Source organism: Ruegeria sp. B10 (assembly GCF_056539825.1).
The window spans coordinates 55422-111717 of sequence record NZ_JBQFVP010000001.1 but is presented as its reverse complement, the minus strand read 5'-3'; the positions used below and the strand labels follow the sequence as shown (position 1 = coordinate 111717).

55 protein-coding genes and 1 tRNA gene (2 of these 56 only partly in view) are annotated in these 56296 nt (G+C 58.8%); 24 read left to right on the top strand and 32 right to left on the bottom strand.

Annotated features, from left to right (window positions below):
• From ACR0J4_RS00570 to ACR0J4_RS00540, 7 genes are all read left to right on the top strand, one after another.
• On the top strand, positions 1 to 576 hold the 3' portion of the coding sequence (locus ACR0J4_RS00570; RefSeq protein ID WP_170641530.1) for an AI-2E family transporter. 510 nt of this gene lie to the left of the window's left edge; only the last 576 of its 1086 coding nucleotides appear in the window; its start codon lies off the left edge, out of view; the stop codon is at positions 574 to 576.
• Between the two features lie 166 nt (positions 577 to 742).
• Complete coding sequence (locus tag ACR0J4_RS00565) at positions 743 to 1720, top strand: AAA family ATPase (protein ID WP_170641528.1); 978 nt, start codon at positions 743 to 745, stop codon at positions 1718 to 1720.
• Between the two features lie 20 nt (positions 1721 to 1740).
• Positions 1741 to 2688 (top strand): DUF58 domain-containing protein, encoded by a 948-nt coding sequence (locus ACR0J4_RS00560; RefSeq protein WP_170641526.1) that lies wholly within the window; start codon positions 1741 to 1743, stop codon positions 2686 to 2688.
• The gene (locus ACR0J4_RS00555) at positions 2685 to 3158 is read left to right on the top strand and encodes a DUF4381 domain-containing protein (protein WP_170747366.1); all 474 of its coding nucleotides are present in this window, start codon (positions 2685 to 2687) and stop codon (positions 3156 to 3158) included. Before ACR0J4_RS00560 ends, ACR0J4_RS00555 begins: the two co-directional genes overlap by 4 nt.
• A complete protein-coding gene (locus ACR0J4_RS00550; protein ID WP_480668269.1) occupies positions 3155 to 4141 on the top strand; it encodes a vWA domain-containing protein in 987 nt (328 codons plus the stop codon). Before ACR0J4_RS00555 ends, ACR0J4_RS00550 begins: the two co-directional genes overlap by 4 nt.
• 32 nt (positions 4142 to 4173) lie before the next feature.
• Positions 4174 to 5640 (top strand): VWA domain-containing protein, encoded by a 1467-nt coding sequence (locus ACR0J4_RS00545; protein ID WP_480668268.1) that lies wholly within the window; start codon positions 4174 to 4176, stop codon positions 5638 to 5640.
• Positions 5637 to 6860, top strand: a complete 1224-nt coding sequence (locus tag ACR0J4_RS00540; protein ID WP_170641518.1) for a BatD family protein — start codon at positions 5637 to 5639, stop codon at positions 6858 to 6860. The genes ACR0J4_RS00545 and ACR0J4_RS00540 overlap by 4 nt, the downstream gene beginning before the upstream one ends.
• Position 6861: 1 nt before the next feature.
• Here ACR0J4_RS00540 and ACR0J4_RS00535 read toward each other — a convergent pair whose 3' ends face one another.
• Positions 6862 to 7542 carry a Crp/Fnr family transcriptional regulator gene (locus tag ACR0J4_RS00535; protein ID WP_170373655.1) on the bottom strand — a complete coding sequence of 227 codons (681 nt, stop codon included), beginning with the start codon at positions 7540 to 7542 and terminating at the stop codon, positions 6862 to 6864.
• A gap of 198 nt (positions 7543 to 7740) precedes the next feature.
• Between ACR0J4_RS00535 and ACR0J4_RS00530 the strand changes: the two genes are divergently transcribed.
• The 3 genes from ACR0J4_RS00530 (at position 7741) to cls (ending at position 11836) form a co-directional block, all read left to right on the top strand.
• On the top strand, positions 7741 to 9351 hold the full coding sequence (locus tag ACR0J4_RS00530) for an arylsulfatase (protein WP_480523739.1): 1611 nt from the start codon (positions 7741 to 7743) through the stop codon (positions 9349 to 9351).
• 73 nt (positions 9352 to 9424) lie between these two features.
• Positions 9425 to 10399: an HAD family hydrolase gene (locus ACR0J4_RS00525; protein ID WP_170641515.1), complete on the top strand. Its 975-nt coding sequence runs from the start codon at positions 9425 to 9427 to the stop codon at positions 10397 to 10399.
• Between the two features lie 24 nt (positions 10400 to 10423).
• On the top strand, positions 10424 to 11836 hold the full coding sequence (cls, locus tag ACR0J4_RS00520; RefSeq protein WP_170747365.1) for a cardiolipin synthase: 1413 nt from the start codon (positions 10424 to 10426) through the stop codon (positions 11834 to 11836).
• Here the strand turns inward: cls and ACR0J4_RS00515 are convergent.
• Complete coding sequence (locus tag ACR0J4_RS00515) at positions 11833 to 12267, bottom strand: potassium channel family protein (RefSeq protein ID WP_170373652.1); 435 nt, start codon at positions 12265 to 12267, stop codon at positions 11833 to 11835. The two genes, cls and ACR0J4_RS00515, sit on opposite strands and share 4 nt — an antisense overlap.
• A 159-nt stretch (positions 12268 to 12426) precedes the next feature.
• On the opposite strand from ACR0J4_RS00515, the gene ACR0J4_RS00510 reads away from it, so the two are divergent.
• Genes ACR0J4_RS00510 through ACR0J4_RS00500 form a run of 3 tightly spaced genes read left to right on the top strand, consistent with a single transcriptional unit; the run spans position 12427 to position 16506 of the window.
• Entirely contained in the window at positions 12427 to 13074 is a 648-nt protein-coding gene (locus ACR0J4_RS00510) for an ABC transporter ATP-binding protein (protein WP_170548858.1), read from the top strand.
• On the top strand, positions 13071 to 15476 hold the full coding sequence (locus tag ACR0J4_RS00505; protein WP_170641511.1) for an FtsX-like permease family protein: 2406 nt from the start codon (positions 13071 to 13073) through the stop codon (positions 15474 to 15476). Before ACR0J4_RS00510 ends, ACR0J4_RS00505 begins: the two co-directional genes overlap by 4 nt.
• Entirely contained in the window at positions 15466 to 16506 is a 1041-nt protein-coding gene (locus ACR0J4_RS00500) for a lipocalin-like domain-containing protein (protein ID WP_170641509.1), read from the top strand. Before ACR0J4_RS00505 ends, ACR0J4_RS00500 begins: the two co-directional genes overlap by 11 nt.
• A 1-nt stretch (position 16507) precedes the next feature.
• Here the strand turns inward: ACR0J4_RS00500 and ACR0J4_RS00495 are convergent, their stop codons facing one another.
• From ACR0J4_RS00495 to ACR0J4_RS00480, 4 genes are all read right to left on the bottom strand, one after another.
• Positions 16508 to 16939, bottom strand: coding sequence for a universal stress protein (locus tag ACR0J4_RS00495; protein WP_170641507.1), 432 nt, complete (start codon positions 16937 to 16939; stop codon positions 16508 to 16510).
• A complete protein-coding gene (locus tag ACR0J4_RS00490) occupies positions 16936 to 19548 on the bottom strand; it encodes a TRAP transporter permease (protein WP_170641505.1) in 2613 nt (870 codons plus the stop codon). The genes ACR0J4_RS00495 and ACR0J4_RS00490 overlap by 4 nt, the downstream gene beginning before the upstream one ends.
• A 102-nt stretch (positions 19549 to 19650) precedes the next feature.
• Positions 19651 to 20619: a TAXI family TRAP transporter solute-binding subunit gene (locus tag ACR0J4_RS00485; RefSeq protein WP_170467054.1), complete on the bottom strand. Its 969-nt coding sequence runs from the start codon at positions 20617 to 20619 to the stop codon at positions 19651 to 19653.
• Between the two features lie 403 nt (positions 20620 to 21022).
• Positions 21023 to 21108, bottom strand: a tRNA-Leu gene (locus ACR0J4_RS00480).
• A 145-nt stretch (positions 21109 to 21253) separates the two neighbouring features.
• On the opposite strand from ACR0J4_RS00480, the gene ACR0J4_RS00475 reads away from it, so the two are divergent.
• A complete protein-coding gene (locus ACR0J4_RS00475; protein ID WP_170373645.1) occupies positions 21254 to 21832 on the top strand; it encodes a YqaA family protein in 579 nt (192 codons plus the stop codon).
• Positions 21829 to 22296, top strand: coding sequence for a disulfide bond formation protein B (locus ACR0J4_RS00470; protein WP_170638759.1), 468 nt, complete (start codon positions 21829 to 21831; stop codon positions 22294 to 22296). Before ACR0J4_RS00475 ends, ACR0J4_RS00470 begins: the two co-directional genes overlap by 4 nt.
• Here the strand turns inward: ACR0J4_RS00470 and ACR0J4_RS00465 are convergent.
• Positions 22293 to 22880, bottom strand: coding sequence for an HNH endonuclease (locus ACR0J4_RS00465; protein WP_170458136.1), 588 nt, complete (start codon positions 22878 to 22880; stop codon positions 22293 to 22295). The genes ACR0J4_RS00470 and ACR0J4_RS00465 overlap by 4 nt on opposite strands.
• Positions 22881 to 23093: 213 nt before the next feature.
• Between ACR0J4_RS00465 and ACR0J4_RS00460 the strand changes: the two genes are divergently transcribed.
• Complete coding sequence (locus tag ACR0J4_RS00460; protein WP_170641503.1) at positions 23094 to 23699, top strand: rRNA large subunit pseudouridine synthase E; 606 nt, start codon at positions 23094 to 23096, stop codon at positions 23697 to 23699.
• Positions 23700 to 23731: 32 nt separating this feature from the next.
• A complete protein-coding gene (locus ACR0J4_RS00455) occupies positions 23732 to 24157 on the top strand; it encodes a VOC family protein (RefSeq protein ID WP_170641501.1) in 426 nt (141 codons plus the stop codon).
• A 5-nt stretch (positions 24158 to 24162) separates the two neighbouring features.
• Here the strand turns inward: ACR0J4_RS00455 and ACR0J4_RS00450 are convergent, their stop codons facing one another.
• The 4 genes from ACR0J4_RS00450 to ACR0J4_RS00435 are packed head-to-tail and all read right to left on the bottom strand — an operon-like array spanning position 24163 to position 26259.
• Entirely contained in the window at positions 24163 to 24465 is a 303-nt protein-coding gene (locus tag ACR0J4_RS00450; protein ID WP_170641499.1) for a putative quinol monooxygenase, read from the bottom strand.
• Positions 24459 to 24962, bottom strand: coding sequence for an N-acetyltransferase family protein (locus tag ACR0J4_RS00445; RefSeq protein ID WP_480668267.1), 504 nt, complete (start codon positions 24960 to 24962; stop codon positions 24459 to 24461). The genes ACR0J4_RS00450 and ACR0J4_RS00445 overlap by 7 nt, the downstream gene beginning before the upstream one ends.
• Before the next feature lie 2 nt (positions 24963 to 24964).
• Positions 24965 to 25630, bottom strand: a complete 666-nt coding sequence (locus ACR0J4_RS00440) for an alpha/beta fold hydrolase (protein WP_170641497.1) — start codon at positions 25628 to 25630, stop codon at positions 24965 to 24967.
• Entirely contained in the window at positions 25627 to 26259 is a 633-nt protein-coding gene (locus ACR0J4_RS00435) for a DNA-3-methyladenine glycosylase 2 family protein (protein ID WP_170641495.1), read from the bottom strand. Before ACR0J4_RS00435 ends, ACR0J4_RS00440 begins: the two co-directional genes overlap by 4 nt.
• A 97-nt stretch (positions 26260 to 26356) precedes the next feature.
• Between ACR0J4_RS00435 and ACR0J4_RS00430 the strand changes: the two genes are divergently transcribed.
• Positions 26357 to 27583: an MFS transporter gene (locus ACR0J4_RS00430; protein ID WP_170747369.1), complete on the top strand. Its 1227-nt coding sequence runs from the start codon at positions 26357 to 26359 to the stop codon at positions 27581 to 27583.
• On the opposite strand, the gene ACR0J4_RS00425 is transcribed toward ACR0J4_RS00430, so the two are convergent.
• From ACR0J4_RS00425 to ACR0J4_RS00410, 4 genes are read right to left on the bottom strand one after another with little or no spacing between them, the layout of a single operon-like run.
• Complete coding sequence (locus ACR0J4_RS00425) at positions 27584 to 28366, bottom strand: squalene/phytoene synthase family protein (protein ID WP_170641493.1); 783 nt, start codon at positions 28364 to 28366, stop codon at positions 27584 to 27586. It abuts the gene before it with no gap.
• Positions 28363 to 29997 (bottom strand): citramalate synthase, encoded by a 1635-nt coding sequence (gene cimA / locus ACR0J4_RS00420; protein ID WP_170641491.1) that lies wholly within the window; start codon positions 29995 to 29997, stop codon positions 28363 to 28365. The genes ACR0J4_RS00425 and cimA overlap by 4 nt, the downstream gene beginning before the upstream one ends.
• A gap of 57 nt (positions 29998 to 30054) precedes the next feature.
• Positions 30055 to 31446 carry a cysteine--tRNA ligase gene (cysS, locus tag ACR0J4_RS00415; RefSeq protein ID WP_170641489.1) on the bottom strand — a complete coding sequence of 464 codons (1392 nt, stop codon included), beginning with the start codon at positions 31444 to 31446 and terminating at the stop codon, positions 30055 to 30057.
• 11 nt (positions 31447 to 31457) lie between these two features.
• Positions 31458 to 31643, bottom strand: a complete 186-nt coding sequence (locus tag ACR0J4_RS00410; RefSeq protein ID WP_480668266.1) for a hypothetical protein — start codon at positions 31641 to 31643, stop codon at positions 31458 to 31460.
• A gap of 9 nt (positions 31644 to 31652) precedes the next feature.
• On the opposite strand from ACR0J4_RS00410, the gene ACR0J4_RS00405 reads away from it, so the two are divergent.
• Both ACR0J4_RS00405 and ACR0J4_RS00400 read left to right on the top strand, forming a co-directional pair.
• Positions 31653 to 31997, top strand: coding sequence for an MmcQ/YjbR family DNA-binding protein (locus ACR0J4_RS00405; protein WP_170641487.1), 345 nt, complete (start codon positions 31653 to 31655; stop codon positions 31995 to 31997).
• A 57-nt stretch (positions 31998 to 32054) separates the two neighbouring features.
• A complete protein-coding gene (locus ACR0J4_RS00400) occupies positions 32055 to 33242 on the top strand; it encodes a pyridoxal phosphate-dependent aminotransferase (protein WP_170641485.1) in 1188 nt (395 codons plus the stop codon).
• A 6-nt stretch (positions 33243 to 33248) separates the two neighbouring features.
• Here ACR0J4_RS00400 and ACR0J4_RS00395 read toward each other — a convergent pair whose 3' ends face one another.
• From ACR0J4_RS00395 to purC, 7 genes are all read right to left on the bottom strand, one after another.
• On the bottom strand, positions 33249 to 33767 hold the full coding sequence (locus ACR0J4_RS00395; RefSeq protein WP_170641483.1) for an outer membrane beta-barrel protein: 519 nt from the start codon (positions 33765 to 33767) through the stop codon (positions 33249 to 33251).
• Between the two features lie 256 nt (positions 33768 to 34023).
• Positions 34024 to 35358 (bottom strand): sigma-54-dependent transcriptional regulator, encoded by a 1335-nt coding sequence (locus ACR0J4_RS00390; protein WP_170373631.1) that lies wholly within the window; start codon positions 35356 to 35358, stop codon positions 34024 to 34026.
• 14 nt (positions 35359 to 35372) lie between these two features.
• Positions 35373 to 37148, bottom strand: a complete 1776-nt coding sequence (locus ACR0J4_RS00385) for a sensor histidine kinase (RefSeq protein ID WP_475216144.1) — start codon at positions 37146 to 37148, stop codon at positions 35373 to 35375.
• 36 nt (positions 37149 to 37184) lie between these two features.
• Positions 37185 to 37853, bottom strand: a complete 669-nt coding sequence (gene purQ, locus ACR0J4_RS00380; RefSeq protein ID WP_170641481.1) for a phosphoribosylformylglycinamidine synthase subunit PurQ — start codon at positions 37851 to 37853, stop codon at positions 37185 to 37187.
• 11 nt (positions 37854 to 37864) lie between these two features.
• Positions 37865 to 38908 carry a zinc-dependent alcohol dehydrogenase family protein gene (locus ACR0J4_RS00375; protein ID WP_170641480.1) on the bottom strand — a complete coding sequence of 348 codons (1044 nt, stop codon included), beginning with the start codon at positions 38906 to 38908 and terminating at the stop codon, positions 37865 to 37867.
• 4 nt (positions 38909 to 38912) lie between these two features.
• Positions 38913 to 39143, bottom strand: a complete 231-nt coding sequence (gene purS, locus ACR0J4_RS00370; RefSeq protein ID WP_170374301.1) for a phosphoribosylformylglycinamidine synthase subunit PurS — start codon at positions 39141 to 39143, stop codon at positions 38913 to 38915.
• Positions 39144 to 39378: 235 nt separating this feature from the next.
• On the bottom strand, positions 39379 to 40134 hold the full coding sequence (gene purC, locus ACR0J4_RS00365) for a phosphoribosylaminoimidazolesuccinocarboxamide synthase (protein ID WP_170641978.1): 756 nt from the start codon (positions 40132 to 40134) through the stop codon (positions 39379 to 39381).
• Between the two features lie 276 nt (positions 40135 to 40410).
• On the opposite strand from purC, the gene ACR0J4_RS00360 reads away from it, so the two are divergent.
• On the top strand, positions 40411 to 40728 hold the full coding sequence (locus ACR0J4_RS00360; RefSeq protein WP_170373627.1) for a DUF1476 domain-containing protein: 318 nt from the start codon (positions 40411 to 40413) through the stop codon (positions 40726 to 40728).
• Between the two features lie 121 nt (positions 40729 to 40849).
• Entirely contained in the window at positions 40850 to 41863 is a 1014-nt protein-coding gene (bmt, locus tag ACR0J4_RS00355) for a betaine--homocysteine S-methyltransferase (RefSeq protein ID WP_170641478.1), read from the top strand.
• Between the two features lies 1 nt (position 41864).
• Here bmt and ACR0J4_RS00350 read toward each other — a convergent pair whose 3' ends face one another.
• The 10 genes from ACR0J4_RS00350 to ACR0J4_RS00305 all read right to left on the bottom strand — a co-directional run bounded on the left by ACR0J4_RS00350 (position 41865) and on the right by ACR0J4_RS00305 (position 53310).
• On the bottom strand, positions 41865 to 42641 hold the full coding sequence (locus tag ACR0J4_RS00350) for an enoyl-CoA hydratase-related protein (protein WP_170641476.1): 777 nt from the start codon (positions 42639 to 42641) through the stop codon (positions 41865 to 41867).
• A 74-nt stretch (positions 42642 to 42715) separates the two neighbouring features.
• Positions 42716 to 43171, bottom strand: coding sequence for a cytochrome c-type biogenesis protein (locus ACR0J4_RS00345; RefSeq protein WP_170641474.1), 456 nt, complete (start codon positions 43169 to 43171; stop codon positions 42716 to 42718).
• Positions 43168 to 45132 carry a heme lyase CcmF/NrfE family subunit gene (locus tag ACR0J4_RS00340; protein WP_170641472.1) on the bottom strand — a complete coding sequence of 655 codons (1965 nt, stop codon included), beginning with the start codon at positions 45130 to 45132 and terminating at the stop codon, positions 43168 to 43170. The genes ACR0J4_RS00345 and ACR0J4_RS00340 overlap by 4 nt, the downstream gene beginning before the upstream one ends.
• A 75-nt stretch (positions 45133 to 45207) precedes the next feature.
• On the bottom strand, positions 45208 to 45783 hold the full coding sequence (locus ACR0J4_RS00335; RefSeq protein WP_170548935.1) for a holin family protein: 576 nt from the start codon (positions 45781 to 45783) through the stop codon (positions 45208 to 45210).
• The gene (locus tag ACR0J4_RS00330) at positions 45774 to 46385 is read right to left on the bottom strand and encodes a holin-associated N-acetylmuramidase (protein ID WP_170641469.1); all 612 of its coding nucleotides are present in this window, start codon (positions 46383 to 46385) and stop codon (positions 45774 to 45776) included. The genes ACR0J4_RS00335 and ACR0J4_RS00330 overlap by 10 nt, the downstream gene beginning before the upstream one ends.
• A gap of 151 nt (positions 46386 to 46536) precedes the next feature.
• Positions 46537 to 46983, bottom strand: coding sequence for a cytochrome c maturation protein CcmE (gene ccmE, locus ACR0J4_RS00325; protein WP_170458116.1), 447 nt, complete (start codon positions 46981 to 46983; stop codon positions 46537 to 46539).
• A 7-nt stretch (positions 46984 to 46990) separates the two neighbouring features.
• Complete coding sequence (gene argC, locus ACR0J4_RS00320) at positions 46991 to 48019, bottom strand: N-acetyl-gamma-glutamyl-phosphate reductase (protein ID WP_170641467.1); 1029 nt, start codon at positions 48017 to 48019, stop codon at positions 46991 to 46993.
• 94 nt (positions 48020 to 48113) lie between these two features.
• Positions 48114 to 48923, bottom strand: a complete 810-nt coding sequence (locus ACR0J4_RS00315; protein WP_170641465.1) for an aspartate/glutamate racemase family protein — start codon at positions 48921 to 48923, stop codon at positions 48114 to 48116.
• A gap of 8 nt (positions 48924 to 48931) precedes the next feature.
• Entirely contained in the window at positions 48932 to 49810 is an 879-nt protein-coding gene (locus tag ACR0J4_RS00310) for a lysophospholipid acyltransferase family protein (protein WP_170641463.1), read from the bottom strand.
• Between the two features lie 80 nt (positions 49811 to 49890).
• Positions 49891 to 53310: an indolepyruvate ferredoxin oxidoreductase family protein gene (locus ACR0J4_RS00305; protein WP_170641461.1), complete on the bottom strand. Its 3420-nt coding sequence runs from the start codon at positions 53308 to 53310 to the stop codon at positions 49891 to 49893.
• A gap of 169 nt (positions 53311 to 53479) precedes the next feature.
• Here ACR0J4_RS00305 and ACR0J4_RS00300 point away from each other — a divergent pair, with 169 nt between their 5' ends.
• Together ACR0J4_RS00300 and ACR0J4_RS00295 are read left to right on the top strand one after the other, a co-directional pair.
• Positions 53480 to 54388: a LysR family transcriptional regulator gene (locus tag ACR0J4_RS00300; RefSeq protein WP_170373615.1), complete on the top strand. Its 909-nt coding sequence runs from the start codon at positions 53480 to 53482 to the stop codon at positions 54386 to 54388.
• A gap of 299 nt (positions 54389 to 54687) precedes the next feature.
• Positions 54688 to 56296 carry the 5' portion of a mechanosensitive ion channel family protein gene (locus ACR0J4_RS00295; RefSeq protein WP_170641459.1) on the top strand. 653 nt of this gene lie beyond the right edge of the window, so 1609 of the gene's 2262 nt are visible here — the first part of the coding sequence; its start codon is at positions 54688 to 54690; its stop codon lies beyond the right edge, outside the window.

Genomic DNA, 56296 nt, shown 5'->3' with positions numbered 1-56296 from the left:
TTTCGAAAGAAAATCCAGATGGCCGCCGGCAACCCACAAACTGGTCGAGAATTCGCGGCCATGCTGGATGCGATCTCGATCAGTCTGCAACGTTATGTCGGGGTCAAAACCCTGATCAGCCTAATCACGGCTGGCATCAGCTACAGCATTTTTCGCTTGCTGGGCCTTGAGTATGCCGAGACATGGGCGGTGCTGACCTTTGCGCTGAACTTCATCCCCTCGATCGGGTCGATCATTGCCGTCATCTTCCCGGCGATGATCGCTCTGGTTCAATTTGAAAGCATCGCGCCGTTTCTGGTGGTGGTCCTGGGCTGCGGCACCATCCAGTTCCTGATCGGCAATTTCCTCGATCCGGCGTTGCTGGGCCGGTCGCTGAACATGTCGACTTTTCTGGTCATCCTTGCCCTGATGTTCTGGACCACCGTATGGGGCTTGATCGGAGCCTTCCTGAGCGTTCCCCTAACGGTCTGTATCCTAATCGTCTTCAGCCACATCCCCGCGCTGAGGCCCGTCGCGATCCTCATGTCTCTGGATGGCAGGCTTGGGGATGACAGCAACGGCGCGGTTTCCGGCTAGTTTCGCCGCCGCGCAAAAACAATCAAATATAAGGAAGTCAGAATTCCTGTTGGTCTGCGCGGTGCCGCGCTGATAACATGTTCTCATTACTTGAAAATCCCGAATCCGGGCCTTTGCAGGTACTAGGCTGCACGGCCTGCCTTTCGGGCCGGAACGGGATATTTTTATGAGCGCACTCAATCAGATCATGGATCTCAGATCCCGCATGGCGCAGTCGATCATTGGACAGACCGAGGTGATTGATCGCCTGTTGATCGGTCTTCTAGCCAACGGCAACCTGCTGATCGAAGGGCTACCAGGTCTGGCAAAAACGCGCGCGGTCAAGGCCATGGCCAAGAACATGGATGCTCAGTTCAGCCGCATTCAGTTTACGCCGGACCTGCTGCCCTCGGACGTGACAGGGACCGAGATTTATCAACAGACGGACAAAGGCAGCGAATTCAAATTCGAACCCGGCCCGATCTTCGCCAACATCGTCCTCGCCGACGAGATCAACCGTGCGCCCGCCAAGGTTCAGGCCGCTCTGCTTGAGGCGATGGAAGAACGGCAGGTCACCGTGTCCGGCACCACCCACAAGATGGAGCCGCTGTTCATCGTCATGGCCACCCAAAACCCGATCGAGCAAGAGGGCACCTACCCTCTGCCCGAGGCGCAGATGGACCGGTTTCTGATGCATGTGCAGATCACCTACCCTCCGGTCGAGGATGAGGTTGAGGTCATCCGCCTCGTACGTGGCGAGGACATCGCCGCAGGCAAAGATGCCCCCAAAGAACGTCCGCCAGCGATCCCGCAGGATGCCATCTTTGATGCCCGTTCCGAGATCGGACAGATCCACGTTTCGGATGCAATGGATCGCTATATGGCCGATATCGTGCAGGCCACCCGCACGCCCGAGGCACTCAGCCCCGAATTGGCCAGTTGGATCGAGATCGGCGCCAGCCCGCGCGCCTCTCTTGCGTTGGACAAATGCGGACGCACTCACGCGTGGATGAACGAACGCGACTATGTCGACCCCGCCGATATCCGTGCCATTGCCCATGATGTGCTGCGCCATCGCGTGACCCTCAGCTTCGAGGCGCAAGGATCCGGCAAATCAGCAGATGACGTGATCGACGAGCTGTTGCGTTTGGTTGCGTTGCCCTGACCCTTAAGGATACCGGCCGCATGAGTCAGACTGCGCCATATTCCAAAGACCCGCGCATCCATGTGGATGCCGACCAGCTTGTGCGTCTTGGCCCCCGCGCCCGAGCGCTCAGCCTGTTGCCCCGTCAACCCGCGCGGTCGATCCTGAACGGCCGCCATGCCTCGCGCCTGCGCGGACGTGGCCTTAACTTTGAAGAACTGCGCGGCTATCTGCCCGGTGACGACATCCGGACCATCGACTGGAAGGTTACCGCCCGCACCGGAGACCCCCATGTGAGGGTCTATACCGAAGAGCGCGACCGCCCGGCCCTATTGCTGGTCGATCAGCGTGTTTCGATGTTCTTCGGAACCGTCGCCTATATGAAATCCGTCGTCGCCGCCGAGGCCGCAGCGATTGCCGCGCATCGCGTATTGGGTCAGGGAGACCGCGTGGGCGGCCTCGTCTTCAGCGACACCAGCGTGGCCGAACATCGCCCTCAGCGCCGCGCGACCGCCCTGACGCGATTGTTGTCTTCCATAGCGGCAGCGAACTCTGCCCTGCATGCGGGCCTGACGCCGGAACCGACCGTATCTTTGAACGATATGCTGACCGAGGCCGCGCGTGTCTGCCAAACCAGCGGGTTGATCTGCCTGTTCTCCGACTGCGACGGGCTGGATGACCGGTCGGAATCCCTGCTCCACCGTCTTGCGGCGTCGAACGATCTGATTGTGTTCAACGTCGCCGATCCGGCATCGCGCAGCTTGGCGCCTGACCTCAAACTGACCGTCTCTGACGGGGACGCGCAGATCGAAATCGACAGCTCCGATCCGGAGCTTTCCGCGAAAATCCGCGCCTCAATGGAGGACCGTCTTTCCCAGCTCCACAAATGGTCGCGCCGATACGGGTTCCCTGTGGTTCCCTTGACGACCTCTGAACCTGCGCTGGATCAGTTGATGCGCTTGTTCGGACATGGCGGAGCACGGCGATGAGCATCGACACCACCGGGAAATCTCTGGTCGACTTGCTGAACATGCTCGAACCCGCGCCCGAGCCTTCGCCCATTTCAATGACACCCCAGACATGGGGATGGGCTGTTTTGGCGGTCTTGCTGTTGATCGTTTTATTCGCGGCGGTTTCGGTCGTTCGCAAACACAGACGCGCCAACGCTTATCGAAGGGCTGCTCTGGCAGAGCTGTCCGTGCCAGACGTCCCGTCAGCAAAGATCGCCGAGGTGCTGCGGCGGACGGCTTTGGCTGCATATCCTCGGGATCAGGTCGCAGGTCTATATGGTGACGAGTGGATCAAGTTTCTGAAACAATCTTCTGATATGCCGTCATTAAACCAAGAATTAAGCCATGCGCTGACCGAAGCGCCATACAAGGCAACACACTCGAACGAAGACCTCACGCAAATGGCCCGGCATTGGGTCAAGTCTCACAAACCGTATCGGAGCGCATGATGTTTTCCTTCGCCGCGCCCTGGGTCTTCCTCTTGCTGCCATTGCCCGCAGCGGTGTATTTCCTTACCCCACCTCGGCGTGAGAAGACGGCCTCCGTCCGCATTCCCTTTTTTCGCCGAGTCGCGCAAGCCGCTGGTGTTGAACCAAAATCCGGCTCCGTGATCCGAAACCGCGCCAGACTGCAAACAGCCAGTATCATCACTATCTGGGCGCTTCTGGTTTTGGCCCTCGCCAGACCGGAGCGTTTGAGCGAGCCAATTGTGATCGAGAAATCCGCCCGCGATGTTGTTCTTGCCTTGGATATCTCAGGCTCGATGGATCAGCGCGACTTTCAGACTGACTCTGGCGCGCCGATGCAGAGGCTGGATGCAGTCAAAGGCGTTTTGAAACAGTTCATCGCCGAACGCGATGGCGACCGGATGGCCCTGATCATCTTTGGCACTCGCGCGTTCATTCAAGCCCCGTTCACCGAAGACCTCAATAGTTTGAATGGCTTCCTGGATCAAACTCAAGTCGGCATGGCCGGTCCAAACACGGCGCTTGGTGATGCGATCGGCTTGGGAATTCGCACATTCGAGTCCAGCGAAGTGGACCAGCGCCTGATGATCGTTCTCAGCGATGGGGCGGATACCTCAAGCCGTATGACGCCAGTTAATGCCTCGGCGATTGCTGCCGAGAAAAATGTGGTCATCTACACGATCGGGGTCGGAGATCCGAATGCCTCGGGCGAAGATCGCGTCGACCTACAGGCTCTGCAAGACATAGCCGACCGGACGGGCGGAGAGTATTTCTTTGCCGATGATACGACGGCTTTGGAGCAAACATACGCGCGCATTGATGAGTTGAACCCGCGAACCGTTGAAACCCAAAGCTATCGACCCCGGCAAAGCTTGTCCCATATTCCTTTGCTGCTGGCGCTGATGGCCATTCTGATCAGCACAACCGGGTTCCATATCTCCCGCCGAAAAAAGGGAGTGAGCTGACAATGGACATAACGGATTTCCATTTTATTCGAATGTATTACCTGTTGCTCCTCATCCCCATGGCGTTCCTGTGGTGGAGGATCAGACCCAAGCCTACCCGTCAATCCATTCAGACTGCAGGGATCGCACCACATCTTGCTACCGCCTTGCAACTCGGCGCGGAGGAGAACCGTCGAATTCATCCCATCGACGTTGCCATGATCATCGCCACGCTTGTCACTCTCGCGGCGGCGGGGCCGACTTGGTCGCGCGCGCCCAACCCGCTCATCGCGGATACCGCGCCGCTGGTGATCGCCCTCAAGGTCACCGAAAGCATGGAGACCACCGATCTTGCGCCGTCGCGCCTGGACCGAGCCAAGTTCAAAATCGCCGACCTGATCACCGAACGCGCTGGAGCACGCACCGCCCTGATCGCCTATGCCGGTACCCCACACCGCGTCGCGCCTCTGACCGAAGACGCCAACATTCTGCGCCCGTTGCTTGAGGGGCTGACGCCAGCCGTGATGCCCAAACAAGGTGATGCCGCCGCTGATGCCCTGACGCTGGCGCAATCCATTTTGGACGAAAGCGAGAGCCCGGGCGCAGTTTTGTTCGTTCTGGACGATCTCGATCCATCTCAGGTTCCTGCTCTAAGCACCTCAACCCATGAACTTTTTTTCCTGACCATGCTGCCCGACGGCGACCGGATTGTGCAGCTGGGAAATGTCCAAGGTGCTTCGACTGTTGCGTTCACGGATGACGACCGGGATATCTCTCGGCTGCAACGCCAAATTCAGTCGGCCTATACCGCTGCCCTGGACGATGATGATCGGCTGGATTGGCAAGACAAGGGTTGGATTCTGGCCTGGCCCGCTGCGCTGCTGTCGCTTTTGTGGTTCCGCAAAGGTTGGGTGATCCGCTGGGCTCTTTTGGCGCTGTTCGTCCTTCCGCCCGCGGGCGCGCGCGCCGAAGGATGGCGGGATTGGTTCCTGACGCCGGATCAGCAGGGGCAAATTGCGATGAACCAGAAGCGGTTTGGAGACGCGGCCGAGCTGTTTGAGGACCCGTATCACAAGGGCTATGCGTATCTCAAAGCCGGACAATATGAACAGGCCTCAGAGATTTTCGCCGGTTTGAACACGGCCGAGGCCGCTTTTGCCGAAGGCTTGGCCCGTATCCGAAACCGCGAATACCGCCCGGCAATTGCAGCGTTTGAAACCGCTCTGGAACGTCGCCCGGATTGGCCAGACGCGCAACATAACCTCGAGGTCTCCAAGGCTATCTTGGACTATGTCGAAACGACCCGGGAACAGTCTGACACGGGCGAGGAAGCTGGCATCGGCGCAGACGATACCGTGTTCGACAATGACGACGCGCGCGGTAGCGAAACCACGGTCCAAGCACCAAAGGACGGACCGCAAACGCTGAATGCGGAGCAATGGATCAGCACCATTGACACCGACATGCAGGATTTTTTACGCAACCGCTTTCTTTTGGAAAATCAGGTGCGAACGGAATGAGATACGCGCTCCTCTTCATTCTTCTCTTCCCCGTTTCCGTCTTCGCGCAAGGCAACGAAGAAACCGCTCCGCAGATCACGGTGGAGGCTCCGGAAGAGCCCGTCATCGTCGGCCAACCAGCGATTGTTCGGATCAAGGTTCTGGTGCCGACTTTCATGCCGCAACCGCCGGAATTTCCCTCTCTGGAACAGCAGAACCTCTTGGTACGCCTTCCCGAACGGGCCTCGGGGCCGGTCAGTGAGACCGTGAACGGAGAGACTTGGTCGGGTGTTCAGCGTAGCTATAGGGTGTATCCGTTGATCGCCGGCGACATCACCTTCGATGCGCAGACGGTTGCGGTGACCTATGCCGATCCCAACACAAGTGCCCCGGTTCAAGCCACGGTCGACCTGCCTCCGGTCAAGATAACGGCCGAAATTCCGGCTGGCGCAGAAGGTCTTGATCCGTTGATCATCGCAACTGGGTTTACCCTTGAGCAGAAACTCGAAGGCCCGACCGGCATGCAAGCCGGTGACGCCATCACGCGCGAATTGACTGCGCGTATCTCTGGCACAACGCCGCTGTTGATCCCGGTTCTGACACCGCGACAGCAAAGCCCGCTGTTGCGCGCCTATCCCAAAGAACCCCGGATTTCAGAATCCGAGGAACGTGGCGTGTTGTCCGGCCAACGTCAGGAAGAGGTCGTTTATATCGCGCAGCAAGAAGGTGAAGCGCAGTTGCCCGAGGTTTCCATCGATTGGTTCAACCTGCAGACCAACCAAGTCGAAACCGCCTCAGTTCCCGCAACAGACCTGACCCTTGCGCCGCCGAAATGGCAGCCGCCCAGTCTGGATGAAGTTCTGAAGATCGTTGCCTTCGCCGCAATCGCCGTTGTCGCAATTGGAGCTGTGTGGCGTTTTCTTTCCCCACGCATCCGCGATTTGAGAGAGGCACGCCGTGGTCGCTATCTGGCGTCGCGGAGATATGCTGAAGACGCTTTGAAGACCGCCGTACAAGCTCATGATTTAAATGCGACTTATACCGCGTTGGAGCTTTGGAGATCACGTGGCGGGAACTCCAAAAATGCAGAAAAGCTGGAAGACTGCCTGACCCGCATCGGCGCTGCCCGGTACTCCGGTCGCGATCAATCTGAAGACTGGAGTTCCGCCTTGCAAAGCCTAACCTCAATGAAAGATGCGGTCGCGCGCGACAAGGATGCTTTGCCGCCGCTGAACCCCTAAATTAACTCTGGCAATTGGCAATCAGTTTGCTGCGGTCGATCAGGCGAAGGCGCCCATAGCCGAGTTCGACCAGACCCAGATCCACCAAACGATGCAGGTTGCGATGCAAGGTCGGTTGAGAAACCGCGACCATCGCGGCCAGCTCCTCTTGCGATACGATGATCCATCCGTCGGCTTTCGCAGCACCCTCGTCCAGATGCAACAGACGCAAAACGAGGCGTTTCTCGGTGCCCGTGACGGCCAGATTGGCCATGATGCGCAGGGATGTTTTCATGTTCTCGCGCGTCAATGCGTAGAAATCGCGTATGTATTCCGGGTTGTCCTGGACCAGCCTCTCGACCCGTGAGGTGGGAAAGAACAAGGCCCGGGTTTTTTGGGTCGCCATCACACTGATCAGGCGTCGCGCTTCGGCAAACAGCGCCAAATCACCAACCCAAAACCCGCGCCCATCGCGATGAACGACAAATTCCTGCCCGTCATCGGCCGGGGCGGTGATCTGAACAGCGCCGCTGAGAACCGCGTGAATTCCATTTGCCTCATCGCCGTAGAGATAAAGCGTTTCCCCCGCATCAAAGGTTTTTCGAACGGCGCAGGTCATAAGATCGCTCTGAAATTTGTGGCCGCGCGCGCCAAACCAATCCGACTGGGTCAGCGTTCGGATATCCTCATCAACATCAAACATTAGTATCTTTCAAAGCGATCATATGATAAGTTTTCGATACGTTTCATAGCCTAATCTAGTTCTGTTCGATTCTCGGACCAATAGATAGTTTTTTGTCTGACAATCAACACCTTGCTCGCGGTCTTTTCCTTAAGTCGGCCGCTGCCATTAACGATAAAATTACCGGGCCATTAATTCCCGTTTACTGAGGAGTACTACATGTCACCTCCACGAATGTTTGCTAACAATTGGCGCAGTGCAGTGCGCAGGGTCGCTGTTGCCACTGTAGCCGTTGCCCTTGCCCTGCCGGCTTGGGCGCAGGATCAAAAGCCCAATATTCTTGTGATATGGGGCGATGACATTGGTCAGTCGAATATCTCGGCCTACACGATGGGCCTAATGGGATATCAGACACCCAATATCGACCGCGTCGCCAAAGAAGGCATGATCTTCACCGACTACTACGGTGAGCAGTCCTGTACCGCGGGCCGGTCCTCCTACATCATGGGTCAGTCCGTGTTCCGGACCGGTCTGTCCAAGGTTGGCCTTCCCGGTGCTGATCTGGGAATGCAGGTCGAGGATCCGACCATTCCTGGCCTGCTGAAAGACCACGGCTATGTGACGGGTCAGTTCGGTAAGAACCATCTGGGTGACAAAGATGAACACCTGCCAACAAACCATGGATTTGATGAGTTTTTTGGCAATCTTTACCACCTGAATGCCGAAGAAGAGCCGGAAAACGAAGACTATCCCGGCGATCGCGTGTTGGCCGATGGCCGCACCTTCCGCGAGGCGTACGGCCCACGTGGCGTGATCAAGTCGAAATCAGATGGCACGATCGAAGACACCGGCCCTCTGACCCGCAAGCGCATGGAAACCGTAGATGATGAGACCGTTGCGGCCGCCATCGACTTCATCACCCGCGCGCATGAGCAGGGGCAGCCCTTTTATGTCTGGTGGAACGGGACCCGAATGCACTTCCGGACCCACGTCAAAGACGAAATGCGCACCAAGGCCAACGAAATCTCGGGTCGTGTAGCCGATGAGTACACGGCAGGCATGATCGAACATGACATGCATGTCGGGCAACTGCTGGATTTGCTGGACGAGCTTGGCATCGCCGACAACACGATCGTTCACTACTCCACCGACAACGGCCCGCACATGAACACGTGGCCGGATGCCGCCGCGACGCCTTTCTGGGGTGAGAAGAATACCAACTGGGAAGGCGGATGGCGTGTGCCCTCGATGGTGCGCTGGCCGGGCCAGATTGAGGCCGGTTCTGTCACCAACGAGATCGTTCACCATATGGACTGGCTGCCCACCTACCTTGCAGTTGCCGGCGATCCGGACATCAAGGAAAAGCTGAAAGCAGGCTATAGCTCGTCTGGTATGGGCCGTGACTACAAGGTGCATCTGGATGGCTACAATATCCTGCCCTTGCTGACCGGTGAGTCCACCGAAAGCCCCCGGAAAGAGATTTTCTACTTCTCCGACGATGGCGACCTGACGGCGCTTCGTTTTGAAGACTGGAAGCTGATCTTCCTAGAGCAGAAAGCATGGGCAACACTGCGCGCCTGGATCGAACCCTGGACCGAGCTACGCATCCCGTTGATCATCAACCTGCGCCGCGACCCGTATGAGCGCGCATACCGGACCTCGAACACCTACTATGACTGGCTGTTGGATCGGGCCTATTTCCTGGTTCCCGCCCAGCAATATGTCGGTACGTTCCTGAGCACGTTTGAGGAATTCCCACCGCGCCAGAAAGCGGCAAGCTTCAACCTAGATCAGGTTATGGAGAAGCTGACAACGCCGACCAACAACTAAAACTGGCGTTCAAATATACCGGGCCGCCCGTCATGGGGCGGCCCTTTTCCATTCCAAAACCACCGAGAATTTCATGAAACACGCTGTTCTAAGCGCCCTTTTGTCCGTCGCCCCTTTTTCACTGTTGGCGGACCCTCTGCCCAGTTGGACGCAAAGTGAATCGAAGGCGGCGATTGTAGAGTTTGTCGAGGCCGTGACCGACCCTGACGGCCCGGATTATGTCACCCCTGCGGACCGGGTCGCGGTCTTTGACAATGACGGCACGCTTTGGGCAGAACAGCCAGTCTATTTCCAGTTCATCTTTGCTATGGATCGGCTGGCCGAGTTGGCTGAGCAGGACCCAGGCATCCTGGCCACTCCGACCTTGAAAGCTGCCGCAGAGGGTGATCTTGCTACCATCCTAGAAGGCGGTCACGACGCGTTGATCGAGGTCGTCAACGCCTCGCATTCCGGCGTCAGCGTCGAGGCGTTTCAGACCGCGGTAGCCGATTGGCTGGACAATACGCAGCACCCCGATACCGGTTTACCCTTTGATCAGATGACCTACCAACCAATGGTCGAGTTGTTGCGCTATCTGCGTGATGAGGGATTTACGACCTACATCGTCTCAGGCGGCGGTCTTCATTTCATGCGGGTCTTTGCCGAACAGGCCTATGGCATTCCGTCCGAGCAAATCCTCGGCACTTATGGCACCACCAGCTATGCGCAGGTCGATGGTGTTCCAACCATCGTCAAGGAACCGGGCATCGCCTTTATCGACGACAAGGAGGGCAAGCCGATCAACATCGAACGCACACTCGGCAAGCGGCCCATTCTGGCCGGGGGTAACTCGGACGGCGACTTCGCCATGATGGAGTGGACCACGGCCGGTGATGGTCCGCGTCTTGGGGTCCTTGTCCACCACACGGATGCGGAACGGGAATGGGCCTATGACCGCGAAAGCCCAATTGGGCGCTTGGTTGATGGGTTGGATAAAGGCCCCGACATGGGCTGGGTCATTGTGGATATGGCGCAGGACTGGTCTCGCATCTACACTGGCGCTAACTAACCTGCGCCGGAGGCCCTCAACCCTATGTGGACATTGCTTGTTTCTGCCCTCGTTTTTTGTCTCTACGTGACAGCAGGCGTGTTCTCGCTACGCGCGGCGCAAACCGCGCGTACCCCTCAGGGGGCAGTGGGCTGGGTGGTCTTCCTGATCTCGGCCCCTTTCTTTGCGGTACCGATGTATTTGTTTCTAGGCCACCACCGCTTTCGCGGCTACCGCATCGCGCGGCAGGAAAGCGAGCGTGTCGTCGAGGGCATCAAGACCTTTGCCGACTATTCGAAACCCGATCCCTCGACTATGACACTCAACCCACGTCCGTTTGAGGTTCTGGCCCACCTGCCCGTCTCACGCGGGAACGGGGCTGAGTTGCTGGTCGATGGGCAGGCCACGTTTGATTCGATTTTCAAGGCGATTGATGCCGCTAAAAACTACATCCTGATCCAGTTCTACATCGTCCGGGATGATGCGCTTGGGCAAGAGCTGCACAAAAAGCTGATCGACGCAGCCAAGCGCGGCGTACACGTTCGGTTCATGACAGATGCCGTCGGCAGCTACGGCCTTCCTCCCACCTATCTCGAAACGATGCGAGAGGCCGGGATAGATGTAGCCGATCCCAAAGAACAACGTGGCCCGAACTTCCGGTTTCAGCTGAACTATCGCAATCACCGCAAAACGGTGATCACTGATGGCGAAACCGGATTCATCGGCGGCCACAATGTAGGGGTCGAGTATCTGGGCCAAAGCGAGCGTTTCGGCCATTGGCGTGACACACACCTGAAGATGACCGGCCATATCGTGCGGCAGCTTCAGCTGATTTTCTGCGAAGACTGGCACTGGGCGCGTGACGAGGATCTGATTGACCACCTTGATTGGGCAGGAAGCGAGGCCGAGCAGGACATGAACGCCCTATTGGTGGCAACCGGGCCAGGAGATGACACCGAAACCGGTGCCATGCTGTTCTTTGCCGCCATCGCCGAGGCCAAGGAAAGACTGTGGATCGCCTCGCCCTATTTCGTGCCGGATATCGACATCATGACCGCCTTGCAGCACGCGGCCATGCGCGGCGTCGATGTCCGTATTTTGCTACCAGACGTGATCGACCACCGCCTGCCCTGGCTGGCCGCCTTTGCCTATTTCGATGAGATTCGAGACTGTGGCGTGCGCGTGTTCCGCTACACTGACGGCTTCATGCATCAAAAGGCGTTTGTGGTCGACGATGCCCTGGCTGCGGTTGGAACGACAAATCTGGACAACCGCTCATTCCGGCTGAATTTCGAAGCAATGGCGCTGTTATTCGACCCACGCGCGGCGGAAGCCGTCAGTGAGATGCTGTCGGCCGATTTCGAGAACTGCTATGAGCTAACGCGATCAATGTCCCAGCAACCAGCCCATATCCGCTTTGGCGCCCCTCTGGCGCGGCTCTTTGCCCCTATTCTTTAAGAGAAAATTCGGTCCTGAAATACGCGCGTCATCATGGCAACCATGTAAGCGGTCGACAGGCCAAAGGCCAACAGCCCTGCCACAGAAGCGAAAGATCCGAAAATCCGAAGTGCCTCACCCAGAACAATGTCGCCGTAGCCCAGGGTCGTGAAGGTCACCAAGGAAAAGTAAATCGCGGTGTTCCAATCCGGCAGAACGTCGAGCAACACCCAGACGATCGCCCAAATCCAAACCTGAATGGTGTGGATCGCGACAATGAAAACGAGAGCCACCGCAATCGGCATCGCCGTGCCCATAAACACGCCTCTCTTTTCCAGATTGGTTTCCATCTTCATGATCACCACAGTACACCACGTCAAAAGCAGGATTTCGACCAGAAAACAAAGGCCCAGAAACGTGCTTCCCCAGACAATCTGATGTAGCAAGGTCATGTTTTTACGTCCTGAATCAAGCTGCGGTAAGGTCGTCTCAGCATGACCTTTGCAGCCCGCAAGCACAAGGGCACAGGCCGATGTCACGTATCAAGACCCAGTCGGCACTGGACAGCGGATCAAACAGTTGCACATCTAGGACAAAAAGCGAGGCGGATCATGCTGTTGTCGATTGAACATGTTCACAAGACCTATCCCGGTGGACGGCCTGTGCTGCAGGATGTCTCGCTGTCGCTGGACCACGGTCAAACCTTGGCGCTGACCGGTGAAAGCGGCAGCGGCAAATCCACCTTGCTGAATCTCTCGGCCGCGCTGGATCATTTCGACGCCGGAGAGATCACATTGGACGGTCTTGCTCTGTCGGGTCTGGATGATGCCGGGCGCGCCGGGCTACGACGGAAACACGTCTCGCTGGTGTTTCAGCAGTTCAACCTGATCCCATCGCTGACGGTCGCCCAGAACCTCTCCTTCCACGCGCGGCTGGCTGGGTGTCATGATCCAGACTGGGAGGCGCATCTGGCAGATCGCCTTGGCCTGAGCGATCTTCTGTCCCGCTTCCCTGAGCGACTGTCCGGCGGTCAGCAACAACGCGTCGCCATCGGGCGCGCGATGGCCGTGAGGCCGAAGCTGCTGCTTGCGGATGAGCCGACGGGCAATCTGGATGAAACCGCCAGTGCGGCCGTTCTGGATCTGATGCTGTCCCTCGTGACTGAGTCGGGTGCCGCGCTGCTGTTGGTAACCCATTCGCAAGATATCGCAGGCCAACTGGATCGCAGAGTTCATCTGGCAGGTGGGCGTATTCAATGACGGCTGCCATAATACAGGCGCTGACGTCTCATTGGCGGAGCCATTGGTTGCAGTTTGCTACACTGCTGATCGGGATCGCATTGGCAACCGGGCTTTGGTCGGCCGTTCAGGCGATCAACGCCGAGGCCCGCGCCAGCTACGCCCGTGCCGATGCGCAGCTTGCCCTCGGCCAGTTCGATGAGCTGCGCGATCCGTCGGGCGCGATCCCGCTGGACCGCTATGCAGACCTGCGCCGCGCCGGCTGGCAAGTCGCAGCGGTGCTCGAGGGGCCCTTTCGCATCCACGGCCGAACGCTGCGCGTGTTAGGCGTCGACATGGTCGCCTATCCAGCCCTGCCTGCGATCACCGAGGCTGAGGCCGAAACGGATCCCGCTGATATCCTGACGGCCCCGGGCCGCTTGCTGGCCTCGGCTGAGTTGGCCACCCTATTGCAGGCACAGGGCGATCTGCCGCCGGTCCTGATCACGACCGAGCTTCCACCCGACGTGATCTTGACGGACATTGGAGTCGCCGAAACCTTGCTGGACGCACCCGGCCAAATCTCTCGCCTTGTGGTTCTGCCGAACCAACCCCGCTCGGGCCCTCCACTGTCCGAAATCGCGCCAGAGTTGGAGCGGGTCAGCCCCGCCTCACAGGTCGATACCGCGCAGCTGACCGATAGTTTCCACCTGAACTTGACCGCGTTTGGAATGCTGTCCTTTGCCGTGGGGCTGTTCATCGTCAACGGCACAGTCGGTTTGGCTTTTGCGCAGCGTCGCGGCATGATCCGAACGTTGCGGGCGCTTGGTGTCTCGATGCGGCGGCTGGTCTGGTTGATCCTGGCTGAGCTGACCCTGCTGGCCCTGATCGGAGGCATCATCGGCTTGATCCTAGGCTTCTTCCTCGCCGGAGCGCTTTTACCAGATGTGGCCGCCACATTGCGCGGCCTCTACGGCGCACCTGTGAGCGGGCAATTGACCCTCCAACCCGCATGGGCGTTGGCCGGATTAGGAATGGCGCTCGGAGGCACTCTGATCGCGAGCGCACAAGCCCTTTGGCGCCTGTCACGAATGCCGTTATTGGCTGGCCCGGGCGTGCAGGCCTGGCGCGAAAGCGGGCAAGGCCAACGGCTAGCGGCCTACTGCGGCTTGGCGCTGCTTGTCTTCGGGGGCCTCGCTTACACCACGGTCGGAGGCCTCCTCGGCGGTTTCGCACTATTGGCGGGCCTGTTGACGGGGGCGGCCTTGCTGTTGCCGATTAGCCTGTCTGTAGCGCTAAACCTCTGCGCCCGTCGCGCCCACGGCCCGGTGGCGCAATGGGTCTGGGCAGACATGCGCGCGCAACTGCCCGGTCTGTCGCTCGCATTGATGGCCCTACTGCTGGCCCTCGCGGCGAATATCGGCGTGGGAACGATGGTCTCCAGCTTCCGCCTCACCTTTGTCGGCTGGCTGGATCAACGACTAACCTCCGAGCTTTACCTGACCGCCGAAAGCGACCAACAAGGGCGTGAGATCACCCAGTGGCTAGAGCCGCAAGTCACAGCTACCCTCCCCATCCGCAACGTGGAACTGGCGCATGAAACCGGGCCGTTGTTCCTGTATGGCGTGGTCGACGACCCGACCTACCGCCAGTATTGGCCATTGATCGCGCGCACAGATGATAGTTGGGATCGGGTCATGTCGGGTGATGCGGTTTTGATAAACGAACAGCTTGCACGACGCGCCGACCTTTGGCCCGGTGACGTGCTACGCCTTGGTCCGAACCACCAACTGCCAGTCGCAGGGGTTTACTCGGACTATGGCAACCCGACCGGGCAAGCGATTGTTTCGATGGCGCAACTGGACCAAATCGCACCGGGGCAAGAGGCGCGCCGGTTCGGCATTCGGCTCGACCCAAACCGCGCGACCGAGTTGGCGCAGACCCTGCGCGAGCGGTTCGAGCTTGCGCCTCATGCCGTTGTTCAACAAGCGGCGATGAAGGCCCAATCCCGCGCGATCTTCGAGAAGACCTTTGTGGTAACCTCAGCCCTGAATGTCTTGACACTTGGGGTTGCCGGGTTTGCCATCCTCACCAGCCTCCTGACGCTCTGGACGCAGCGCCTGCCCCAGATTGCCCCGGTTTGGGCGCTTGGGCTAGACCGCGCGCAACTGGCACGGCTGGAGCTGTCGCGCAGTGCCATTCTGGCCGCGATGACGGCTTGCCTTGCGCTGCCACTCGGGCTGATCCTCGCCTGGGTGCTGCTGGCTGTAATCAATGTTGAGGCCTTCGGTTGGCGGCTGCCCATGTATGTCTTCCCATGGGACTGGCTGGTTCTCTTCCTGCTGACCCTCGTTGCCGCGCTGGCCGCGGCCGCCCTGCCCGCCCTGCGTCTGCTACGGCTGCCACCCGCCGACTTGCTGAGAGTATTTGCCAATGAACGCTAAGGCCATTTTTATAACCCTGTTGCTTCTTTTTCCCCTCGGTGCCTTGGCTCAGGGGTATGCAGGGCTTGGCGGTTCCGCCGAAGGATTCGAAGTCCCTCAGCGCGGCTACACGTTCGAATTCCCCGCAGATCACGGCCCTCATCCCGCGTATCGGATCGAATGGTGGTATTTGACGGCCAACCTGAAGGGCGATGACGGGAAAGACTATGGCATTCAATGGACCTTGTTCCGATCAGCCCTGAAACCCTTTGAAACCGAAGGCTGGCAGAGCCCTCAGATCTGGATGGGCCATGCGGCCGTCACGACGCCCGAACGCCATTTCTTTGCGGAACGCCTGTCGCGCGGTGGCGTGGGTCAAGCCGGTGTCATCGCCGAACCATTCGCGGCGTGGATTGACGAATGGCGGATGAGTGGACCTGACTTTGATACTCTGTCCCTGACGGCCCATGGCGCAGATTTTGGCTATGACCTTGCGCTGAACGCCCAAGGGCCGTTGGTCTTTCATGGGGACGCTGGCTATTCGGTGAAATCCGCCGACGGACAAGCGAGCTACTACTACTCGCAACCGTTCTACGCTGTGGAAGGCACATTGCACCTGCCAGACCGAGACGTCACGGTCAACGGTCAGGCGTGGTTGGATCGTGAGTGGTCCTCGCAACCACTGGCCGAGGATCAGAGCGGTTGGGATTGGTTCTCTCTCAGCTTTGATACCGGCGAGAAGCTGATGGGTTTTCGCCTGCGTGGCGATCGTCAGGACTTTACGGCCGCCACATGGATCAATGCCGATGGCACCACGCGGGCGTTGCCTGATGGGTCGGCCTCGTTCAAGCCGCTTGAAACCGCGCCGGTTGCCGGGCGCGACGTGCCGATACGCTGGAACGTCGCACTGCCAGAATATGACTTGGACGTTGAGGTTGCGGCGTTGCTCCCCGTTGCGTGGATGGGAACGCGATTTGAGTACTGGGAAGGCCCGGTCACCGTCTCAGGCAGCCACGCCGGGCGCGGTTATCTGGAGATGACCGGATACTGATCTACCGCACAACGTAGACCGAGACGTTCGCATGCCGCACCACACGGGCGGCATTCGGCCCCAGAAGATAGTCTTTCAGGTCCGGCTTGTGCGCCCCGATTACGATCAAGTCCGACCCCGCGCTTTCCGCCGTTTTCAGGATCTCTTGATAGGCTGTCCCGGTGGCGACGACATGCCGGACGGAGGCATTACGCTCAGCGCCCAAGGTCGCCACGCATAGCTCGGTCAACTCAACCTGTGCCTGTTCCAACGCCTTTTCGTGGTGGTCAGCCTCGAAGAACCCCGAGACCCAGCTTTCACCATAGTCCGGCAGGACGGTCACCACATCCAGTTGCGCGCCGTCCATATTCGCCAGTGCGGCCGCTTTCTGCAATACAGGGCTGTCCAGATCACCATTGCTGATATCTACGGCGCAGAGAACCGATTGTGTCATGCCGCCACCTCTTCTTGTCTGGCGGCCCGGCCGCGTTGCAGGAAGGCGATCAAACCCAACAAGAGCATCGCCGGGATATAGATCAGCTGTTTCGGAGGCTGACCGGACGGCAGGCTGACCGAGCTCAGACGCACCGCGTCATCGCTGTAATAGTCGAATATGCCTAGCTCATCCGCGACAGGCGAACCGAAAAGCGGCTCTTCGAGTTTGACCAGACCGTCCTCTTCCATCAGCAGCAGACCCATGGCGTCAACGCGCGCGGCTCCGCCCTCTTCGTCGCCAACAGTCACGACAACGGTAGTGTCGGTCATCTCGAGCGTGTCGAAGTCAGGACCGCTGACAACAACGCGGACCTCGGTGCCCGGAGGCGTTTCTCCGATGGTCTCCACGAAGGCGGCTGGCTCGACTGAGCTAAAGGGTGGTGAGATGCGGTCCATGAAGAAGTCTGGCCGGAACAGCGCAAAGGCTACCGCGATCAGTGCAACGCTTTCGTAAATGCGGTTATGGGTCAGGAAATAACCCATTGTGCCCGCCGTGAAGACCAAAATCGCAATCGTAGCAAATATGGCAACGGTGATCCCTTCGACCCATGTCACGTCGATCAGCAGCAGGTCTGTGTTGAAGATGAACACAAAAGGCAGCGCGACGGTGCGAAGGCTGTAGAAAAAGGCCGTGAAACCAGTACGGATCGCGTCACCGCCGGACACGGCCGCAGCCGCAAAGCTCGCCAACCCGACCGGAGGCGTCACGTCCGCCATGATTCCGAAGTAGAACACGAACAGGTGTACCGCGATCAGCGGCACGATCAGCCCGCTCTGTGCGCCCAGTTCAACAACCACACCGGCCATCAGAGAGCTGACGACGATATAGTTCGCCGTGGTTGGCAGGCCCATGCCCAGGATCAGGCTGAGGATACCAACCATCACCAGCATCAGGATCAGGTTGCCGCCCGACAGGAACTCGACCAGATCGGCCATCACCTGGCCCACACCAGTCAGTGTCACGGTGCCCACGATCACGCCCGCAGTGGCCGTGGCCAAAGCGATCCCGATCATGTTGCGCGCGCCGTCGATCAGGCCCTGCCAGAGGTCGGCAACACCGTCGATGAAGCGGTTGTAGACCTCGCTCTCGCCCCGAAAGATCGCCTTGAGTGGCTTCTGCGTCAGAAGGATCACGAACAGCAGCGCCGTCGCCCAGAAGGCAGACAGACCGGGTGATTTCTGCTCGATCATCAAGAAGTAGACCAGCACGATGATCGGCAGCAGATAGTGCAGACCCGCTTTGTAGATGTCTGCGATGACCGGCAGTTCTACCTCTTTGGCGTTTGGATCATCCGGCTCAAGATCGGGGACCTGCGCGGCCAGATACAGCAGTACGACATAGACCGCACAGACGATCAGGCTCAGCACCATGCCAGCGGCGGTTGGAACCATGCTGGTGACCGCTTCGACCGGGTATTGCGAGCCATAGCACAGGCCAGCAAAGACGATAAAGAAGGACAGCATTCCGACCACGGTCCGCGCGAGGTGAACCTCACGGTTGCCCAGCGTGGGCATGTTCCGCTTCACGGCTTCCAGATGCACGATATAGACCAGCGCAATGTAGGAAATCGCGGCGGGAAGGAAGGCGTGGGTGATCACTTCGACATAGGAAATGCCCACATATTCCACCATCAGAAAGGCCGCAGCCCCCATCACGGGCGGCATGATCTGGCCGTTCACTGACGAGGCCACCTCGACCGAGCCCGCCTGTTCGCTGCTAAAACCAACACGCTTCATCAGCGGAATGGTGAAAGTACCGGTGGTCACAACGTTTGCGATCGACGAGCCCGAGATCAGACCGGTTGCAGCCGAACCCACAACAGCCGCCTTGGCCGGGCCACCGCGCAGGTGGCCAAGGGCCCCGAAGGCCATCTTGATAAAGTAGTTCCCTGCCCCGGCTTTATCGAGCAACGCCCCGAATAGCACGAACAGGAAGACGAATTTCGTCGAGACTCCAAGCGCGATGCCGAACACGCCCTCAGACGTGATCCACATATGGCTCATCGCTTTTTTCAGACTCGCGCCCTTCCAACGGATCACCTCAGGCACCCATTCGGACGAGCCGAAAAACACATAAGCTAGGAAGATCGTCGCGATGATCGCCATGGCCGGGCCAAGCGCACGACGCGCGGCCTCGAACAGCAACAGCAACCCACCCAGCGCGACCCATTTATCGGTGTCGTCCGCCAGACCGCCTGCATTCACGATCTTATCGTAGAAAAAGTAGCCGTAGAGCGCCACAAACGCGCCCAGCAGGCCCATGATCCAGTCCTGCACGGGTATATAGTTCCGAGGGCTGGATTTCAGCGCCGGATAGGCCGCAAAAGCCAAGAACATCGCAAAGGCCAGATGGATCTGGCGCGAGTTGTTGACCACGCTGCCGGGCAAAACGACGTTTGATACTGGAGAGGCCAAAACGACCTGAAACACCGACCAAAGCGCGGCGACAATCGCCAGAAATACCCCGACACTACCGACCGGGTTACGACCGCCGGCATCGGAGGAGGCTACAAGCTCCTGCAGCTCTTCTTCGGATAGCGGTCGGTTGGATTGCGTGTCGGAACTCATATAAATGTCTCCCCGTCATGTGGCCTTTTTGGCCTTATTTTTGCCCGTTCGATCCGGGCTTGAGTTGCAGGGCGCCCTTGGGCACCCTGCTTCAGGTCTGGTTTACTGAACCCAGCCTTTTTCTTTGTAGTACTTTTCAGCGCCCGGATGCAGCGGAGCCGACAGGCCGTCCGCGATCATCTCTTCCGGCTTCAGGTTTGCAAATGCAGGGTGCAGCTTTTTGAAGTCGTCGAAGTTCTCGAAAACCGAGCTGACAACTGCATACACAGCATCTTCCGACACATCTGCCGAAGTCACGAAGGTTGCGCCAACACCAAAGGTGGTGGTGTCACCGTCCGAGCCACGATACATGCCACCCGGAATGGTCGCAGTACGGTAGTACGAGTTGCCGTCGATCAGGCCGTCAATCGCGTCGCCAGTGACGTTCACCAGAACGGAATCACATGCGGTGGTCGCTTCCTGGATCGAACCCGACGGGTGACCAACAGTGTAGATCATCGCGTCGATCTGGTTGTCGCACAGAGCTGCCGACTGCTCGGCCGCTTTCAGCTCGGATGCCAGTTCGAAGTCGTCCAGAGTCCAGCCCATGGCTTCCAGAACAACGTCCATGGTGCCGCGCTGACCGGAACCGGGGTTGCCGATGTTGACGCGCTTGCCTTTGAGGTCTTCAAAGCTGGCGATGCCGGAATCGGCACGGGCCACAACGGTGAAGGGCTCGGGGTGTACCGAGAATACGGCGCGCAGGTTTTCGAAGGGGCCAGCCTCTTCGAATTTCGATGTGCCGTTAAATGCGTGGTACTGCCAGTCGGACTGGGCGACACCAAACTCCAGCTCACCCTCGCGGATGGTGTTGATGTTGTAGACCGAGCCGCCGGTCGATTCGACCGAGCAACGTACGCCATGTTCCTTGCGGCCTTTGTTGACCAGACGGCAGATCGCACCACCGGTAGGATAGTACACGCCGGTTACGCCACCTGTGCCGATGGTGATAAACTCTTCCGCATAGGCGGCAGGCGCCATCATTGCAGCGGTCACAAACGCGCCGAGGCTAAGCTTGCTGCTGTTTTTCATTTAAGAACTCCCATTATTATGACTTGGGCGGGAAAAGGCTGACGCCTCCCTTCCGGGACCCGCATTGGGGATTGTGCCGATAGGTCAGATCAATCCGCATTGCAACAGGGCCAGCTGTATAGATTTTCCGATATCTCCCAACAGGTCCGAGGTTTCATTCAGATACGCTGAAAGTCAAGGCCAGCCCTTCAACAGAACGCCTCTCGCATCAGATATGAGGTTGTTTTCAAATCTTTCCCCATCGCGCGGCGGTTTCTGAGCCATTGGAACCGCATCGTGGCAAAACGCATTTTATTCAGAGGAAAGCGGATTTGGTGCCCGCTAAGGGAGCACATGCGTAGCAAGACATCACCTGAATAAGAAAAAACAGAGAGCAGGTTCCCCTAACCCTCTGTTTTTACTTTGGTACCCAAGGCCGGACTCGAACCGGCACGGTATCACTACCGGGGGATTTTGAATCCCCTGCGTCTACCATTCCGCCACTTGGGCCACGGACATTGGATTAGCGCCCCTGACTGGGAAGGTCCAGAGGCAAAAACACACTGCCCAGTCGATTGTTGGCCGCGCGGCAGTTGACCCTTCTGCACGCCCGTGGTTTGCCTGTCACGACCTGAGACGCGACTGTGAGAGTGTGATGCTGCGATCCCTGTATGACTGGACCATTCGGCTGGCCGAGCACCCTCATGCCCTATGGGCTCTTGCAGTCGTGGCTTTTATCGAAAGCTCATTCTTTCCGATTCCGCCCGATGTCCTGATGATCCCGATGATTCTGGCGCGCCCCTCGAAGGCGTGGCTCATTGCAGGCGTTGCCCTTGTGGCCTCGGTTCTGGGCGGGATGCTGGGCTATGCGATTGGCGCCTTTGCCTATGAAAGCATCGGTCAACCCATTCTCGAGTCCATGGGCAAGGCCGACGCGATGGAAGAGTTCAACACCCGCTTCAACGATTTCGGCTTCTGGGCTGTTCTCGCCGCCGGTGTGACCCCCTTCCCCTACAAGGTGATCACCATCATGTCCGGCTGGACCGGCATGCCGCTGGGCACCTTTATTGCGACCTCGATTCTGGCGCGCGCGTTGCGGTTCTTCCTTGTGGCAGGCCTGCTGTGGAAGTTCGGAGAGCCGATCCGTGACTTCATCGAAAAGCGCCTCGGGCTTATGTTCACCCTGTTCATCATCCTGCTGTTTGGTGGGTTTCTGGCGGTTAAATATCTATGACAAAACGATCAACTTACGTGATCCTGGCAGCCGGAGGGTCGGCGGCCCTGTTGTTGGGTGCATGGGGGTTTCAACATATTGGCGGTCTCGCCCCCTGCAAAATGTGCATCTGGCAACGCTATCCCCATGTTGCTGCAGTCGTGATCGGCGCTCTGGCCTTGGTGCTGCCAAAACTCAACCCGCTACCGCTGATCGGAGCCTTGGCCGCGATGATCACGGCCGGAATTGGCTTCTTTCACGCGGGTGTCGAGCAAGGATGGTGGGAAGGCCCCTCAACCTGCACCTCGGGTGATATCGGAGGGTTGTCGGCAGAAGAACTTATGAACCAGATCATGGCCGCCCCGCTGGTGCGATGCGATGAGATTCCGTGGGAAATGTTTGGCCTGTCCATGGCCGGTTGGAACGCAGCCATTTCTGCGGTTCTGGTTCTGCTCTGGCTGGCCGCGTGGCGGGCGAAGGCCTAAGCTTCGTCCAGTTCCGCATCCCAGTAAAGGAAGTCGATCCAGCTGTCATGCAGGTGGTTCGGCGGGAATTTCCGTCCGATATTGCGCAAGGCCTCTGCATCGGGCTGACGCGGTGGTTTGCGCAGGTTCATTCCTGCCTGACGTAGCGATTTGGAGCCTTTACGCAGGTTGCACGGGCTGCATGCCGCAACCACGTTCTGCCAGCTCGTTACCCCTCCAGCGGCGCGCGGCACCACATGGTCAAAAGTCAGGTTGTCCCGGCTTCCGCAATACTGGCAGCGGAATTCATCCCTTAGAAATAAATTAAAGCGCGTGAAGGCCACGCGCTTTCTGGGTTTTACATAGTCTTTGAGGACAACCACCGACGGTATTCGGATCTCGGTGCTCGGGCTGCGGACCACTTCGTCATATTCAGCCACGATGTCGACCCTGTCCAACCAGGCCGCCTTGACCGCCTCCTGCCACGGCCACAGAGACAAGGGATAGTAGGATAAAGGGCGGTAATCGGCATTCAAAACCAAGGCCGGATGCTGTTTGAGCATACCCGGTTCTCTTACAAAATCGGTCCTGAAGTCTCCGTCCATCACAGAATCGCTCCTCGCTCTCAGCTGCCCGTTTGTGACACCAGAGCGGAGAGCACCCGCTCCGGCCTTAAGATAACTATATATCGTGTTAAAACTCTGACAAGCCCTGAGTTTCCACAATATGTCGCAGACTGGGTAAGCCGAATCCGTAACAGACAGATGACAGTTATCCACATGTTGCACACAGCGTGTTTTGCAGGCTATGGCGGAGGTATGAGCTGGTTTATTCGATTCAACAAACCCTTTGATGTGCTGCCGCAGTTCACCGACCGCGCAAACGCCGAGTCGCCGCGTAGCACCCTGTCGGATTTCATCGATCTGCCCGGCGTCTATCCCGCCGGTCGGTTGGATCGTGACAGCGAAGGGCTGATGCTGTTGACCGACAACGGCAAGCTGCAGGCGCAGATTTCAGACCCCAAGCACAAGATCGCCAAAACCTATTGGGTGCAGGTCGAGGGCGAGCCGGATTTGGCGGCCCTCAAGGCCCTGCGCGACGGTGTCGAGTTGAAGGATGGCCTAACCCGCCCCGCCAAGGTACGTCAGATTGATGAGCCGGAAGACCTCTGGCACCGCACCCCTCCAATCCGCGAACGCAAGACCGTGCCGGACAGCTGGATCGAACTGACGATTCGCGAGGGCAAGAACAGGCAGGTGCGCCGGATGACAGCGGCCGTTGGCTTGCCGACCTTGCGCCTGATCCGCTGTCGTATGGGAGACTGGACGCTTGAAGGGCTCAAGACGGGCCATTGGGACAGCCTGCCGATGCCGCAGATACAGGCTACGGCTCAGCGCAAACGGGATCGACGCCCCCGACGGTGACAGACCACACGCGCCGGGCTAAACTGAACCGCATGAAGGTGACACCCGAGATACCGGCCCCCTCTGCCATCTTGGAAGCGGCGCTTTATGTCGATGATCTGGACGCCACCGAACGGTTCTACGGTGAGGTTCTGGGGCTGGAAAAGATACAACGCATTGAGGACCGCCACGTGTTTTATCGGGTCGGAGCCTCTGTTCTGCTGATATTCAATCCTGAAAAGACCCAGCAGCCGCCACTGAACCCAGACCTGCCTGTCCCTCCGCACGGCGCGCGTGGGCCGGGGCATGTGTGCCTAGTCCTGACGCGGGATGAGATGGCTGCAATGCGAAAGCATCTGCTGGATTGGAACATCCCCCTGGATGCCGAGTTCGATTGGCCAAACGGCGCGCGATCCCTCTACGTGCGGGATCCTTCTGGCAACTCAGTTGAATTTGCCGAAGGGCACCTTTGGGCCTGAAATTGTCAGCGCAAAGGCTGCTTTTCACCACCCACAACGCGATAGATCTCGCTTGAGATCACACCGACTTCAGCCAATATGGCTTGGAACGCCGCCATATGTGGGGTGGCAAAATGCGCCTCTAACGCGGTCTGATCCTGCCATTCTTCATAAACCCGGAAGAGGTTCGCATGGCCGAGAACCTGGCTGAACTCATAGATCAGGCAGCCTGGCTCTTTCACCGTTTCTGCGACCATCAACTTTGCAGCCTCGGCCGCCTTATCCACATGATCGGCCGAGACTTCGACGGTTCCAGTGACAATCAACATGCGCTGCCCTTTCCAAGATCAAAGCGTTTCGAAATTCGATTGACCGGTGTGCCATCCCGCAGTGGGCGGCCATAGTCCACAGAATAGTCAACGAATCCCATTTTTCCGTAGTAGCCAAGGCCCGGCGAATTGTCCGCGCGTATGGTGGCGTTGATCGCTTTGAACCCCAAGGCCGCCGCAGTTTTCGAGGTTTCTTGAAACAACGCACGCCCTGCGCCGCGAAACGGAGGATCGCGCCGTGTGAAGGTGGCAATATCCGCACAATCCTCAGGCAAGGCAGCATGAGTACCCAACCACTGAAACCCGGCCACCGCGCCTTGGTCGTCCAAAGCGACATGGCAGCAGATCTTATCGGCCCCGGTCAGATAGCTCTGTGAAAAGAGCGCCTCCGAGAACGGAATTTCATGTGCAGTTGTCCCACCTGTGGCGATGATATCGTTGAGGATGCGGCAGGCGTCGGCCACATCCTCGGGCATCATGGGGCGAACCGCAATCACAGCTACAGGCTCAGCTTGTCGCGCATGAAGGCCAGCGCCACGCTCAGGCCGTCCGGCGCGATTCCGTGGCCGGTGCCTTTCATCACATGGGCGTAAACCTCTTTGAAATCCGCCGCTTGCAGGGCCTCGGCGGCCTCGGGCAGCGATTGCGGAGGCACCACGTCATCCGCATCCCCATGGACCAACAGGATCGGCATCCGGCTGACGGTTTCGTCCGGCAACAAGTCTGGCTCCAGCAAACGGCCCGAGAACGCGACGATCCCGGCCACAGGGTCCTCACGGCGCGGGGCGACGTGCAGGCTCATCATCGTGCCCTGGCTGAACCCGAACAATACGACCTGCTCAGGCAGTACGTCTTCGTCCACCATCAGCGCGTCGAGGAAAGCGTTGAAGTCGTCGCTTGCCATTTCCATGCCGCGTCGGGATTCTTCTTCGGACGAGCCGTCGATCCAAGGGATCGGAAACCACTGAAACCCATTTGGCATTCCGGGGATTTGTTCCGGCGCATCGGGGGCTACGAACAGCGTGTCGGGCAAATGCTCGCCCAATGGGTCGGCAAGGCCCAACAGATCGGCCCCGTTCGCCCCGTAGCCGTGTACGAACACCAAGACCGAGCGTGTGTCGCCCGAAACCGGCTCTTTCCTGAGCGCGTTCAAAACCCGTGTCATCTGATCCCTTCTCTTTGCTTGGCCACCCGGTAATAGGCCCACAAAACCCGCGCCGCAACCGACCGCCATGGCGACCATGCCTCGGCCATCTGCCGCAGCTCTTTGTCCGTTGGACGTTTGGGTAAGACGTAGAGAACCCGCGCCGCCTCTTGCAGGGCCAGATCACCCGGAGCAATCACATCGGCGCGGCCCAGCGAGAACATGGCGTAAATCTCGGCGGTCCAGACACCGATGCCGGACACCTCGGTCAGGGTCGAGATGACCTCTGCATCAGGCGCGTCGCGTAACGCCTTGTAATCAATACGGGCTTCGGCCAGAGCACGGGCATAGCGGATCTTCTGTCGGCTTAGCCCGACGGCCCGCAAATCCTCATCTGTCGCCCACATGATCTTGCGCGGGCCGGTCAATTTCGCGTCCTGCATCCGTTTCCAGATCGCATTGGCCGAGGCCACGCTGACCTGCTGACTGACGATTGCGCTCAACAACTGCGCAAAACCATCCGGTTTACGACGCAGAGGCAGCGGCCCCGTCTGTTCCATCGCATAGGCCATACGTGGACAAGATTGGGCCAGCCACTCGGCCCCTTCGGACACACAGGCGTTGGTTTCGATGATGCGTCCGACGGACATGTGCGCTCCGGTGTTTTCGGTCACTTGCACGTTAGGGCGCTTTGCCGCGTATGCAACCCGCTTGTGCAAGCCGCAGATCGCCGATACGCATGGCGTCATGACTGTGATTTCAGAGACTCCGAACGACTATCAGGCCAAGCGCAACGTTGCAGTCCTTGTGGCAGCGCAAGCTGTTCTGGGCGCGCAAATGCCGATGATGTTCATTGTCGGAGGGCTGGCCGGCCAATCGCTGGCCACAAACGCCTGCCTTGCGACGCTGCCCATTTCGCTGATCGTTCTGGGATCGATGCTGGCGGCAACGCCTATCTCTGCAATCATGCAACGCTGGGGCCGCCGCGCCGGGTTTCTAGTCGGAACAACCGCCGGTGCGCTTGGCGGTTTGATCGGAGCGTATGGTCTGTATCTGGGCTCTTTCCCGGTCTTTCTGATCGGCAGCCTGCTGACCGGCATCTACATGAGCGCACACGGATTTTACCGTTTTGCGGCGGCTGACACAGCGTCGGATGCGTTTCGACCAAAAGCGATTTCCTATGTGATGGCGGGCGGGCTGGCGGCTGCCATTATTGGCCCGCAGATCGTCAAGCTGACATCGACGGCCTATGTCATTCCGTTCCTGGGCACCTATCTGGCTGTGATCGGCATCAACGTCATAGGCTCAGCGCTGTTCTTCTTTCTCGACATCCCCACGCCCCCGCGCGCAAGCGAAGACAGCCCCAAAGGCCGGTCGCGGATCGAGATGTTGAAGACCCCTCGGATCGCCGTCGCCATTATTTGCGCCATGGTGTCCTACGCGCTGATGAACCTCGTGATGACCTCAACCCCTCTGGCAGTGGTCGGGTGCGGATATACGGCCAATGATGCAGCCGATGTGGTGACTGGCCACGTGCTGGCTATGTATATCCCCAGCTTTTTCACCGGCCATCTGATCGCCCGTTTCGGCGTTGAAAAGATTGTTGCGCTCGGCCTTGCCATTCTCGGCGCCGCAGGCGTTGTCGCCCTTCAAGGGGTGGAGCTTGGCAACTTCTTCGTCGCTCTGATCCTGCTGGGGATCGGCTGGAACTTCGGCTTCATCGGCGCGACTTCCATGCTGGCCGATTCTCATGACGTGAGTGAGCGTGGCCGGATGCAGGGCATGAACGACCTTCTGGTGTTTGGCGGCGTGACCTTTGCCTCGCTGGCCTCGGGCGGGTTGATGAACTGTTCAGGTGGGTCCCCGGTCGAAGGATGGACGGCTGTGAACCTAGCTATGGTACCCCTGCTCACCTTGGCCGGAGGCGCGCTGTTGTGGTTGGTCATGCGCCCGGCCGAGCCGGACACCGCCTGATCACCAACGGCCCGTGCTGGCCGTCCACATCAGAGATAACCTGTGCCCAAGTTCCCCCTGCGCCAGATCCCCGCGCGCGACCCGCGCCGGGTTTGTCAGAACCTTCCGCAAAACCCACTCGGCCTGCCATCCGGCATAGAGCGCCGGGCGAGCGGTGCGGGAAACCTCAGATCGCCTGCTGCGCGCGGACTTCAACCGCCTCAGCGCAGTCTCCCCCAACGCGCGTACTCCGTCTTCAGTGCCATCGAGCAGCGGAATCCGCCCTCGGGCCTCCAGTTCTGGAATGGCCCGAAACCAATTCGCGACGCCAATCGCATAGCCGAAATCGCGCAAAACACCTTCATCCGCTGCCCCGAGGGATTGCGCAGCCACCACCATCAACGTGCCAGCGCTTTGGTCGATGTAATTCTCGAAATGCTCTGTATCCTCGAACGGATCTCGGTAGATATCCCACCGCCTGACAGCCACGTATTCATCCAGCAAACCTGCCAGATGTGGCGACAACACCCTGGACAGAGGGGTCACCACCTCATGCCGCCGCACCTGTTGCCCTTCGGCAATTTCCTGCAACGCATCGCGCCACCACTGCAGGCGCATTTCGGCAATCATCGTCTCTTGCGTAACCCACGGCGCGCGTGCGATTTCGGCATTCAACGCGTAGATCGGAAACAGAACTGCCCGCGCTTCGACGGGGGACGCCATGGTGGCAAGAAACCGGTCCGGATCAGCCTTTTGCACAAGGGCTGCACAAGCCTTTACGTCATCGTCAAAGACGGCAGTCACTCGGCCGCCGCTTTCCGATGCCCACTATCGCGGACGAGTTTCCACTGGATCGCCTCCAGCAGCGCTTCGAACGAGGCGTCAACTATGTTGGCACTCACACCCACGGTCGACCAATGCCGCCCCTGCCCGTCTTCGCTGTCGATAATGACACGCGTCACCGCCTCGGTCCCGCCTTGAGTGATCCGCACCTTGAAGTCCACCAGCCGCATATCCGACAGCACCTGCGAATACTGCCCCAGGTCCTTTGCCAGGGCCTTGGAGAGCGCGTTCACCGGCCCTCGGTCACTACCTTGATCATCCACCGATTCACTGACCGAGAGCTTCTTTTCGCCGTCCACTTTCACCACAACCACAGCCTCGGACAGGCTGACCATCTTGTTGTACTTATTCTTGCGGCGTTCAACAGTGACCTTGTAGCGCTTGACCTCGAAGAACTCGGGCATCTGCCCCAACTCACCACGAGCCAGCAGCTCAAAACTCGCCTGAGCGGTGTCGTAGGAATACCCCTCAGCCTCGCGCTGTTTGATCCTATCGAGGATACGGCCAAGGGCGGGATCGCCCTTTTCAACCATCAGGCCTGCGTCGGTCAGCCGTTTGCGCAGGTTCGACTGCCCGGCCTGGTTCGACATCGGAATGATCCGCGTGTTCCCAACCGTCGCAGGGTCGATATGTTCATAGGTTGTCGGATCCTTGACGATCGCACTCGCATGCAGCCCCGCCTTGTGCGCAAAGGCCGAGGCCCCGACGTAAGCCGCTTGCTTGCTCGGCACTCGGTTCAGGATATCGTCCAACATCCGGCTAACCCGCGTCAGACCAGCCAGAGCCTTAGGATTGACACCGATCTCGAACCCCGAGGCATAGGGCTCCTTCAATAGCAAGGTCGGGATCAGAGCGGTCAGGTTGGCATTGCCACAGCGCTCTCCCAACCCGTTCAGAGTTCCCTGAATCTGGCGCGCGCCCGCGTCGACAGCCGCTAGAGAACAGGCCACGGCGTTTTCGGTGTCGTTATGGGTGTGAATGCCCAGCCGATCCCCCGGCAGGCCTGCAGCGACCAACTCGGACACGATGCGCCCGACCTCGGATGGCAAAGCACCGCCATTCGTGTCACACAAAACCACCCAACGCGCTCCAGCGTCCAAGGCGGCCCGGCAGACCTCGGTCGCATAGACCGGGTTGTCCTTGTAACCGTCAAAGAAATGCTCGGCATCGAAAAGCGCCTCACGCCCTTGCGCCACAAGATGCACGATCGAGGCGCGCACGTTCTCGACATTCTCCTCAAGCGAGATACCAAGCGCATGTGTTACATGGTAGTCATGCGATTTGCCTACCAGACAGACGGCCTGCGTCCCCGCATTCATAACGGCGGCAAGCACTTCGTCATTCTCGGCCGACCTTCCGGAGCGCTTAGTCATCCCAAAAGCCGTCAATTGGGCCGAGGTCTTCGGAGCGGCCTCGAAAAACGCGCTATCTGTCGGGTTTGCACCAGGCCAACCACCTTCGATATAGTCCACCCCCAGCGCGTCCAATGCCTGCGCGATCTGCACTTTCTCTGCCGTCGAGAACTGCACACCCTGAGTCTGCTGCCCGTCACGGAGGGTCGTGTCATAAAGATAGAGGCGTTCCTTGGTCATGGCTTGCTCCCGCTGGCCCAGAGTAGTCGATCTTTCCACGTGGCGCGCGGATTTCCTTCAAACATCTTCCAGTTTCGACGCATCAAATCCCGCAGCCGGAACCAGTTCAACGCCTTCTTTGCTCATGCGCACTTCCAGACCTGCGGCGACAAAAGCGGATTTCAAACGGTCCACTTCTGAGAAGTCCTTGCTTTGCATCGCTTCGGCCCGTGCTTCAGCCAACCGGGCAGCGAAAGTGCTCAGATCCATGGCTTCGGCCCAAGCGCCCATATCATTGCCCAAAAGCCCGAGAACTTGTGCGCTGGCAAGCAGAGCCGCCGCATCTCCATCCGCAGCCAAACGGTGCAGTTCCGCGATGGCACCCGCCGTGTTCAGGTCGTCCGCCAGCGCCTCGATGACCGAGGGGGCCGCGCTGGTGGCGGGCTCGATGCCCGCTGTCAGCGCCCGCCACTTGCGTAAAGTTGCCTCTGCTTCACGTGCCTTCTTCTCGGTCCAGTCCATCGGCTTGCGATAGTGCGTCTGCAGGAAAACAAAGCGGATCACCTCACCGGGGACGCCCTGTTCCAGCAAGTCATGCACGGTGAAGAAATTGCCCAGCGACTTGGACATCTTCTTGCCTTCGACTTGCAGCATCTCGTTATGCAACCAGACGCGCGCAAACTCGCTCTCCGGATGGGCGCAGCAGCTCTGGGCAATCTCATTCTCGTGATGCGGGAACATCAGATCATTGCCGCCACCGTGAATGTCAAAACTCGCGCCCAGCAACTCATAACTCATGGCCGAGCATTCGATATGCCACCCCGGACGGCCCCGACCCCAAGGCGAGTCCCACCCTGGAAGCTCATCGGTCGAGGGTTTCCACAGAACAAAATCCATCGGGTTCTTTTTGTAAGGTGCAACCTCAACCCGCGCTCCAGCAATCATGTCATCGACTGATCGGCCTGAAAGCTTACCGTACCCCGATTTCCAGCTATCGACAGCAAACAGCACATGACCTTCAGCGGCATAGGCATTGCCCTTCGCGATCAGTCCTTCGATCATCTCGATCATCTGCGCGATATACTCGGTCGCGCGCGGCATTGCGTTAGGCTCCAATGCCCCAAGCGCGCCCATGTCGTGCAGATACCAGCCGATAGTCTCATCAGATCGTTCCTGCACCAACTGCTCCAAGGACCCCTCGGCGCCAGCCTGTTTGCGGGCCAGAGCGGTAGCGTTGATCTTGTCATCCACGTCGGTGAAATTGCGTACATAAGTAACCTGGTCCGCACCGTAGACATGGCGCAGCAACCGATACAGGACATCGAAAACCACCACGGGCCGCGCATTGCCCAGATGGGCCCGGTCATAAACAGTGGGTCCACAGACATACATCCGCACGTTGTCGGGATCGATCGGAACGAAATCTTCCTTCGTCCGCGTCCGTGTATTGTGCAGCTTGATTGTCGTCATCACTCGGGCTCCTAAAGCTTGCGCGTTGGCGCGGGCTTAGCAACTTGTCTCAGGGATGAAAACGAAAGAAACCGGCCCGCTTGAGAATTCAGCAGGTAATGCAGCAAATAATGGTGCAGATCATCCGGTTCATTCACGCGGCATAACATGCGCCACGCGCCAAGCCAAGGCTTGAGTTCGCGCGTCTTCTCCAGCACTCTGCACGCATGAGCCGGGATTTCGTCAACTCTATCTGCCGCGACCTGCCGGGGGCCGAATGGTCGGACCCCTGGGGCGGTGGGCATGATGCGTGGAAGGTCGGCGATAAGATGTTCGCCTGTATCGGGACTGCGAATGATGGCGTGTCGGTCAAAACACCCGATATCGAAACCGCGCAGATGCTGATCGATGCGGGTGTCGGTTTGAAAGCCCCATATTTCCACCGCAGCTGGGTTCGCCTGCCCTTTGACGCGGATGAAGACGAGATGCGCTACCGCCTTGCCGCCTCTTACGATCTGGTGCGTGCATCGCTCACGAAAAAGGTTCAGGCCACCCTTCCTGCGCGAAGCTGATTGACAAATTCGGATCGCTCTGCCCCTGTCGCCACAAAGACAAACCGAGGCAAGATCATGAAACTGTCAGATCGCATCACGCAGATCACCGGAGGCGGCAGCGACGGATGGGAAGTGTTCTATCGCGCGCGCCGTATGGTCGCCGAAGGCCACGCCGTCACACAGCTGACAATCGGCGAACATGACATCGGCACCGATGCCTCGATCCTGGATGCGATGAACCGATCGGCCCGCGACGGCCATACCGGTTATGCCATGGTGCCGGGCACCGATCTGCTGCGCGACACGGTCGCCGCACGGGTTCAGACCCGGACCGGAGTACCAACCACCCGAAACAGTGTCCTGATCACTCCGGGCGGACAGGCGGGGTTGTTTGCGGCTCATATGGCTGTGTGCAACCCCGGCGATGTCGGGCTGTTCCTTGACCCCTACTACGCCACCTATCCCGGCACCATTCGCGGAACCGGCGCTGTGGCGCGGGCGGTTCAGACCTCGGCTGAAGATGCCTTTCAACCGCGTGCCGAACAGATCGAGGCCAAGGTCGACGGCGCTGTGTCATTGCTGATCAACACGCCGAACAACCCGACCGGAGTGGTTTATTCACCCGAGAGACTGAAGGACATCGCTGAGCTGTGCGAGAGGCGCGACCTGTGGCTGATCTCGGATGAGGTTTACGACACGCAGATATGGAACGGCGCGCATCTGTCTCCGCGTGCTCTGCCCGGTATGGCCGATCGCACGCTGGTCGTCGGTTCTATGTCCAAATCCCACGCCATGACCGGATCACGTTGCGGCTGGATTATTGGCCCGGAAGAGGTCATCAGCCACCTCATCAATCTAGCCACCCACACCACCTATGGCGTTCCGGGCTTCATTCAGGATGCCGCGCGCTTTGCCCTGAACGCGGGCACAGCACTCGAAGACGAAATCGCCGCCCCCTTCCGTCGTCGCCGGGCCCGCGCGTTAGAGGTGCTGGCCGAACAGAATACCATCGGCCTCGTCCCAGCGGATGGCGCGATGTACCTGATGTTGGATATCCGAGCGACCGGTCTGACCGGTGAGGGGTTTGCAAATGCCCTTCTCGACAAACACGCGATTGCCGTCATGCCCGGCGAGAGTTTCGGTACAGCCGCTGCAGGACACGTCCGCGTTGCCATGACTGTCGATGACGATCGTTTCGAAACGGCTCTGAAGACGATCTGTGCCTTCGCATCCAAAGTAGCAGGTCAGCAAGCCGCCGAGTGAAGGCGCTTAGAACCGGAACGTTGTGCGCAGGTTGAAGATATTCGTGTCCAACCCACCGCCCGAGCGGGTGACATCGTCAAAATCCTGCCGCAACGCTTCGCCACTGATCACGAAGTTGTCGCCGATGGGATAGGCAATGCCGATTCCATAAACCGCCGCTGTGTCGTTCTCTTCCGAGGTTTCAACACGCGCAGCGCCGACCACGACATAGCCCATTGCCGCGCCAAAATCATACCCGCCGCGAAACTTCAGCCGGGTTATACTGTCGACGCTGCCCTGATCCTGACCAAGGTTGAGAGAAAGCCGGTTATACTCCAACTCACCGCCCAAAACGAAGGCACCGAAATCGCGGTCATACCCGACATGAGGTCCGAAAACAGTATCGTTGCCACTTGCGCCACCAGACCCGTCCGCATCCGCATAGCCAAAGCTGAACCCGGCATAGGCCCCCGTCCAGTCCTCGGCCGAGGCCGGGCTGGTCATCGCCATCGTCGCAGCGATAATAAGGGCCGAGAGGGGCTTCATACACGTCTCCAAATCAGGCGCATCGCCGGTTTCTTTGCGGACCAAACACCCGCTTATTTGAGTGTTTAACCTAGGAACGCCGCTGCTAAATTCAAATCTGCATCAACGATAAGTGAATGCAGTATAACAGATTTCCCCTATAACGGGTTAAAATCTCTTTAAGATACGTTCAAAAACCCAGCGCGGGCCTTTTCAACATAAAAAACGCCCCGACCACCTGAGTGATCGGAGCGTTGAATAAGCGCTTGCATGGTTCTTAAAGATAGTCAGACCGCTGCAGACCGTATTTGGCCATCTTTTCGTTCAGAGTCCGGCGCGGCAGGCAAAGCTCATCCATCACCGACGCGATTGAGCCTTTATGTCGACGCATGGTGTTGTCGATGAGCATCCGCTCAAACGCTTCTACGTATTCCTTCAACGGTTTGCCCTCGGTGGTCATGACCGGCTGCATTTCCTCGTGATCGGACATCAGCAAGGACGCAATCGTCCCTGAGCCACGCCGCGATTGCAGCACCGCACGTTCAGCGATGTTGATCAATTGTCGCACATTGCCCGGCCACGGCGCCTGCAACAGCTGCGCCGCTTCCTGCGCACTGACCTGAGGGGCATCACAGCCATATTCCTCAGCGAACTGCTCGCTGAGGCGGGTGAACAGCGTCAGGATATCTTCACCGCGCTGTCGCAGTGGCGGCATGGTGATGCGCAGAGCGGCCAGACGGTAGAACAGGTCTGGGCGCAGAACGTCTTCGGAGGTTTTGCCGGCTTCTTGCAGGTTCGAGATCGCGACGATCCGCGTTTCCGCAGGGGTGCCCTGCTCGTTCATCACGCTCAGCAAGCGGGCCTGCAACGTGTCGCTCAACGCCTCGACATCTTCCAGTACCAGCGTGCCACCGCGCGCCTCTTCAATCGCGGGAAGCTGCGCATCCTCGGGCATCATCGGGCCGAACAGGCGTTTGGACAGCACTTCTTCTTCCAGCGCCGCGCAGGAGACCAGAACGAACTTCTTGCCCGCGCGGCTGCCTACCGCGTGCAGAGCGTGCGCCACCAGCGTCTTGCCAGTACCTGTCTCTCCGTCGATCAGCACATGGCCGTCCGCCTGCCCCAGATCGAGGATATCTTCGCGCAAACGCTCCATCACCGGGCTGGCGCCGATCAGTTTGTTCATGATCTGCGTACCACCCGATAGCTCGCGCCGCAGGGCGCGATTGTCCAGCGTCAGACGCCGCGCGTTGCTGGCGCGTTTTGCCAGTTCCGACATGCGGTCTGGGTTGAAGGGCTTTTCAAGGAAATCAAACGCGCCAACGCGCATCGCCTCAACCGCCATTGGCACATCACCGTGACCGGTTATCATGATAACGGGCAGCGTGCTATCGGCCCCCATCAGCTTTTTCAGCAATTGAATGCCGTCCATACCCGGCATCTTGATGTCCGAGATCACGATCCCCGGATAGTCCGGCCCCAGAACCTTGAGCGCATCTTCGGCGCTGGCAAAGGTTTCGGTGTCATATCCCGACAGCGCCAGCCATTGGCTGATCGACTGGCGCATGTCCTGTTCGTCATCGACAATGGCGATTTTCATGGCCTGTGCCATAGTATTCCCTCGTGTTATTCAGCGGCCTGGAGGCCGTCGCTTCCCAGTGGCAGTTGCATCTCGAAAACAGCGCCACCCTTCTGGCCGTTACGTGCGGTCAGCCGTCCGCCATGGTCGTTCACGATCCCCGACGAGATAGCAAGCCCTAGCCCGACCCCGTCACCGGGCTGCTTGGTGGTGTAGAAGGGCTCAAACAGGCTCTCGATATCCTTGATACCATACCCGTTGTCGCGCACGGTCAGCACCGCCATGTCACCCGCTGCCAAGATGATCTCGACATCAGGCTCTGCTACAGATTTGGTGGCGTCCAGCGCGTTGCGCAAGAGGTTGACCATCACCTGCTCGATCCGCATCCGGTCGCCCATAACAATGACAGGGTCTTCGGGCAGGATCTGAGTAATCTTCACATGGCGCTGCCGCAGTTGAGGTTCCATCATCGACAGTGACGAGGCCAGCGCTTCGCCAAGGTTTACAGGCGAAAACGCATCTGCCCCCTTCCGCGCGTAAGACTTCAGCTGCCGGGTAATCGCGCCCATCCGCTCGATAAGACCATCAATGCGACCAAAGCTGGCGAGGGCCTCTTCCGGTCGGTTTCTGCGTAGCAGCAGACGCGCCCCGGCAAGGTAGGTTTTCATTGCAGCCAGAGGTTGATTAAGCTCATGGCTTACCGCCGCCGACATCTCACCCAAGGCGGCCAGTTTCGAGCTTTGCGCAAGCGTCTGTTCCGCCAAATCCAACGTCTTTTCAACCCGTTCGCGCTCAGCGATTTCCCGCTGCAGCCTCGCGTTCAATGCGCGAAGCTCTGCCGACTCGCGTTGAAACAAAACCACGCGCGAGGCCGCACGACGGCTGAGCAGATAGAACGCCGCCGCCAGGAGAATCGCAAAGCCCATGATTTCCAGCGCCAGTACGCTGTTCACCTTTTCGCGGATCGAGTCATAGGTGGTGAACGACGCCATCTGCCAACCGCGGAACGGAATGCGAGTCTCAAGCCGTATGACGGCCTCACCTTCCAGATAGCCATCCGGTGGCAACGCAGACCAGTCGGCCGTCGCCCTCAGCGCGCGCTGGATCGCACTTTCCGGCGTCTGCCGCAGCATGGCCGAGCTTTCGTCCAGCCCACGCCATTGCGGCTCGGTCGACAGGATGATGTTGCCGGTGCTGTCCCGCACCAATACGGCGTCGGAAATCCCGGCCCAGGCGCGTTCGAATTTCTGCAGGTCGACCTCAACTACGATCACGCCGAGGATCTCGGAATTCGCCTCAATCCTGCGGGAGTAGATAAAGCTGTAGTCGCCGGTTTCGCGCGGGCTGACCGTGAAAATCGTCGCGTTCGAGCGGATCGCGTCTACAAAATAGGGCGCATTGCGATGCCCTTCCAGCAGGCGGTTGCGGTCAGTGGCCGCCACCGTCACGCCATCGCCGTCCATCAGCATCAAGGACGCGGCCCCGATCTCTTCCACGAATGAGATCAGACGCTGGCTGGACAACAGGTAGTCACTGGATTGCAGCGCCGAGATCAGCGTCGGGTCCCGAGACAGAAGCTGCGGCACAATCGCGTTGCGTCGCAATTCGCTGAGGAGGTTGCCGGAATACAGGGCAAGGCGCAGTTCAGCACGGTTGCGGGTCGACTCGGTGAACCGGTCGGTCAGCAACCGGTTCGTCACCCAGATCGTCGCGACGGCGGTCAGAAGGACCAGAATAACAGCCACACGCAGTCGCCACCCCAAAGGGGCGCCGCGGAATGGACGGGTCATCTTGTCCTTGATCGAGTGAAGGCCTGAACTCATTCCCGAAAGTTACGCGGGCTGAGCGGCGACCTCAAGTCACGCCGGGGCCAGAACGCCGGACAATGCGCGGAACAATGCCGTCCCGTCGGTGCCACCATGCCCCTCATCCGCTGCGCGTTCGGGGTGTGGCATCATGCCAAGAACGCGCCGGTTTTCCGACAGGATGCCCGCGATATCCCCAACCGAGCCGTTTGGATTCTCGGTATAGGTGAACGCGATCCGGTCCTGATCCTTCAGCGCGGACAAGGTGGCGTCATCGGCGAAATAGTTGCCATCATGGTGGGCAATCGGAATGCCGATCACGTCGCCTGCATTGTAGCCTTGGGTAAAAGCGCTGTCGCTGGTTTCGACCTTCAGGCCAACCGTTTTGCAAATGTATTTCAGACCGGCATTGCGCAGCAACGCGCCGGGCAGAATTCCGGTTTCCGTCAGGATCTGGAACCCGTTGCAGACGCCAACCGCATAGCCGCCACGCTCGGTATGATCCACCACAGCCTTGCAGATCGGCGATTGCGCCGCGATGGCCCCACAGCGCAGGTAGTCGCCATAAGAGAAACCACCGGGAACGCCGACGATGTCGACGCCTTCGGGCAGCGCGGCATCCTTGTGCCAGACCATGTCAACGGCGAAGCCGGCCTGTTCAAAGGCTACGGCAAGGTCCCGGTCGCAGTTTGATCCGGGGAATACGATGACGGCTGCGCGCATGGCGGACCCTCCTAGCAAGTAAAATCAGTGACAACCGCCACACCCGGAGGCGCAGGAGCGTCGAAAGCGGCAAGTTCTTCACTCACCTGGTTCAGAGATACGTGTCGCGTCACGAGCGGGCTGAGATCAAGATCCGAACCCGTGATCAACGACAGAAGAGATGGATAGCGCCAACTGGGCATCCCTCGTGTTCCATATACAGAAAGTTGGCCGGAATAGAGCACATCCATCGGCAGCGTCATAGCAGCGTGATCGCCCGCAGGCATGCCGATCTGAACCATCCGGCCCAGTTTGCGCAGGGATCGCATCGACGCCACGGTCGTGGCTTCAATCCCCAACGCCTCGATCGCCACATGGGCACCACCGCCGGTGATCTCTTTCACCGCCTCAGACGCGTCACAAGTCGCCGCGTTCACAACAGCATCCGCGCCCAGAGATTTGGCGTAGCTCAGCTTGTCTTCCGAAATATCGACGACAACCACCCGTGCGCCAAGCGCTTTGCCCAACAACAGGGTTGAGACGCCTACTCCGCCCCCGCCGAACACGGCCAGCCATTCACCGCCTTGCAGCTGCGCGCGACCAACCAGCGCCTGCCACGCGGTCGTGACCCGACATCCAAGTGCCGCGGCGATCTCGGGCGCGAGTGTCTCGGGCAATTCCGTCAGATTGGCATCCGCATGCGCAACGGCAATATACTCGGCGAAAGCGCCATCACAGGTGAACCCCGGCACGACCTGGTCGGCGCAGGTGGTTTGATTGCCTTGGGCACAGCTCTGGCAATGACCACAGGCCAGAATGAAAGGCGCAATCACCCGATCACCGGTTTTCCAGCGGCGGACACGGCTGCCCACCGCGACAACCTCGCCACAGTATTCGTGGCCGGGCGTCATCGGTAGGATCACATCCGGGTCCGAACCCGACCACGCATGCCAATCTGACCGGCAGACGCCGCAGGCCAGCACGCGGACGACAACGCCATCCTCGGCCGGTTCAGGGTCGGGAATGGTGGTCAGCTCCAGCGGCTGGCGATAGGTGATCAGACGCGCTGCCCGCATCCAATCAGACCAGTTCGATCTCGTAGCGTTCGATGACGGTGTTGGCCAACAGCTTTTCGCACATCTCGGTCACGTCCGCCTCGGTTGCGCCTTCGGCGAGTTCCAGATCAATGACCTTGCCCTGGCGCACACCTTCGACCTGATCAAAGCCCATGGCACCCAATGCGTGGCGGACCGCCTCACCCTGAGGGTCCAGCACCCCATTCTTGAGCATCACATGCACCCGTGCCTTCATCTTCGCAACTCCACCTGAGGGCCACGATCGCAGGCCCATTTCGTTGCGCGGGGAATAGCGCGGTTGTGCCTTTGGGACAACCCTGTTTGAGGCGAAGATTGACAAGCTATGAAAGGGCGTGGCCCAAAACGGACCAGGCGAGTGTTGCGGGTCGAACGGCATACCCTGCTCCAAAAGGAAAAGCGCCGCCCAATAGGGGGCGGCGCTTTGCAATTCTGTCAGGTAGAGGCCGAGATCAGTTGATTAGCGTCGGCTTGGTCACATTGGTTTGCGGTAGAACACCTAAGCGGCGCGCGACCTCGGAATAGGCATCGGTCAAGTTACCCAGATCGCGGCGGAAGACATCCTTATCCAGCTTCTGGCCGGTTTCGATATCCCACAGGCGGCAGCTGTCGGGGCTGATCTCATCAGCCACGATCAAACGCTGGTAATCACCGTCGAACACGCGCCCGATCTCGATTTTGAAATCGACCAGTCGAATGCCCACGGCCAGCATCACACCGCTCATGAAGTCGTTCACGCGCAGCGCAAGGCTGAGGATATCATCCATGTCCTGCTGGCTGGCCCAGCCAAAGGCCGCGATATGTTCCTCGGTGACCAGCGGATCACCCAGAGAATCGTCCTTATAGCAATACTCGACAATCGGACGCGGCAGCTGCGTGCCCTCTGCAATGCCCAGACGTTTGGACATCGTACCGGCTGCATAGTTGCGCACGATCACTTCCAGAGGGACGATCTCGCAATTCCGTACCAGCTGCTCGCGCATGTTCAGGCGGCGGATGAAGTGGTTCGGAACACCGATCTGGGTAAGGCCGTTCATGAAAAACTCGGACAGGCGATTGTTCAGAACGCCTTTGCCGTCGATCACGTCTTTCTTTTCCGCGTTGAACGCGGTTGCGTCATCCTTGAAGTACTGCACGATTGTGCCCGGTTCGGGGCCTTCATACAGAATCTTGGCTTTGCCTTCGTAGATTTTCTTGCGACGCGCCATCGGGGCCCCTTCCATATCGGCAATACGCGCATATCGCGCGGCTGCGGCCCTCATAGAGCAGCCCGCCCCAACCCGCAAGTTGCCTCGTTGTATTCCATCGAAGCATCCGCTTTTCAACGGTTCCTCATACGGTATTGAGCACACTTAAGACCTGCCAAGAAAGCCTGCGTGCAGCAACACAGCGCATTTGGTCGCGCAAAGCCCATTTTCGCTATACATTCCGAAATTCGTTTCTTATCTAGATGGGGAATGTCCACGCTATGAGGTCCCAATAAAATGACCACGTTCGACGAACGCGAAAACGCCTTCGAAGCCAAGTTTGCCCATGACGAAGAAATGCAGTTCAAGGCACAGGCCCGCTGCAACAAACTGCTGGGCCTTTGGGCGGCAGCAAAGCTTGGGAAAACCGGCTCTGACGCGGACGACTACGCCAAAACCGTAGTGATCGCCGATATGGAAGAGGCAGGCCACGAAGATGTCGTGCGCAAGGTCTCGGCCGATCTGGGCGGTCTGTCTTCGGATGACGAAATCCGCGCCAAAATGGCCGAGCTTCTGCCCGAAGCCAAAGCGCAGGTCATGAGCGAGACTGACTAAGCCACCGGCTACCTCATGATCTTCATGAGTAATATGAATTTGATTTGACGCCCCGGTCATGAGACACGGGGCGTCTCATATTCATACGGGCGCTTTGCGCCAAACACGTCGGACCAAGCCCATGACAAACGCGCTGACCCAGCTTCTCGAGACCAAGGAGGCCATTCTGGCCGATGGTGCGACCGGAACCAATCTCTTCAACATGGGTCTGCAATCCGGCGATGCGCCTGAGCTTTGGAATGTGGATGCGCCGGACAAGATCCGCGCGCTTTATCAGGGCTCGGTCGATGCGGGCAGCGATCTGTTTCTGACCAACACCTTCGGCGGCACCTCGGCCCGGCTCAAGCTACATGACGCGCAAAACCGCGTGGGTGAGCTGAACCGCATTGGCGCTGAACTCGGGCGTGAGGTAGCGGACAAATCCGGACGCACCATCGTGGTTGCCGGCTCGGTCGGCCCCACCGGTGAGATCATGGAGCCGGTCGGAAGCCTGTCGCATTCCGAGGCGGTCGAGATGTTCCACGAACAGGCTGAGGCCCTCAAAGACGGCGGCGTCGATGTTCTGTGGGTCGAAACAATCAGCGCCCCCGAGGAGTTCCGCGCCGCAGCCGAGGCCTTCGCATTGGCGGATATGCCCTGGTGCGGCACCATGAGCTTTGACACTGCCGGGCGCACCATGATGGGCGTCACTTCGGCTGATCTGGCCCTTCTGGTCGAAACATTGCCCAACCCTCCGATTGCGTTTGGCGCGAATTGCGGCACCGGAGCGTCGGATATCCTGCGCACCGTGCTTGGGTTCACTGCGCAGGGGACAGAGCGGCCTTTAATCTCAAAAGGCAATGCCGGGATTCCGAAATATGTCGACGGCCACATCCACTATGACGGTACGCCCGATCTGATGGCCGACTATGCCGTGATGGCCCGCGATGCAGGCGCAAAGATCATCGGTGGTTGCTGTGGCACCATGCCTGCCCATCTTGAGAAAATGCGTGCAGCGCTGGACAGCACAGAACGTGGCGCGCGCCCGACTCTTGATCAGATCACCGATGCGCTTGGGCCGTTCTCATCCGCCTCGGATGGCACCGGCGACGACGCCGCGCCCGAGCGGCGCACCCGACGCCGCCGCCGCGCCTGAGTTAGCGCCCCTCGAATTTCGGGGGGCGTTTTTCCATGAAGGCCACCACGCCTTCGGCAAAGTCGCGCGAGCGTCCACATTCACCTTGTAAATGCGCCTCGGTCGCCAATTGCTGCGGCAAAGTCTTTTCGTAGGTACCGCGGAGCGCTTGTTTGATTGCGCCATAGGCCGCCGTCGGACCTTGGGCCAGATGCGCAGCCCGACTGCGCCAATGGCCATCAAATGCATCATCGGCGACCGCTTCCCAGATCAGGCCCCAATCATCGGCCTGACGCGCAGTGATCTTGTCAGCAAACAACGCGGCCCCCATGGCCTTGGCCAGCCCCATCTGACGCGGCATGAACCATGTGCCACCGGCATCCGGCAGCAAACCGATGCGGGAAAAGGCCTGCAGGAAATAAGCGCTCTCGGTCGCGATCACCACATCTGTACAGAGCGCAAGGTTGGCCCCTGCCCCGGCTGCCGGTCCATTGACGGCGGCAATGGTAGGTACCGGGCTGTCATGGATGGTCTCGAGCATCGGCTCGTATTCATCGCGCAGCGAGCGTTCCAGGTCGATCTTTCCGGTTGAGGACGCATCACCAAGATCCTGCCCGGAACAAAAGGCCGGTCCGGCCCCAGTCAACACGATGCACCGCGCATTTCGAGCCGCATGCTTCATCGCATGGGTGATCTCAGCCCGCATCTGCGTGGTCAGCGCGTTCATCTTGTTAGGGCGGTTCAGCGTCAGCACCGCCAGCCCGTCCGTGATGTCCAGCAGGATCGTTTCGTAGTCCATTAAAGCTCTCCCTCGCGCCTGTGCTTGAGCGGACACTGCCGTATTCACAAGCCGAGGAAAAGCGGAACCACGCGTCAGTCCTTCAGAATTTGGCTCAGGCGCTCTTTTTCGGCGTCGCTCAGCCCGTCGCTTTCACCCAGCGCTTGCGCCTTGGCTCGGTTGCGCAGAAAGACCAAGCCGACACCGGCGGCAATCAGCAACATGATCGGCCCGGCCAGCCACAGCATCAGGTTCGAGCCCGTAACCGTGGGCTTCAACAGCACATATTCACCATAGCGGTCGACGATGAAGGCGATCGCCTCTTCATCCGTATCCCCGGCCACGAGCCTTTCGCGTACCAGCAAGCGCAGGTCGCGCGCCAGATCGGCGTTGCTTTCGTCGATGCTCTCATTTCGACACACCAGACAACGCAACCCGGTGCTGAGGTCGCGGGCGCGTTGTTCCAGCACCGGATCGTCCAGCACTTCATCCGGTTGCACAGCAAAGCCCGGTGCCGCCAAAAGCATAAGGATCAGGATCAGACGTTTCATTCTGCGGGTACTCCGGCAGAGGGGGCTTTGCGTGCGCCGGCCGCTACACGGAACCGACGATCACAGAGGCTGAGGACGCCACCCAACGCCATCATGAGGCATCCGGCCCAGATCCAGTTGGCGAAGGGTTTGATATAGGTCCGCAAGACCCAGCCCCCATCCGCCTGCTGGTCCCCGATCACCACATAGAGATCGCGCATGACCCGGTAGTCAATCGCGGCCTCGGTGGTGGGCATACGCGCAACCGGATAGTCGCGTTTTTCGGGATGCAACGTCCCGATCATGCGCCCGTTGGTCTCCACCTTCACATCCGCCATGGTCGAGAAATAATTCGGCCCTTGCACGCGATTGACATCCTCAAGCGTCAAGGTGAATTGACCAACCTCGAAGGGCTGCCCCGGCTGGGCGACGCGGATATCCTCAACCTCCCACGCGGTCAGACCGGCGATGGCGAAGATGGTCACACCCAGCCCCGTATGGGCAACCGCCTTGCCCCAATCGGCCCCGGGCAAGCGGAACAGACGTTTCAGGCTGCCGTTGCGTCCCGTCCGGCTCCATAAATCAAGAACGGCGCCGAAGGTGATCCATGCGCCCAGAAACAGACCAATTGGCCCCAAGGCACTGCGTCCCGTCTGCATCGCCCAGACCAGCACGCCAAGGGCGACGGCCAGCACAAACGCATAGCGCAGCGACCATGCTGTTTTGCCCAGTTTGCCGCGCTTCCACGGCAACATCGCCCCAACCGGCAGGACCAACCCTAACAGCACCATGAATGGCGTGAAGGCCGCGTTAAAGAACGGAGGTCCGACCGAGAGCTTCCGGTCAAACATCATCTCGGCCACCATCGGCCACATGGTGCCTACGAACACCACGAAACAGCTAACGGCCAGCAGAACGTTATTCACGACCAGCGCGCTTTCCCGGCTGACCATGCCAAAGACGCCCTTCGCCTCCATCGCCTGCGCCCGCGCCGCAAACAGGGTCAGCGCGCCACCGATAAAGAACACAAGGATCAACAGAATGAAAACGCCCCGCTCAGGATCTGTTGCGAAGGCATGAACCGAGGTCAGAAGCCCCGAGCGCACAATGAATGTCCCGATCAACGAGAACCCAAAGGCAATGATCGCCAGCAAGATTGTCCAGCTCTTCAGCGCCTCGCGCTTTTCCACGACAATGGCCGAGTGCAATAGCGCCGCCGCCAGCAGCCATGGCATGAACGAGGCATTCTCGACCGGATCCCAGAACCAGAAACCGCCCCAGCCAAGCTCATAATAGGCCCACCACGACCCCAGAGCGATCCCGATGGTCAGAAACACCCAAGCGGCCAGCGTCCACGGACGTACCCATCGGCCCCAGGCCGCATCAATACGGCCCTCGATCAACGCGGCCACGGCAAAGCTGAACGCCATGCTCAGGCCGACATAGCCCAGATAAAGAAACGGCGGGTGGAACGCCAAGCCCGGATCTTGCAGTAGCGGGTTCAGGTCGCGCCCATCGAACGGAGCAATCGCTAAACGATCAAACGGGTTCGAGGTAAACAGGATAAAGGCAAAAAACGCCACGGCCACAGCCGACTGCACAGCCAACACGCGCGCTTTCAGCGTCGGCGGCAGGCCGGCGCCAAAAAACGCGGCCATTGCGCCGAACAGGGTCACAATCAGCACCCACAACAGCATCGAGCCTTCGTGGTTCCCCCATGTCCCACTGATCTTGTAGATCATCGGCTTCGCCGAATGGCTGTTCTCAACCACGATCCTCAGCGAGAAATCAGACGTGGTGAACGCCCAAACCAGCGCTCCGAAGGAGAATGCAGTCAGCAGGAATTGGGAGATTGCCGCCGGTTCCGCAAACGCCATCCATCCAGCCCAGCGTTTCGACGCCCCGATCAGGGGCACCACGCTTTGCACGATAGCGACGAAAAAGGCGAGGATTAGCGCGAAGTGACCTAGCTCTGTAACCATAGGGCAGGATATATGCCGGAGGCACGGTAATCGCCAACCACTTTCGTTTGATTTCGGGGCACATAGTGTCGCAACTCAGCCCCTTTCGCGTCGCCAATCCTCTAAAGCCGGGTTCGCGTCGGCTAGCAGGCTCTCTTGTGACAAGCGCGCATCCGGCCCCGTATCTGCCGCACCGGGTCGGTCGCTGCGCATATTTCCAAGCGCATCAAGGTTGGCCAGAACTGTCGGAGTCCGCGCCATCACGGCCGAGATCTCGCGTTGCAAATCCTGCGATTTCGCCTGATGCCGTGCCCCAAAATAGAACGAGACAATAACGCCCAACAACCACCACAAAGGTTCTGGCACCAGCGCAATCCCCTGCATTCGCGCCGAAAACCAGATCGGATCGATCATGGCGGCAGCAAACAAGCCCAACGTTCCCAACGCCAAGGCCGGACGCGGAAGACGGTTCAACCCGTCCATAAACCGGTCGAACATGCCTTTGGGCGGCCTTTGAAACTCGGCTCCGAACTGCGTCATGGCCTGAGTTTGCGCCACCAACCGACGCTGGGCACCCGCATCTGCGTTCTCCCGAAAAACCTCTGCGGTTTCGCGCACCACGTTGCGCCCGCCACCGAACAAGAACCCCAAAACGCCCGAGATCAATCCCATCCCGAAACCCTCCTCTGAAACGCCTCATTGCTCAGGTGATAGCGATCCGACAGGAATTCTTCCGCCCGCCTGATCCAACCGCCTTTCCCGCCTGCACGGGTACGGGCATACTTTCGCGATGCAGGCCGCCGATCTGCGAGCCGAAAGTAATAATTCCGCCGCGCCACCCCATAGGCGTCCCGCAACTGAACCGGATTCGGGCGCGCCGCGTCCTGACTGGCGCCGATGGTCTGCGGGCCGATAACCCCGTCCACCACAACAGAAAAACCCATCTTCACCAAAAGCGATTGCAAAATGCGCACCGCCTGCGCGCCCGCGTTTACATACATGTCGAACACACTGGCCTGCAGCGCCTCGGGCAAAGCGGCGATCCCCGGTTTCTCAAAATAATGCTGCACAAAGATATCAACCGCCTGCGCGCTGCTGAGCGCTCGAACATCGGCGACATCAACCACCCCGTCCCGTATCAAATCCAGCCCCAAACGCCGCATCGTGTGAATGGTCACGCCGAAATTGGTGGCTCCTCCCGGATCATCCGGATCATCCACAAACCCGCCTTCCCGACGCACAATCTCTTCGGCAATCTGTTGAACAGTCTGCATCACGACCCCCACCTGCATCAGTCGAGGGAACGATCCTGCAAACTCCTTAACAACCCCAAACGAAACAGAGCGCCGCCTGCCATCCGCACGCAACGCCCCTTCTTCTTCTGTTCAAAAATACCTCCGCCGGAGGCACGCAGCGCAGCTGCGTTCAGCTTTCGCCGGGATCTTTGTAAACGCCCTGTTCCTTCAAGGCGTCCATGACCTCTTTCGGCATATAGGTCTCATCGTGTTTTGCAAGAATTTCAGTCGCTTCAAACACACCGTTCACATAGCGACCCGTCCCAACCATACCCTCATTTTCCGAAAACAGATCCGGCAGAACCCCGGTAAACGCCACCGGAACGCTCTCTCCGCCATCAGTGACCACAAAGCGCACCGTTTCACCCTGCCCCCGGACGATCGAGCCCTCTTCGACCAGACCACCAATACGAAACACCTCGGTCGGCGAAGGCGGCTCGGCGATCACTTGGCTGGGCGAGCGGAAGAAGTTGATGCCATCGCGCATTGCATACCCAATCAACGCCGTCGACACCGCCAGGGCCGCTACGGCCACCAAAATGATCTGAACTCGACGACGTTTCTTGAGCGTTTTCATACCGTCCTCACGGGAACAAGGGGGCCATCATCAGCCCTCGGGTTTCATCCTCACCTAACATCAGGTTGGCATTCTGCAAGGCCTGCCCGCTGCTACCTTTTGTCAGGTTATCCAAAGCGGCGATCACAATCGCGCGCCGTTCAATCCGGTCCGCAACAACACCTATGTGGCAGAAATTCGATCCCCGCACATGGTGGGTCGAGGGCGCCTCGCCCGTCGGCAGAACCTCAATAAAAGGCTCGTCAGCATAGGCTTTTGCCAGCGTATCAAAAACGCTCTGCGGGTCGCCCTTCACGTAGGAGGTCGCCAGAATACCCCTGTTTGCCGGGATCAGGTGCGGCGTGAATTGGATATGCACCGTACGACCGGCCAGTTTAGAAAACTCCTGATCGAACTCACCCAAATGGCGGTGCGTACCACCGATGGCATAGGCATTTGCGCCTTCGCTCAGCTCGGCATGCAGCAGGTTTTCTTTCAACGACCGGCCAGCGCCCGACACGGCGCATTTCAGGTCGAGGATGATGTCGTCCAGATCAATAACCCCAGCCGAAATCAGCGGCCGCAGCACATATTGTCCGGTTGCCGCGTTGCAGCCCGTACCGGCCACAAGCCGTGCGGTCCGAATGTCGTCACGATAGAACTCGGTAAGGCCATAAACCGCCTCTTCCTGCTGCTCCAACGCGCTATGCGGGTTGCCGTACCATTTTTCATACTCATCGGCGTCCTGCAGCCGGAAATCAGCAGACAAATCAATGATCTTCAGATTCTTCGGCAGGTCCCGGATTACTTCCTGACTGGTTTTATGCGGCAAAGCGCAGAAACACAGGTCGATCTGGGAAAAGTCGATTTCAGAAATCTTACACAGATCCGGCAGGTTCATGTGGCGCAGATGCGGGAAGACCTGAGCCATCGACAGGCCCGCCTTACGTTCCGCCGCCAGCGCAACGATATCCATGTTCGGGTGCTCGGCGATCAGCCGCACCAGTTCAGCGCCAGTATAGCCTGAGGCGCCCAGAATTGCGATTTTATGGGTCATGTCAGACCTCTTCTTTGCATGTGTCACATATCATGACCGCCACTGTGACGGTCTTGGATTTAGAAAATCAAAAGGATGGCGTCCTTGACCTAAATCAGGCCGCCGCAAACGAGATTTGTCGTCGGAGGAACTGCGTCGCCCGATCGCTGACAAAACCGGGCTTGCCGGTGGTTAGGTAGCCGCCTTCTCCCTCACCCAGCATGGTCGGGTGGCGTTGCAGATAGTCGGCCAAGCTTTCAGCCACCAGATCGCCCTGGCTGAACACCTGAACATCCGCACCCAGCGCGGCCTGAAACGTCTCGGCCATCAAAGGGTAGTGCGTGCAGCCCAGGATGGCCGCCTGAGGTTCGGGCATCTTGCGCTTCAACGCGTCCACATGGCTGCGCACAAGGGCTTCGGCCAGAATCAAGTCGCCGTCTTCAATGGCATCGACCACGCCGCCGCAGGCCTGTGCCTCGACATCCACACCAATCGCACGGAACGCCAGTTCCCGCTGGAAGGCGCGGCTGGAGACTGTGGCGGGCGTTGCAAACAAGGCCACATGCTTGACGGCCACTTCGCGCGGCGGAGAGTTATCGCCCCATTGCCGCTCGGTCAGCGCCTCGATCAGAGGGACAAAGACCCCCAGAACGCGCTTGCCTTCTGGCACGCCCTCCTCCTGCATCCGACGCAGGGCAGCCGCGCTGGCGGTATTGCAGGCCAGAATCACCAGATTGCAGCCGCGATCCCATAAGTCGTAGACCGCCTTGCGGGTTAGCTGATAGATATCCTCGGCATCGCGCACGCCGTAAGGCGCATGCGCACTGTCCGCGTAATACAGGAAATCCACGTCAGGCAGCCGTTGCTGCGCGGCGTTCAGGACAGTCAGACCGCCCAAACCGGAATCAAAGATACCTACTGCCATTAGCCCCTTCAGGCGCGATGCCGTTCCTCAAATTCATAGCCGTAGTCATAAGACTTCAGCGGTGTCGGAGACAGCTCATACGTGGCTTTGCGCAGGAAATCCATCATCTTGCGCGTATCCTTGCTGAGTGGGTCCAGAACATCACGGCCAATCGGCTCGCCGATCACAACTCTCACAGGTGTATCGACGCGTTTCTTGAACTCCTTGATCAGCAAACCCATCCGCAGAGTATTGTGCAAATGGCTGGCGATCTGGAATAGACGAGAGGTGTGGCCGTCGAAGAAAACCGGCACCACGGTCGCGTTCGATTTGGCGACCATCCGCGCCGTAAAACCTCGCCAACCAGGGTCCATCGGGTGGTCGAACGGCGTGAGGGCCGTGCTGACGGTACCACCGGGAAAGATCCCAATCGCCCCACCGTCGCCAAGATAGTTCAAGGCGGTTTTGCGGGTTTCAAGGTTTAGCTTCATCGCCTCTTTTGTCTCATCAAATGAGATCGGCAGGATGATGCGGTTCAGATCTTCCGCTTTGCGGAACACGCGATGGGCCAGAATCCGGAAATCGCCACGTGTTTCAGACAGGATATGCCCCATCATCAAACCGTCCAGAATGCCGTAAGGGTGATTGGCAATCAGGATCAGAGGGCCGTCCTTCGGGATATTCGACATTGCGCCACCCGCGACATCCAACGTCAGCCCGTAGCGTTCGACCATAACATCCCAGAAATCGCGCCCCTTGGCGACGTCATGTTCATACCCGTCCGCACGCTTGATCAGGCGCATGCGGCCTGTCGTGTTTTCCATCAGCTTGATGACCATCCGACCGCCCTTGGTTTCGGCGGAATGGGCATAAGAAATGTCTCGAACGACATGACGGCGCGAGGGCATCTGAGGACTCCGGAACTAACTGCCTGCATTATACGTTAAGCGGAGATTTTGCCTAGCGAAGGTGACAAGTTTGTGACGCCTCATTCCGCCGCAGCGCGCATCTCGGGTCCTCCGCTGCGGATGGTCGCCAGCAGCTCCTCGCGCCGTTTGGCAGCTTTGGCCTCATTTTGCATCAAAACAGGGCCAAAACCGCGGATATCCAGTGGCAAACGGGCCAATGCAACAATCGCCTCCTGCGTGTCTTCCGTTGCCAGAGGCAGTACCTCTTTCATGTCCTGTTCGTACTGTTTGATCAGCGCGCGTTCCATCCGCCGCTCGGCTGAGTAGCCGAAGATATCCAAAGGCGTGCCGCGCAAACTCTTCAACTTGGCCAACAGCTTTAAAGGCCCAAGCATCCATTCCCCAAAGGCGCGCTTTCGCGGTCTGCCATTGCTGCCCTCCCCACCAAAAATCGGCGGGGCCAGGTGGAAGGTCATGTTGAAATCACCGTCGAACTCGGCTGCGGCCTTGTCCCGGCTGGTCAGTAAAAGGCGCGCGACTTCGTATTCATCCTTGTAGGACAACAGCTTGTGATAGCCTTTTGCTACAGCCTCGCGCAGCGTTTCATCTGCTATACCGTCCACCAGCTTGCGGTAGCGTTTCGCCAATCGGGCCGACTGGTAGTCGGTCAGGTGCTGCGCCCGGAAGTCGATCATTTGGTCCAGGGTCTTGGGCAATTCCGAGACGGAAGGTGCCAGTATCGCCTGTGCCTCCTCCGGGTGTAGAACAGCCCAGCGACCCACGTCAAAAGCCCGTTTGTTGCGTTCCACAGCGGTTCCGTTCAGCTCAATCGCGGTCATGATCGCCTCATGACTAACAGGCAGAGTACCGCGCTGCCATGCCGCGCCGAAGACCATCATGTTGGAGTAGATCGAATCGCCCATCACGATCTTGGCCAGATCGGTCGCATCGAACAGGCTCACCCCGTTCTTCAGCCGCGCTTGCAGCGCCAGCTCCAACTGGTCGCCCGGAATACGGAATTCTGTATCGCGGGTAAAATCGCCGGTCACCGTGTTGTGGTTGTTGACCACCGCGCCGGTCTGTCCGGCCCGTGTCAGGCCCAGAGTTTTTGCCCCGGCCGAGACCACGAGGTCGCCGCCGATCAGCGCATGCGCCTCGCCGGTTGCGACGCGAATGGCGCTAATATCTTCCGGTCTGTTCGCCAGACGGCAATGGATGTGCACCGCGCCGCCTTTTTGGGCGAGGCCGGCCATCTCCATCATACCCGCGCCTTTGCCGTCAATCTGTGCCGCTTGCGCCAGAATCGCCCCGAGGGTCACAACACCTGTGCCACCAATTCCGGTGATAACCACATTATGCGTACCCTTGATTTGCGGCAGATCAGGCATCGGCAGATCGGGCAGATCAAGCTGTTTGGTCGCCTCTTTCCGGATCTTTGCCCCTTCCAAGGAAACAAAGGACGGACAGAACCCGTTCAGGCACGAGAAATCCTTGTTGCAGCTGGATTGATCAATCGCGCGTTTACGGCCCAGTTCGGTCTCCTTGGGCACGATCGAGACGCAGTTCGACTGCACACCGCAATCGCCGCAGCCTTCACAAATATCGGTATTGATGAAGATGCGCTTGTCCGGGTCCGGGAACTCACCACGCTTGCGGCGACGGCGTTTCTCAGCCGCGCAGGTTTGGACATAGACGATGACCGAGACGCCTTCGATCTCGCGGAACCGATCCTGCACTTTCATCAACTCGGCGCGCTCAAAGCTCTCTACACCCGAAGGCAGAGCCCCAAGGTTCACGTCTTCCTTCTCATCATAGACCAGCGCCACATGCTGCACGCCCATGGCCTTCACCTCGGCCACGATCCGTTCAGCCGTCAAATCACCTTCGTTCCCTTGCCCACCGGTCATCGCAACAGCGTCGTTGTAAAGGATTTTGAAGGTGATGTTTGTGCCCGCCGAAAGCGCCGCCCGGATCGCTTGCACGCCCGAGTGGTTATACGTCCCGTCGCCCAAGTTCTGGAACACGTGATTTGTGGTCGAGAACGGAGCCTCACCAATCCAGTTCGCGCCCTCACCGCCCATTTGGGTGAAGCCAGTGGTCTCACGGTCCATCCACTGCACCATGTAGTGGCACCCGATACCCGCATAGGCACGGCTGCCCTCGGGCACTTTGGTTGAGCTGTTATGCGGACAGCCCGAACAGAAATACGGCAAACGCGTTGCGATTTCTTGTGCGTTGTCAGCCCGTCGCGCCTTGGACAGTTTGGCGAGGCCTGCGCGGACGCCATCCGTATCGCGCCCCTCTTCGATCAGGATGTCACCCAGCTTTTCGGCAATCATGATAGGGTCCAATGCGCCGCGTGTGGGGAACAACTCCTCACGATGCAGCGTTCCGGCGCCGCCCTTGTACCAGCCATAAACGCGGCGACCCCGGCGGTCGTCAAAAATTGCCTCTTTGACCTGCACCTCGATCAGCTTGCGTTTTTCTTCAACGATCACAATCAGGTCCAGACCTTCGGCCCAATCGTGGAACCCGGCCATATCCAGCGGAAAGGTTTGCCCGATCTTGTAAGTTGTGATGCCCAGACGTTCTGCTTCGGCCTCATCAATGTTCAGCAAAGAGAGCGCGTGGGTCAGGTCCAGCCAGTTTTTACCAGCCGCAACGAACCCGATCTTGGCCCCCGGCTTGCCCCAGACACGTTTGTCCAGCTTGTTGACATGCGAGAACGTCTCGGCCGCGAAACGCTTGTAGTCGATCACGCGGGCCTCTTGCAGATGCGGCGTATCGCCAAGACGGATGTTCAAGCCACCTTCGGGCATGTCGAATTCGGGGATCACGACGCCCATCCGGTCGGGCCTGCCATCGACGACCGAGGTCACCTCAATCGTGTCCTTCATTGTTTTCAGACCAACCCAGACACCTGCAAATCGGCTGAGCGCAAACCCGTAAATACCATAATCCAAAATCTCCTGCACGCCTGCAGGGCTGACCACGGGCATATACATATCGACCAGAGACCATTCCGATTGGTGCAATACGGTTGAGCTTTCGCCTGTGTGGTCATCACCCATCGCCATCAGTACACCGCCGTATTGCGCGGTGCCCGCCATATTGGCGTGACGCATCACATCGCCCGACCGGTCAACCCCCGGCCCTTTGCCGTACCAAAGACCAAAGACGCCGTCATACCGGCCATCGCCGCGCAGGCCCGCCTGCTGGCTGCCCCAAAGCGCAGTGGCGGCCAGATCCTCGTTCAAGCCGTATTGAAAGGTCACATCGCTTTCGGCTAGGTAGCGCTGGGCGCGCATCATCTGCTGATCCACTGCACCCAGAGGTGAGCCGCGATAACCCGTCACTAGCCCAGCGGTGTTCAGCCCGGCCCGTTGATCGCGGGCTTTTTGCATCAGCATCAAGCGCACAAGCGCCTGCGTTCCGTTCAACAGAACGGGTGATTTCTCAAGATCGAAGCGGTCGTTCAGCGTTATGTGTGGCTGACTCATCAGACGTCTCCCCTCGTCAGATCAGTGTGCTTTATATTCACGCATTTTAGGTCATAATTATTGACCTGTATAGCCACTATCCCCTGAATTCCAAGGATTTCATGGTTTGATTGTGGAACTTGTTACCTATTTCATATAGGGCTTCACGAGGATAACGAAAGTTGCGGCGATGGATTGGGACAAGCTTAGAATATTTCACGCGGTGGCCGATGCCGGTAGCCTGACCCATGCGGGGGACAGGCTCAATTTATCTCAATCCGCCGTGAGCCGTCAGATCCGCGCGCTGGAAGAATCGCTCGATGCAACCCTGTTTCACCGCCACGCACGCGGTCTGATTCTAACCGAACAGGGTGAGTTGCTGTTTGATGCCACCTCGGCCATGTCCAAACGTCTGGACGCCGCCGCGGCGCGCATCCGCGACAGCGAAGAGGAAGTCTTCGGCGTCCTACGCGTGACCACCACGTTCGGCTTCGGCACCCTGTGGCTGGCCCCCCGCTTGCCTAAACTCTACGAACAGTACCCAGATCTGAACATCGACTTGATGCTGGAAGAGCGTGTTCTGGACCTGCCCATGCGTGAGGCCGATGTTGCCATCCGCATGAAGGAGCCCAGCCAGGCCGATCTGATCCGCAAACGCCTAATGACCGTCCAGATGAAGCTTTATGCAACGCAGGAGTATCTGGAATCCCATGGCGGAATGCTGAAATCGCTGGAAGAGATCAAGGAACACCGTCTGATCAGCCAGACACCGTCGGCCCCGCAGGTGGGCGCAAGTGCGGCGATGGTGCGTCATCTGATGACCTTCAATCCGGGGTCCCTGCTGACAGTAAACAACTATTTCGGCGTGCTTCAGGGCGTGTTGCACAACCTGGGAATTGGCGTCCTGCCCGACTACGTGACACAGGACTTCCCGCACCTCGTTCCGATCTTGTCGGAAATCGAAAACGCGGACGTTCCCGTTTACCTCGCTTATCCGGAAGAATTGCGCCATTCCAAGCGGGTCGGAGCATTCCGCGACTTCGTTCAGGACGAGATCATCGCGCAACGCAAACAGCTGAAAATGATGGGTAAACTCTAGCTATGCACTCGCGGCATAGCAGCAATGCTGAACGATCAGATTAAAACTTCTTGAACGTTCACAAACCGACCCCTAAATGAGCACTCGAAGGCGGTGATGCTGAAACGCTCATCATCTTCATACCTCCCTGTTGGACTATGGCCGAGCTTAGTGCTCGGCCTTTTTTTTGGCTTCTTCAAAAATCATTTTTTAGTTTTCCCCAATCTCACCGCCCAGAGCGATGAAATTTCTGGGAAAATCTCCGACACCTGCCTATGATCCGAAAAAACGTTTAAAAATTCGTGTTCGAGGACAGAACCATGATAAGCCCCCTCCGCCTTCTGGCGGCGATTTTTTCACTATTTTTACTGGTTGGACCCCTGCATGCCCAAGTCGCGGGCACGTCGACCTCCAGTGCGCCTGCCCCTGTTAGCATTCCCGAAGACCTGACGCCTGAGCAGGTTGATGACTTGGTTGCACGGATGTCGGATGATCAGGTCCGCTCTATCCTGTTGCAGCGTCTGGACGCGGTGGCCGAGAAAAACGCAGCCGCTGCAGAGGATCGCGAGGATCCGATTACCGAGTTGAATGAAGTCTGGAGCGAAATGGTCGCCTCTTGGACGCATGTCATAACGACCGTCCCCAATCTCTTCAGCGCGCAAGCCACCGCCATCAAGAATTTTGCGACCACATTTACCTCATACGGTGCGTTGGTTCTGATGGGGCTGGTTGCAAGTGTTCTGGTTGTGGGCTTCATCGCGGAAAAACTGTTCGAGATTCTGACCCGCCGCTGGCATGTCCAGACCGAGGCCGAAGCCGAAGGCGATCTCTGGGGCGCTGCCCGCTATCTTTTCGGTCGTTTCTGTCGGGAAATCGCGGGGCTTGTAGTTTTTTACGTGGTCATCCGCGCGGTTGGGCGTGGACTGCTGACACCCGAGCAAATCACCTATGCCGGGCCGTTTGTGTTCTACCTGATCTGGGTGCCACGGCTGGGTGCCGCCGCCTCGCGCTTTGTGCTGGCGCCGAACAAACCCCATTACCGTCTGGTCAATATCGACGATCACTGGGCCAAATACCTTCATCGCAACCTGATCGGGTTGCTGATCCTGATCGGTTTCACCCTGTTCCTGCTACACTTCAACAGCCTGAACGGCATCACGGGTGATGATACGCGTATCGGCTTCTGGCTGAACGCAGGCATACACATCTATATTGGCCTGATCGCATGGAAAGCGCGCGAAGGTCTGTCGCAGATGATGCTGGGAACTGACCCGGACCACACCAAGTTCGACGAGGAAGTGGCACATTACTACCCGTACTTCGCCATTGCGGTCTCGGCTGCGACATGGCTGCTGGTCGAGTTCCTGGTGGCTCAGCGCAACCCGGCATCGCTGGCTCTGCTGGTTCAGGGCGCGCATTTCACGACCATGTTCTGGCTGTTGATCGCCCCGGCGCTCGACACCTTGATCCGAGGACTTGTCCGGCATCTGCAACCGCCGATGCAGGGCGAAGGTTCGGTGGCCGAACGCGCCTATAAATCAACCAAGCGCAGCTATATCCGCATCGGGCGGGTTCTGGCCGGCATTCTGGTCATCCTGATGATCGCCAATGCCTGGGATCTCGATCTGCAGGAAATCGCTGGTGGAGACGCGGATTCAGGCAGCAAACTGGTACAGTTCTTCATCATCATCGCCGTAGGCTACATCCTCAATGAGGTCGTCTCGCTCTGGATCAACCGCCGACTAGCGAAAGAGATGACCGCCGCGCAAAGCCCAGACGAAGAAGCCGGCGAAGGCGGCGGTGCTGGTGGTTCGCGTCTTGCAACGGTTCTACCGCTGCTGCGCGTAACGGCTCAGGTGGCGATTGCAGTGATCTTCGTTTTGCTGGCATTGGGCGCCCTTGGGCTCGACATCACGCCACTTCTGGCTG

Coding starts and splice junctions, on each gene's coding strand:
- ACR0J4_RS00565 (WP_170641528.1), top strand. CDS start 743: ATGAGCGCACTCAATCAGATCATGGATCTCAGATCCCGCATGGCGCAG.
- ACR0J4_RS00560 (WP_170641526.1), top strand. CDS start 1,741: ATGAGTCAGACTGCGCCATATTCCAAAGACCCGCGCATCCATGTGGAT.
- ACR0J4_RS00555 (WP_170747366.1), top strand. CDS start 2,685: ATGAGCATCGACACCACCGGGAAATCTCTGGTCGACTTGCTGAACATG.
- ACR0J4_RS00550 (WP_480668269.1), top strand. CDS start 3,155: ATGATGTTTTCCTTCGCCGCGCCCTGGGTCTTCCTCTTGCTGCCATTG.
- ACR0J4_RS00545 (WP_480668268.1), top strand. CDS start 4,174: ATGTATTACCTGTTGCTCCTCATCCCCATGGCGTTCCTGTGGTGGAGG.
- ACR0J4_RS00540 (WP_170641518.1), top strand. CDS start 5,637: ATGAGATACGCGCTCCTCTTCATTCTTCTCTTCCCCGTTTCCGTCTTC.
- ACR0J4_RS00535 (WP_170373655.1), bottom strand. CDS start 7,542: ATGTTTGATGTTGATGAGGATATCCGAACGCTGACCCAGTCGGATTGG.
- ACR0J4_RS00530 (WP_480523739.1), top strand. CDS start 7,741: ATGTCACCTCCACGAATGTTTGCTAACAATTGGCGCAGTGCAGTGCGC.
- ACR0J4_RS00525 (WP_170641515.1), top strand. CDS start 9,425: ATGAAACACGCTGTTCTAAGCGCCCTTTTGTCCGTCGCCCCTTTTTCA.
- cls (WP_170747365.1), top strand. CDS start 10,424: ATGTGGACATTGCTTGTTTCTGCCCTCGTTTTTTGTCTCTACGTGACA.
- ACR0J4_RS00515 (WP_170373652.1), bottom strand. CDS start 12,267: ATGACCTTGCTACATCAGATTGTCTGGGGAAGCACGTTTCTGGGCCTT.
- ACR0J4_RS00510 (WP_170548858.1), top strand. CDS start 12,427: ATGCTGTTGTCGATTGAACATGTTCACAAGACCTATCCCGGTGGACGG.
- ACR0J4_RS00505 (WP_170641511.1), top strand. CDS start 13,071: ATGACGGCTGCCATAATACAGGCGCTGACGTCTCATTGGCGGAGCCAT.
- ACR0J4_RS00500 (WP_170641509.1), top strand. CDS start 15,466: ATGAACGCTAAGGCCATTTTTATAACCCTGTTGCTTCTTTTTCCCCTC.
- ACR0J4_RS00495 (WP_170641507.1), bottom strand. CDS start 16,939: ATGACACAATCGGTTCTCTGCGCCGTAGATATCAGCAATGGTGATCTG.
- ACR0J4_RS00490 (WP_170641505.1), bottom strand. CDS start 19,548: ATGAGTTCCGACACGCAATCCAACCGACCGCTATCCGAAGAAGAGCTG.
- ACR0J4_RS00485 (WP_170467054.1), bottom strand. CDS start 20,619: ATGAAAAACAGCAGCAAGCTTAGCCTCGGCGCGTTTGTGACCGCTGCA.
- ACR0J4_RS00475 (WP_170373645.1), top strand. CDS start 21,254: ATGCTGCGATCCCTGTATGACTGGACCATTCGGCTGGCCGAGCACCCT.
- ACR0J4_RS00470 (WP_170638759.1), top strand. CDS start 21,829: ATGACAAAACGATCAACTTACGTGATCCTGGCAGCCGGAGGGTCGGCG.
- ACR0J4_RS00465 (WP_170458136.1), bottom strand. CDS start 22,880: ATGGACGGAGACTTCAGGACCGATTTTGTAAGAGAACCGGGTATGCTC.
- ACR0J4_RS00460 (WP_170641503.1), top strand. CDS start 23,094: ATGAGCTGGTTTATTCGATTCAACAAACCCTTTGATGTGCTGCCGCAG.
- ACR0J4_RS00455 (WP_170641501.1), top strand. CDS start 23,732: ATGAAGGTGACACCCGAGATACCGGCCCCCTCTGCCATCTTGGAAGCG.
- ACR0J4_RS00450 (WP_170641499.1), bottom strand. CDS start 24,465: ATGTTGATTGTCACTGGAACCGTCGAAGTCTCGGCCGATCATGTGGAT.
- ACR0J4_RS00440 (WP_170641497.1), bottom strand. CDS start 25,630: ATGACACGGGTTTTGAACGCGCTCAGGAAAGAGCCGGTTTCGGGCGAC.
- ACR0J4_RS00435 (WP_170641495.1), bottom strand. CDS start 26,259: ATGTCCGTCGGACGCATCATCGAAACCAACGCCTGTGTGTCCGAAGGG.
- ACR0J4_RS00430 (WP_170747369.1), top strand. CDS start 26,357: ATGACTGTGATTTCAGAGACTCCGAACGACTATCAGGCCAAGCGCAAC.
- cimA (WP_170641491.1), bottom strand. CDS start 29,997: ATGACCAAGGAACGCCTCTATCTTTATGACACGACCCTCCGTGACGGG.
- cysS (WP_170641489.1), bottom strand. CDS start 31,446: ATGACGACAATCAAGCTGCACAATACACGGACGCGGACGAAGGAAGAT.
- ACR0J4_RS00405 (WP_170641487.1), top strand. CDS start 31,653: ATGAGCCGGGATTTCGTCAACTCTATCTGCCGCGACCTGCCGGGGGCC.
- ACR0J4_RS00400 (WP_170641485.1), top strand. CDS start 32,055: ATGAAACTGTCAGATCGCATCACGCAGATCACCGGAGGCGGCAGCGAC.
- ACR0J4_RS00395 (WP_170641483.1), bottom strand. CDS start 33,767: ATGAAGCCCCTCTCGGCCCTTATTATCGCTGCGACGATGGCGATGACC.
- ACR0J4_RS00390 (WP_170373631.1), bottom strand. CDS start 35,358: ATGGCACAGGCCATGAAAATCGCCATTGTCGATGACGAACAGGACATG.
- ACR0J4_RS00385 (WP_475216144.1), bottom strand. CDS start 37,148: ATGAGTTCAGGCCTTCACTCGATCAAGGACAAGATGACCCGTCCATTC.
- purQ (WP_170641481.1), bottom strand. CDS start 37,853: ATGCGCGCAGCCGTCATCGTATTCCCCGGATCAAACTGCGACCGGGAC.
- ACR0J4_RS00375 (WP_170641480.1), bottom strand. CDS start 38,908: ATGCGGGCAGCGCGTCTGATCACCTATCGCCAGCCGCTGGAGCTGACC.
- purS (WP_170374301.1), bottom strand. CDS start 39,143: ATGAAGGCACGGGTGCATGTGATGCTCAAGAATGGGGTGCTGGACCCT.
- purC (WP_170641978.1), bottom strand. CDS start 40,134: ATGGCGCGTCGCAAGAAAATCTACGAAGGCAAAGCCAAGATTCTGTAT.
- ACR0J4_RS00360 (WP_170373627.1), top strand. CDS start 40,411: ATGACCACGTTCGACGAACGCGAAAACGCCTTCGAAGCCAAGTTTGCC.
- bmt (WP_170641478.1), top strand. CDS start 40,850: ATGACAAACGCGCTGACCCAGCTTCTCGAGACCAAGGAGGCCATTCTG.
- ACR0J4_RS00350 (WP_170641476.1), bottom strand. CDS start 42,641: ATGGACTACGAAACGATCCTGCTGGACATCACGGACGGGCTGGCGGTG.
- ACR0J4_RS00345 (WP_170641474.1), bottom strand. CDS start 43,171: ATGAAACGTCTGATCCTGATCCTTATGCTTTTGGCGGCACCGGGCTTT.
- ACR0J4_RS00340 (WP_170641472.1), bottom strand. CDS start 45,132: ATGGTTACAGAGCTAGGTCACTTCGCGCTAATCCTCGCCTTTTTCGTC.
- ACR0J4_RS00335 (WP_170548935.1), bottom strand. CDS start 45,783: ATGGGATTGATCTCGGGCGTTTTGGGGTTCTTGTTCGGTGGCGGGCGC.
- ACR0J4_RS00330 (WP_170641469.1), bottom strand. CDS start 46,385: ATGCAGACTGTTCAACAGATTGCCGAAGAGATTGTGCGTCGGGAAGGC.
- ccmE (WP_170458116.1), bottom strand. CDS start 46,983: ATGAAAACGCTCAAGAAACGTCGTCGAGTTCAGATCATTTTGGTGGCC.
- argC (WP_170641467.1), bottom strand. CDS start 48,019: ATGACCCATAAAATCGCAATTCTGGGCGCCTCAGGCTATACTGGCGCT.
- ACR0J4_RS00315 (WP_170641465.1), bottom strand. CDS start 48,923: ATGGCAGTAGGTATCTTTGATTCCGGTTTGGGCGGTCTGACTGTCCTG.
- ACR0J4_RS00310 (WP_170641463.1), bottom strand. CDS start 49,810: ATGCCCTCGCGCCGTCATGTCGTTCGAGACATTTCTTATGCCCATTCC.
- ACR0J4_RS00305 (WP_170641461.1), bottom strand. CDS start 53,310: ATGAGTCAGCCACACATAACGCTGAACGACCGCTTCGATCTTGAGAAA.
- ACR0J4_RS00300 (WP_170373615.1), top strand. CDS start 53,480: ATGGATTGGGACAAGCTTAGAATATTTCACGCGGTGGCCGATGCCGGT.